General features: G+C 65.5%; 51 protein-coding genes and 1 tRNA gene (2 of these 52 running past the window's edge). 25 read left to right on the top strand and 27 right to left on the bottom strand.

The features are described from left to right. On the bottom strand, nt 1–246 hold the beginning of the coding sequence (locus QSJ34_RS13150; RefSeq protein WP_285575969.1) for an SDR family oxidoreductase. Its footprint begins 1,251 nt before the window's first position; 246 of the gene's 1,497 nt are visible here — the first part of the coding sequence; it begins with the start codon at nt 244–246; the stop codon falls past the left edge of the window. Nucleotides 247–388: 142 nt separating this feature from the next. On the opposite strand from QSJ34_RS13150, the gene QSJ34_RS13155 reads away from it, so the two are divergent. From QSJ34_RS13155 to QSJ34_RS13175, 5 genes are all read left to right on the top strand, one after another. Continuing rightward, complete coding sequence (locus QSJ34_RS13155; RefSeq protein ID WP_285575971.1) at nt 389–931, top strand: NifU family protein; 543 nt, start codon at nt 389–391, stop codon at nt 929–931. 96 nt (nt 932–1,027) lie between these two features. Further along, nucleotides 1,028–2,023: a GAF domain-containing protein gene (locus tag QSJ34_RS13160; protein ID WP_285575973.1), complete on the top strand. Its 996-nt coding sequence runs from the start codon at nt 1,028–1,030 to the stop codon at nt 2,021–2,023. Nucleotides 2,024–2,217: 194 nt separating this feature from the next. Further along, complete coding sequence (locus tag QSJ34_RS13165) at nt 2,218–4,185, top strand: alpha-ketoacid dehydrogenase subunit alpha/beta (protein WP_420798859.1); 1,968 nt, start codon at nt 2,218–2,220, stop codon at nt 4,183–4,185. 126 nt (nt 4,186–4,311) lie between these two features. After that, nucleotides 4,312–5,166 (top strand): MBL fold metallo-hydrolase, encoded by an 855-nt coding sequence (locus QSJ34_RS13170; protein ID WP_285575977.1) that lies wholly within the window; start codon nt 4,312–4,314, stop codon nt 5,164–5,166. A 99-nt stretch (nt 5,167–5,265) separates the two neighbouring features. Next, nucleotides 5,266–6,390: a PQQ-dependent sugar dehydrogenase gene (locus QSJ34_RS13175; protein ID WP_285575979.1), complete on the top strand. Its 1,125-nt coding sequence runs from the start codon at nt 5,266–5,268 to the stop codon at nt 6,388–6,390. A gap of 1 nt (nt 6,391) precedes the next feature. Here the strand turns inward: QSJ34_RS13175 and glgC are convergent, their stop codons facing one another. Further along, the gene (gene glgC / locus QSJ34_RS13180) at nt 6,392–7,609 is read right to left on the bottom strand and encodes a glucose-1-phosphate adenylyltransferase (protein ID WP_285575981.1); all 1,218 of its coding nucleotides are present in this window, start codon (nt 7,607–7,609) and stop codon (nt 6,392–6,394) included. Between the two features lie 175 nt (nt 7,610–7,784). On the opposite strand from glgC, the gene QSJ34_RS13185 reads away from it, so the two are divergent. From QSJ34_RS13185 to QSJ34_RS13195, 3 genes are read left to right on the top strand one after another with little or no spacing between them, the layout of a single operon-like run. Then, entirely contained in the window at nt 7,785–8,222 is a 438-nt protein-coding gene (locus tag QSJ34_RS13185) for an ExbD/TolR family protein (RefSeq protein WP_285575983.1), read from the top strand. Beyond that, the gene (locus tag QSJ34_RS13190) at nt 8,219–9,034 is read left to right on the top strand and encodes an energy transducer TonB (RefSeq protein ID WP_285575985.1); all 816 of its coding nucleotides are present in this window, start codon (nt 8,219–8,221) and stop codon (nt 9,032–9,034) included. Before QSJ34_RS13185 ends, QSJ34_RS13190 begins: the two co-directional genes overlap by 4 nt. Nucleotides 9,035–9,051: 17 nt before the next feature. Next, on the top strand, nt 9,052–10,269 hold the full coding sequence (locus tag QSJ34_RS13195; protein WP_285575988.1) for a hypothetical protein: 1,218 nt from the start codon (nt 9,052–9,054) through the stop codon (nt 10,267–10,269). Here QSJ34_RS13195 and QSJ34_RS13200 read toward each other — a convergent pair. The 3 genes from QSJ34_RS13200 to QSJ34_RS13210 are packed head-to-tail and all read right to left on the bottom strand — an operon-like array spanning nt 10,256 to nt 12,651. Next, on the bottom strand, nt 10,256–10,774 hold the full coding sequence (locus QSJ34_RS13200; protein ID WP_285575990.1) for a hypothetical protein: 519 nt from the start codon (nt 10,772–10,774) through the stop codon (nt 10,256–10,258). The genes QSJ34_RS13195 and QSJ34_RS13200 overlap by 14 nt on opposite strands. 60 nt (nt 10,775–10,834) lie before the next feature. Then, the gene (lpxB, locus tag QSJ34_RS13205) at nt 10,835–11,962 is read right to left on the bottom strand and encodes a lipid-A-disaccharide synthase (protein ID WP_285575991.1); all 1,128 of its coding nucleotides are present in this window, start codon (nt 11,960–11,962) and stop codon (nt 10,835–10,837) included. Next, nucleotides 11,959–12,651 (bottom strand): hypothetical protein, encoded by a 693-nt coding sequence (locus QSJ34_RS13210; protein ID WP_285575993.1) that lies wholly within the window; start codon nt 12,649–12,651, stop codon nt 11,959–11,961. The genes lpxB and QSJ34_RS13210 overlap by 4 nt, the downstream gene beginning before the upstream one ends. A 28-nt stretch (nt 12,652–12,679) precedes the next feature. Here QSJ34_RS13210 and QSJ34_RS13215 point away from each other — a divergent pair, with 28 nt between their 5' ends. Together QSJ34_RS13215 and QSJ34_RS13220 are read left to right on the top strand one after the other, a co-directional pair. Continuing rightward, the gene (locus tag QSJ34_RS13215) at nt 12,680–13,042 is read left to right on the top strand and encodes a DUF2203 domain-containing protein (protein ID WP_285575995.1); all 363 of its coding nucleotides are present in this window, start codon (nt 12,680–12,682) and stop codon (nt 13,040–13,042) included. Continuing rightward, nucleotides 13,042–13,461: an MGMT family protein gene (locus tag QSJ34_RS13220; protein ID WP_285575997.1), complete on the top strand. Its 420-nt coding sequence runs from the start codon at nt 13,042–13,044 to the stop codon at nt 13,459–13,461. The genes QSJ34_RS13215 and QSJ34_RS13220 overlap by 1 nt, the downstream gene beginning before the upstream one ends. A gap of 41 nt (nt 13,462–13,502) precedes the next feature. On the opposite strand, the gene QSJ34_RS13225 is transcribed toward QSJ34_RS13220, so the two are convergent. Together QSJ34_RS13225 and QSJ34_RS13230 are read right to left on the bottom strand one after the other, a co-directional pair. Next, the gene (locus tag QSJ34_RS13225; protein ID WP_285575999.1) at nt 13,503–13,970 is read right to left on the bottom strand and encodes a hypothetical protein; all 468 of its coding nucleotides are present in this window, start codon (nt 13,968–13,970) and stop codon (nt 13,503–13,505) included. Continuing rightward, the gene (locus QSJ34_RS13230; RefSeq protein WP_285576001.1) at nt 13,970–16,291 is read right to left on the bottom strand and encodes a molybdopterin-dependent oxidoreductase; all 2,322 of its coding nucleotides are present in this window, start codon (nt 16,289–16,291) and stop codon (nt 13,970–13,972) included. The genes QSJ34_RS13225 and QSJ34_RS13230 overlap by 1 nt, the downstream gene beginning before the upstream one ends. Nucleotides 16,292–16,477: 186 nt before the next feature. Here QSJ34_RS13230 and purS point away from each other — a divergent pair, with 186 nt between their 5' ends. From purS to QSJ34_RS13245, 3 genes are all read left to right on the top strand, one after another. Then, nucleotides 16,478–16,714 (top strand): phosphoribosylformylglycinamidine synthase subunit PurS, encoded by a 237-nt coding sequence (gene purS, locus QSJ34_RS13235; protein WP_285576003.1) that lies wholly within the window; start codon nt 16,478–16,480, stop codon nt 16,712–16,714. Further along, entirely contained in the window at nt 16,714–17,412 is a 699-nt protein-coding gene (purQ, locus tag QSJ34_RS13240) for a phosphoribosylformylglycinamidine synthase subunit PurQ (protein WP_285576006.1), read from the top strand. The genes purS and purQ overlap by 1 nt, the downstream gene beginning before the upstream one ends. 107 nt (nt 17,413–17,519) lie before the next feature. Further along, entirely contained in the window at nt 17,520–18,380 is an 861-nt protein-coding gene (locus QSJ34_RS13245; protein WP_285576008.1) for an AraC family transcriptional regulator, read from the top strand. 97 nt (nt 18,381–18,477) lie between these two features. Here the strand turns inward: QSJ34_RS13245 and QSJ34_RS13250 are convergent, their stop codons facing one another. From QSJ34_RS13250 to QSJ34_RS13260, 3 genes are read right to left on the bottom strand one after another with little or no spacing between them, the layout of a single operon-like run. Next, nucleotides 18,478–18,834, bottom strand: coding sequence for a hypothetical protein (locus QSJ34_RS13250; protein ID WP_285576010.1), 357 nt, complete (start codon nt 18,832–18,834; stop codon nt 18,478–18,480). Between the two features lie 29 nt (nt 18,835–18,863). Beyond that, nucleotides 18,864–19,157, bottom strand: a complete 294-nt coding sequence (locus QSJ34_RS13255) for an Ada metal-binding domain-containing protein (RefSeq protein WP_285576012.1) — start codon at nt 19,155–19,157, stop codon at nt 18,864–18,866. A gap of 49 nt (nt 19,158–19,206) precedes the next feature. Beyond that, entirely contained in the window at nt 19,207–20,814 is a 1,608-nt protein-coding gene (locus QSJ34_RS13260) for an amidase (protein WP_285576014.1), read from the bottom strand. Between the two features lie 129 nt (nt 20,815–20,943). Between QSJ34_RS13260 and QSJ34_RS13265 the strand changes: the two genes are divergently transcribed. The 3 genes from QSJ34_RS13265 to QSJ34_RS13275 all read left to right on the top strand — a co-directional run bounded on the left by QSJ34_RS13265 (nt 20,944) and on the right by QSJ34_RS13275 (nt 22,923). Then, nucleotides 20,944–21,135, top strand: coding sequence for a hypothetical protein (locus QSJ34_RS13265; protein WP_285576016.1), 192 nt, complete (start codon nt 20,944–20,946; stop codon nt 21,133–21,135). 79 nt (nt 21,136–21,214) lie between these two features. Further along, nucleotides 21,215–22,633 carry a type I glutamate--ammonia ligase gene (glnA, locus tag QSJ34_RS13270; RefSeq protein WP_285576018.1) on the top strand — a complete coding sequence of 473 codons (1,419 nt, stop codon included), beginning with the start codon at nt 21,215–21,217 and terminating at the stop codon, nt 22,631–22,633. Nucleotides 22,634–22,734: 101 nt separating this feature from the next. After that, the gene (locus QSJ34_RS13275; RefSeq protein WP_285576021.1) at nt 22,735–22,923 is read left to right on the top strand and encodes a hypothetical protein; all 189 of its coding nucleotides are present in this window, start codon (nt 22,735–22,737) and stop codon (nt 22,921–22,923) included. A 1-nt stretch (nt 22,924) separates the two neighbouring features. Here the strand turns inward: QSJ34_RS13275 and QSJ34_RS13280 are convergent, their stop codons facing one another. From QSJ34_RS13280 to QSJ34_RS13290, 3 genes are all read right to left on the bottom strand, one after another. Further along, nucleotides 22,925–23,383, bottom strand: a complete 459-nt coding sequence (locus QSJ34_RS13280) for a methyltransferase family protein (RefSeq protein ID WP_285576022.1) — start codon at nt 23,381–23,383, stop codon at nt 22,925–22,927. Between the two features lie 50 nt (nt 23,384–23,433). Continuing rightward, nucleotides 23,434–25,746 carry a phosphoribosylformylglycinamidine synthase subunit PurL gene (purL, locus tag QSJ34_RS13285; protein WP_285576024.1) on the bottom strand — a complete coding sequence of 771 codons (2,313 nt, stop codon included), beginning with the start codon at nt 25,744–25,746 and terminating at the stop codon, nt 23,434–23,436. Between the two features lie 69 nt (nt 25,747–25,815). Then, nucleotides 25,816–26,961: a PilZ domain-containing protein gene (locus QSJ34_RS13290; protein ID WP_285576026.1), complete on the bottom strand. Its 1,146-nt coding sequence runs from the start codon at nt 26,959–26,961 to the stop codon at nt 25,816–25,818. 169 nt (nt 26,962–27,130) lie between these two features. On the opposite strand from QSJ34_RS13290, the gene QSJ34_RS13295 reads away from it, so the two are divergent. Continuing rightward, nucleotides 27,131–28,735, top strand: a complete 1,605-nt coding sequence (locus tag QSJ34_RS13295; protein WP_285576027.1) for a B12-binding domain-containing radical SAM protein — start codon at nt 27,131–27,133, stop codon at nt 28,733–28,735. Between the two features lie 179 nt (nt 28,736–28,914). Here QSJ34_RS13295 and QSJ34_RS13300 read toward each other — a convergent pair whose 3' ends face one another. After that, the gene (locus tag QSJ34_RS13300; RefSeq protein ID WP_285576029.1) at nt 28,915–29,457 is read right to left on the bottom strand and encodes a hypothetical protein; all 543 of its coding nucleotides are present in this window, start codon (nt 29,455–29,457) and stop codon (nt 28,915–28,917) included. A gap of 11 nt (nt 29,458–29,468) precedes the next feature. Continuing rightward, a complete protein-coding gene (gene pyrF / locus QSJ34_RS13305; RefSeq protein WP_285576031.1) occupies nt 29,469–30,191 on the bottom strand; it encodes an orotidine-5'-phosphate decarboxylase in 723 nt (240 codons plus the stop codon). Nucleotides 30,192–30,243: 52 nt separating this feature from the next. Between pyrF and QSJ34_RS13310 the strand changes: the two genes are divergently transcribed. After that, entirely contained in the window at nt 30,244–31,203 is a 960-nt protein-coding gene (locus tag QSJ34_RS13310) for a hypothetical protein (protein WP_285576033.1), read from the top strand. Here QSJ34_RS13310 and QSJ34_RS13315 read toward each other — a convergent pair. Then, nucleotides 31,200–33,146 carry a M1 family metallopeptidase gene (locus QSJ34_RS13315; protein WP_285576034.1) on the bottom strand — a complete coding sequence of 649 codons (1,947 nt, stop codon included), beginning with the start codon at nt 33,144–33,146 and terminating at the stop codon, nt 31,200–31,202. The two genes, QSJ34_RS13310 and QSJ34_RS13315, sit on opposite strands and share 4 nt — an antisense overlap. Before the next feature lie 91 nt (nt 33,147–33,237). On the opposite strand from QSJ34_RS13315, the gene QSJ34_RS13320 reads away from it, so the two are divergent. After that, nucleotides 33,238–33,314: transfer RNA gene (locus QSJ34_RS13320), tRNA-Met, on the top strand. Nucleotides 33,315–33,442: 128 nt separating this feature from the next. On the opposite strand, the gene QSJ34_RS13325 is transcribed toward QSJ34_RS13320, so the two are convergent. From QSJ34_RS13325 to QSJ34_RS13345, 5 genes are all read right to left on the bottom strand, one after another. Beyond that, nucleotides 33,443–34,030, bottom strand: a complete 588-nt coding sequence (locus tag QSJ34_RS13325; RefSeq protein WP_285576036.1) for a hypothetical protein — start codon at nt 34,028–34,030, stop codon at nt 33,443–33,445. A 343-nt stretch (nt 34,031–34,373) separates the two neighbouring features. Further along, nucleotides 34,374–35,585, bottom strand: a complete 1,212-nt coding sequence (locus tag QSJ34_RS13330) for a bifunctional DNA primase/polymerase (RefSeq protein ID WP_338001172.1) — start codon at nt 35,583–35,585, stop codon at nt 34,374–34,376. 3 nt (nt 35,586–35,588) lie between these two features. Then, nucleotides 35,589–35,954 carry a MerR family transcriptional regulator gene (locus QSJ34_RS13335; RefSeq protein ID WP_285576040.1) on the bottom strand — a complete coding sequence of 122 codons (366 nt, stop codon included), beginning with the start codon at nt 35,952–35,954 and terminating at the stop codon, nt 35,589–35,591. Between the two features lie 137 nt (nt 35,955–36,091). After that, complete coding sequence (locus tag QSJ34_RS13340; protein ID WP_285576042.1) at nt 36,092–37,330, bottom strand: tyrosine-type recombinase/integrase; 1,239 nt, start codon at nt 37,328–37,330, stop codon at nt 36,092–36,094. A 422-nt stretch (nt 37,331–37,752) separates the two neighbouring features. Continuing rightward, nucleotides 37,753–38,820 (bottom strand): DUF1501 domain-containing protein, encoded by a 1,068-nt coding sequence (locus QSJ34_RS13345; RefSeq protein ID WP_285576044.1) that lies wholly within the window; start codon nt 38,818–38,820, stop codon nt 37,753–37,755. A 154-nt stretch (nt 38,821–38,974) separates the two neighbouring features. Between QSJ34_RS13345 and QSJ34_RS13350 the strand changes: the two genes are divergently transcribed. Next, nucleotides 38,975–39,694: an AraC family transcriptional regulator gene (locus QSJ34_RS13350; protein WP_285576046.1), complete on the top strand. Its 720-nt coding sequence runs from the start codon at nt 38,975–38,977 to the stop codon at nt 39,692–39,694. 17 nt (nt 39,695–39,711) lie between these two features. On the opposite strand, the gene QSJ34_RS13355 is transcribed toward QSJ34_RS13350, so the two are convergent. After that, a complete protein-coding gene (locus QSJ34_RS13355) occupies nt 39,712–41,109 on the bottom strand; it encodes a biosynthetic peptidoglycan transglycosylase (protein WP_285576048.1) in 1,398 nt (465 codons plus the stop codon). A gap of 192 nt (nt 41,110–41,301) precedes the next feature. On the opposite strand from QSJ34_RS13355, the gene QSJ34_RS13360 reads away from it, so the two are divergent. Both QSJ34_RS13360 and QSJ34_RS13365 read left to right on the top strand, forming a co-directional pair. Next, complete coding sequence (locus QSJ34_RS13360) at nt 41,302–41,676, top strand: hypothetical protein (protein WP_285576050.1); 375 nt, start codon at nt 41,302–41,304, stop codon at nt 41,674–41,676. 265 nt (nt 41,677–41,941) lie between these two features. Beyond that, a complete protein-coding gene (locus tag QSJ34_RS13365) occupies nt 41,942–43,936 on the top strand; it encodes a transglycosylase domain-containing protein (protein ID WP_285576051.1) in 1,995 nt (664 codons plus the stop codon). Between the two features lie 27 nt (nt 43,937–43,963). On the opposite strand, the gene QSJ34_RS13370 is transcribed toward QSJ34_RS13365, so the two are convergent. From QSJ34_RS13370 to QSJ34_RS13380, 3 genes are all read right to left on the bottom strand, one after another. Then, complete coding sequence (locus QSJ34_RS13370; protein ID WP_285576053.1) at nt 43,964–44,311, bottom strand: hypothetical protein; 348 nt, start codon at nt 44,309–44,311, stop codon at nt 43,964–43,966. After that, the gene (locus tag QSJ34_RS13375; protein ID WP_285576055.1) at nt 44,304–44,861 is read right to left on the bottom strand and encodes an RNA polymerase sigma factor; all 558 of its coding nucleotides are present in this window, start codon (nt 44,859–44,861) and stop codon (nt 44,304–44,306) included. Before QSJ34_RS13375 ends, QSJ34_RS13370 begins: the two co-directional genes overlap by 8 nt. Nucleotides 44,862–44,947: 86 nt before the next feature. After that, on the bottom strand, nt 44,948–45,274 hold the full coding sequence (locus tag QSJ34_RS13380; RefSeq protein ID WP_285576057.1) for a GIY-YIG nuclease family protein: 327 nt from the start codon (nt 45,272–45,274) through the stop codon (nt 44,948–44,950). A 49-nt stretch (nt 45,275–45,323) separates the two neighbouring features. Here QSJ34_RS13380 and QSJ34_RS13385 point away from each other — a divergent pair, with 49 nt between their 5' ends. Then, nucleotides 45,324–45,689, top strand: coding sequence for a TolC family protein (locus tag QSJ34_RS13385; protein ID WP_338001173.1), 366 nt, complete (start codon nt 45,324–45,326; stop codon nt 45,687–45,689). Nucleotides 45,690–45,732: 43 nt separating this feature from the next. Here the strand turns inward: QSJ34_RS13385 and QSJ34_RS13390 are convergent, their stop codons facing one another. After that, nucleotides 45,733–47,046, bottom strand: a complete 1,314-nt coding sequence (locus QSJ34_RS13390; protein WP_285576059.1) for a BaiN/RdsA family NAD(P)/FAD-dependent oxidoreductase — start codon at nt 47,044–47,046, stop codon at nt 45,733–45,735. Next, entirely contained in the window at nt 47,043–48,887 is a 1,845-nt protein-coding gene (locus tag QSJ34_RS13395) for a peptidase U32 family protein (protein ID WP_285576062.1), read from the bottom strand. Before QSJ34_RS13395 ends, QSJ34_RS13390 begins: the two co-directional genes overlap by 4 nt. A 543-nt stretch (nt 48,888–49,430) precedes the next feature. On the opposite strand from QSJ34_RS13395, the gene QSJ34_RS13400 reads away from it, so the two are divergent. Together QSJ34_RS13400 and QSJ34_RS13405 are read left to right on the top strand one after the other, a co-directional pair. Next, entirely contained in the window at nt 49,431–54,365 is a 4,935-nt protein-coding gene (locus tag QSJ34_RS13400; protein WP_285576063.1) for an Ig-like domain-containing protein, read from the top strand. A gap of 634 nt (nt 54,366–54,999) precedes the next feature. After that, nucleotides 55,000–56,141: the 5' portion of a phage tail sheath family protein gene (locus QSJ34_RS13405; protein ID WP_285576065.1), read on the top strand. 454 nt of this gene lie beyond the right edge of the window; the window shows 1,142 of its 1,596 coding nt (coding positions 1–1,142); it begins with the start codon at nt 55,000–55,002; its stop codon lies beyond the right edge, outside the window.

Below are 56,141 nucleotides of genomic sequence, written 5' to 3' on the forward strand. Positions count from 1 at the left end.
GGCCACGCCCCGAAGCGCGGCCGCCAGGGCCTCGGGATCGGAGACATCGCCCTGGACCTTCTCGACGCCGGGCCAGGGCCGGCCCGCCAGGCGTTCCGGGTTGCGGGCCAGGCAGCGCACCCGGTGCCCAGCCGCCAGAAGGCGCGGCACCAGCCTGCCTCCGATATAGCCCGTGGCCCCCGTCACGAGGATGAGAGGTTTCCCCGGATCCATGAGGGAGGCGCCGGCGGGGCCCGGGGTAATCACGGGGCCTCGCCCTCGGGCCAGACGTCTCCCCTGCCGCTGGCAACCCTCAGCAGAACCCCGGATCGTGTCATGGAATCTCCGATTCCAAGTATGGCCCCTCGAAAATCCTGACGAATTTGGTAAACTTTATCGGGAGACCGCCATGCCCAAGGTCATCAACATCGAACCCACCCCCAATCCGGATGCCCTGAAGTTCCTGGTGCACCCGGCCATCCTCAAGGCGGGTTCGCGCTCGTTCAAGGATTTCGGCGCGGCGGTGGGCGACCCGCTGGGCTCCTGCCTCTTCGGCTTGGGCAAGGTCACCTCCGTGTTCTACATGGACCGCTTCGTCACCGTAAACAAGGAGCCTTCGGCGGAGTGGAGCGATCTCATCGATCCCATCTGCGAGGCCATCGAGGATCTCAAGCTGCCCGAGAACGAGACGGGCGACACGGCGGCCCAGCTTTCGGGGGACGCTGACGCCACCCTGGAGCGCATCAACCACCTGCTGGACACCCGCATCCGCCCAGGCCTCGCCGGCGATGGCGGCGGCCTGGAGGTGATCTCCTTCGACGGCCAGACCCTGCAGATCAGCTACCACGGTGCCTGCGGCTCCTGCCCCTCCTCCACCAGCGGCACCCTGCGCTACATCGAGGGGTTGCTGCAGGAGGAAATCAGTCCAAGCCTTCGCGTGGTCAGTTGGTAGGAATCCCCTAAAACGTTCCAAACCCCTTGGCTTCATCGGATAGGGCTTGCGCCTCCGCAAAAGACCGGCAACCTAGAACAAACCTCTGGAGCTCGCGTGGTCGTGGCCAAGCCCGTCAAGCGTCGTAGCGGCACCTCGGACCACCTGTCGGCCCTGTCGGACCTGCTACAGGACAGCCGCACGGACGCCGCGAAGCTCTTCGAGCAGGGTCTCGCGTTGCTCGTGCAGGCCCTGCGCGTGGATCAGGCGCTGCTGACGCGGGTCACCGCGCTGGGTCATGAGGTGGTCTGGTGGGCTTCCTCCCGCCGCACGGATACGAACGGCATCTTCGAATCGCCAGAAAAGGGATTCTGCCCGCTCGTCATCGCCCATCCCGAACGCACGCTCACCATCCGGGACGCCGCCGCGGATCCGCGGTGGCGCAAATCCACGGGCTGCGTGGAACTCGGCCTCCACGCCTACGCCGGCGTGGCCCTGAAGGTGAAGGACCAGGTGCTGGGAACGCTCTGCGTGCAGCACCATGCGGCCCACCCCTTCACCCGCGCGGAGCTGGCCCTGCTCAAGACCATGGGGCACCTCATCGCGCGGACCCTGGAATCCGAGAACCTCAAGCAGGAACTCCAGGCTGCCCTGGACGCCCTGGAACTCAGCAGCGCCATCGTCGAAGACAGCGCCCTGCAGAGCGCGCGCTCGGGCCTTCCCAATCGTCGCTACCTCGAGATCTGGCTGCGCTCCGCGCTCTTCATGGCGCGCCGGCGGCGGGAACCCATGGCCCTCGCGCTGTGGTCGCAGCCCATGGTGAGTGGCACCAAGGGCAAGCTGGCCGCGGCTTCGACTCACCTGCGCGGTGAGGATCTCCTCGTCGAACTCTCCAGCGATCAGTACCTGCTGCTCATGCCCCACACCAGCGATTCGGGCGCGGAAGTCCTGCTCACGCGCCTGCGCGGCATCCTCGGAGACCATCCGACCGGGGCCGCCCTCTGGCTTCCGGACGGAAAGGACATGACCTTGAAGTCGACTTTGCGACACGTCGCCAAAGCCTTCACTGACGCCAATCGGGAGAAGGTCCCGCTCGTCTGGAGCCGCGGCTGAAGCGGATCTCCCGACCTCATTGCTGGCTCATCATCGTCGTCCGTGGGATGATGAAAAGCTCTGGTACAGCCGGTTGAAGTCCGGCCTTTTGGAGGTGGATGTTGGACACTCCGACCCTGGTGAAAGCGGCCCTGAACGCACTGGATGGCTCCAATGCCCCCAGTCGCGAGGATCTCTGCCACTGGTATGAGCTGATGCACCTCGGACGCCTGCTGGACGACAAGGCGCCGAACTACTTGAAGCAGGCCATCGGCTGGTCCTATCACGCGCCCTGCGCGGGGCATGACGGCATCCAGCTGGCGGCGGGCCTCGCTTTCCGCGCGGGCCGCGATTTCCTCTTCCCCTACTACCGCGACCTCCTGACCTGCCTCGCGGCGGGCCTCACCCCCGAAGAAATTCTGCTCAACGGCATTTCGAAAGCCACGGATGCCGCCGGCGCCGGGCGTCACATGAGCAACCATTTCGGGAAGCCCTCCATCGGCATCCAGAATGTGTCCAGCCTCACGGGCAACCACACACAGCACGCAGTGGGCCTCGCCCGCGCCATCAAGTATTACGGCCGTGATTCCATCGTGTTCACCAGCCAGGGCGAATCCTCCCTCTCCGAGGGCTACTGCTTCGAAAGCATCAACGGCGCCGACCGCGAACAGCTGCCGGTGGTGTTCATCATCCAGGACAACGGCTACGGCATCTCCGTGCCCAAGCGCGATCAGAGCGCCAACGAGCACATCTGCGACAACTTCAGCGGCTTCCCCAACCTGAAGATCATCAAGTGCGACGGCCTCGACTTCCCCGATTCCATGCGCGCCATGGAAGAAGCCCTGGCCTACGTCCGCACGGGCAAGGGCCCGGCCATGGTCTATGCGACCTGCGTGCGCATCGGCAGCCACTCCAACTCGGACCGCCACGAACTCTACCGCGATGACGCCGAGCGCGCCGAGGCCAAGGCCAAGGATCCCCTGCCGAAGTTCCGCGCCTACTGCCTGGAGAACGGCCTCAGCGAGGAAGAGCTCAAGGCCATCGAGATCGACAACCAGGCCCGCTACCTGGCGGCCCACGACAAGGCCATGGCCGCGCCCAATCCGGAACCGGCCAGCATCCATGATTTCGTCATTCCGGAAGGTTGGGTCTCCACGCAGTACCCAGAGGGCACCCACCAGGCCAGCGGCGACAGCCTCAGCCTCATCGCGGCCCTGAACCAGACGCTCAAGGAAGAATTCCGCCACAACCCCGACACCTTCATCTGGGGCCAGGACATGGCCAACAAGGAGAAGGGCGGCATCTTCAACGTGTCGAAGGGCCTGCAGCAGGAGTTCGGCGAGAAGCGCGTCTTCAACGCGCCCATCGCGGAGGACTTCATCGTCGGCACCGCCAACGGCTTCTCGCGCCTCGACGACAAGATCCGCGTGGTGGTCGAAGGCGCCGAATTCGCCGACTACATCTGGCCTGCCGCCGAGCAGATCGTGGAAACGAGCCACGACTACTGGCGCAGCAACGGCCAGTTCTCGCCCAACATCACCATCCGCATCGCCTCCGGCGGCTACATCGGTGGCGGCCTCTACCACTCGCAAAATGTGGAAGGCTGGCTCACCACCCTGCCGGGCATCCGCGTGGTGGTGCCCGCCTTCGCCGATGACGCGGCGGGCCTGCTGCGCACCGCCATGCGCAGCCGCGGCACCACCCTCTACCTCGAGCCGAAATTCCTCTACAACGCGAAGATGGCCCACGCAGTCGTGCCGCCGGACTTCGCCGTGCCCTTCGGCAAGGCCCGCGTCCGCCGCGAAGGCACCGACCTCACCATCCTCGCCTACGGTACACCCGTGCACTTCGCGCTGGAAGCCGCGGCCAAGCTGGAGAAGGAAGGCAAGTCGGCGGAGGTCGTCGACCTTCGCAGCCTGAGCCCCCTCGACACCGACGCCATCGTGAAGTCCGTGAAGAAGACCCACCGCGTGCTCATCGCGCACGAGGACAAGGTCTTCGGCGGTTTCGGCGGAGAACTGGCCGCCATCGCCGCCTCGGAATGCTTCCCCTGGCTCGACGCCCCCGTCGAGCGCGTGGGCTCCGAATTCACGCCCGTGGGCTTCAACCGCATCCTCGAACGCGCCACCCTGCCCAACGCCGACAAGGTGCTGGCCGCGGCGCGGAAGGTGCTGGCCTTCTAACTGACCCACCACGGAGACACGGAGGGCGCGGAGAAAAGCACACGGAGAAACCGGTTCGCCATCTTCCCCGTGATCCTTCCGTGCTCTCCGTGCCTCCGTGGTGAATCCTTCCTCTCCGAGGTCCCCATGCAGTTCGGTCCCTGGGATGTCCAGATCGTCAGCGGCGGCACGTTCCGGCTGGATGGCGGTGCCATGTTCGGCACGGTGCCCAAGGTCGTGTGGAACAAGATCTATCCCGCCGACGAGGAGAACCAGATCCTCATGGCCACCAACTGCCTGCTGATCCGCGGCGAGGTCGGCGGCAAGCGGCACGTCATCCTCGTGGACAACGGCAACGGCGACAAGGAGACCGACGACTTCATGGCGCGCTTCAAATTCGAAGGCCGCGGCGTGTTGGACGCCAACCTCGCGAAACTCGGTGTGAAGCCCGAAGACATCACCCTCTGCATCCTCACCCACCTCCACTTCGACCATGCGGGTGGCAGCACGCGTTTCGATGCAACTGGGAACCCCGTCCCCAGCTTCCCGAATGCGCGCTACCTGGTGCAGGCGAAGGATCTCGCGGATGCCAAACACCCCCACCTGCGCGTGAAGGCCAGCTACCTGCCCAAGACCTGGGAGCCCCTGGAGGCCGCGGGTCTCCTCGACACCGTGGACGGCATCGCCGAGATCCTGCCGGGCATCTCTGTGCGTCCCGCCCCGGGCCACATCGAGGGCCTGCAGAACGTCGTGATCGAAGGGGGCGGTCGGCGCCTCGTCTACCTGGCCGACCTCATCCCCACGGCCCGCCACATCCAGCCCGCCTGGGTCATGGGCTACGACCTGGACGTGGTCACCTGCGTAGACGAGCGCCTGAAGCTCCTCGCCGAAGTCGCCGGCACGGACACCGTGTGCGTCTTCGAGCACGATCCCGAGATCCCCGCGGGCACTGTGAGCCGGGACGCCAAGGGGCGATACGCCGTCGAGCCAGTCCAGCTCTAATCCAAACGGATTAGCGCCCTCGGAAACAGCCCTCGAAGACCGTTTTCCGGGAATCAATCCCCCGTTGGAAGCATCCAAGGCTGCACCCCGGGAGGGCTCATGCGTCTTGGAATGGCTCCGCTCCTTCTGGCCGCTCTGCTCGCCTGCGGAGGTGGCAACCACACCAACTCGCCTGCCCCTCCGCCACCACCACCCCCCACGGGCGGTCAGTTCTCCGTGGCCACCGTCGTCTCAGGGCTCGCCCAGCCCACGGCCATGGCCCTGGTCCCCGACGGCCGCATCCTGGTCTGTGAACAGGGCGGCACCCTGCGCGTGGTGAAAGGCGGCACCCTCCTGGCCACGCCCTTCCTCACTGTGCCCGTGAGCGCCTCCGGCGAACGCGGACTCATCGGCGTGACCGTGGATCCGGCCTTCGCCACCAACGGCTATGTCTACGTCTACTACACCGCCCCCACGCCGGCGGTGCACAACCGGCTGAGCCGCTTCACGGCCTCGGGGGATCAGGCCCAACCGGGCAGCGAGGTCGTCCTGCTGGATCTGGACAACCTGAGCTCGGCCACCAACCACAATGGCGGGGGCCTGCATTTCGGGCCCGACGGAAAGCTCTATGTCGGCGTCGGTGAGAACGCCACCGGCAGCAACGCCCAGACTCTCAGCAACCTGCTGGGAAAGCTGCTCCGGATCAACCCCGATGGCAGCGTGCCCGCCGACAATCCCCTACTGGCCCAGACCTCGGGCAAGAACCGGCTCATCTGGGCCCTGGGTCTGCGGAATCCCTACACCTTCGCCTTCCAGCCAGGCACCGGCCTCCTGCTCATCAACGACGTGGGCCAGGACACCTGGGAGGAGATCAACAAGGGCCAAGCCGGCGCGAACTACGGCTGGCCCGCCACCGAGGGCATGACCTCCAATCCGGCCTACGTATCTCCGATCTACACCTATCAGCATGGCCTTAACGACGTGAACGGCTGCGCCATCGTAGGCGGCGATTTCTACGATCCCGCCACGCCGACCTTCCCCGCCGCCTTCCTGCACCAGTACCTGTTCATGGACTACTGCGGCGGATGGCTCCGCCGGCTGGATCCCGCCACGGGCCTCGTGAGCGATTGGCTGACGGGCTTCTCCAGCCCCGTGGACCTCCGCGTGGCACCGGACGGCTCGGTCCTCGTCCTCGGCCGGGGCGGCGGTGGCACCCTGCAGCGCGTCACGTACACGACGCCCTGATTCAGAATTTGTAGGCCTCGGGCACGACGACGATGCCCTTGCTGGAACGGGTGAAGCGCCGCGCGTCCTTCTCCTCATCCAGGCCGATGGTCTCGCCGGGCGGGATGACCACGTGCTTGTCCACGATGCAGCGGCGCACCTTCGCCCCCTCGCCCACGACCACATGGTCGAAGAGGATGGCGTCTTCCACCTCCGCCTCCTCGCGGACGTGGACGCGGGAAGCCAAGATGGAATGGCGCACGGCGCCCCCGACGATGACCGTGCCGGCGCCCATGATGGAATTGGTCATCAGGCCGTCCCGCCCGCTCGCGCCGGGCACCATGCGGGCAGGCGGGTTCTGGCCGTGGTAGGTGCGGATGGCCCAGTCCCGCTGGTAGAGGTCCAGGGGCGGCACGGGCTTGAGCAGGTCCATGTTCGCCTCGTAGTAGGCGTCGATGCTGCCCACATCCCGCCAGTAGCGGTCCGGCGTGACGCGGCCCCGGGAGCCGCCGAACTCGTAGGCGTAGACGCGGTGGCTGGCGATCATGCGGGGGATGAGGTCCTTGCCGAAATCATGGCTGGAGGCGGACCTGGCGCTGTCCTCACGCAGGGCCTCGATGAGGAGCCCCTTCGGGAACACATAGATGCCCATGGAGACGAGGGCCGTCTGCGGATCGTCCGGCATGGGCTTGGGGTGGTCGGGCTTTTCCTGGAACTCGACGATGCGCGATTCTTCGTCGATGGCCATGACGCCGAAGGCGCTGGCCTCCTCGAGGGGCACCTTCATGCAGGCGATGGTCAGGTCGGCGGCCTTCTCGTCGTGGGCCGCAAGGAGGGCCGCGTAGTCCATGCGGTAGATGTGGTCGGCCGCCAGGATCAGCACCTTGTCGGCGCTGTTGCGCTCCAGCAGGAAGAGGTTCTGACCGATCGCATCCGCCGTGCCCGTGTACCAGGAGGCTCCCGTGCGCATCTGGGGCGGCACCTCGGTGATGTACTCGCCGCATTCGGGATTGAAGATGGCCCAGCCATCCCGGAGGTGCTTGTGCAGGGAATGGGATTTGTACTGGGTCAGCACCAGGATGCGGCGCAGCCCCGAGTGGAGGCAGTTGGAGAGCGTGAAATCGATCACCCGGTACTTGCCGCCAAAGGGCACGGCCGGCTTGGCGCGGTCCGCCGTCAGGGGTTGCAGCCGCGACCCGCTTCCGCCCGCGAGCAGGATGGTGAGCGTCTGTGCCGGCATGGAACCTCCCGATCCTGGTGGCAGGCGCCCCGGGCCCGGGGCCGCCGGCTCCGGCCAACATGCGCCCTCTCCCCCGTTGAATCAAGCCCGTTCCCGGGAGCCTCCGATCTCCCCGGACGGGCTCCGGCTCCGGCCGCGTCCCGCGCTAGACTAGAACCTTCAGAGCAGGAGACCCATGGCCTTCACCCCCGGATCCAGGCGCGGCGCGATGGCGGACATCAACATGACGCCGCTCATCGACGTGATGCTGGTGCTGCTGATCATCTTCATGATCGCGGCGCCCATGATGACGACGGGCGTGGACGTGAAACTTCCCGAGAGCCGCACGGGCCGCAATCTGGAAAGCGAGGCCCTCACGGTGTCGGTCACTTTCGACGGGCGGCTGCAGTTCGGTCAGGCCTTCATGCCCCTGCCCGTGCTCGCCAACCAGCTGAAGGCCAAGGCCCAGAGCGGCGGCAAGCGCCCCGTGCTCGTGCGCGCGGATCACAACGTGCCCTATGGCCGCGTCATCCAGGTGGTGGACGCCATCCGCGAGGCCGGATTCACCCAGGTGGGCTTTGTCACAGCCGCCGCGCCCGCGGCGCCCCCCATCGACCTCGCCGCCGCGAAATGAGCCAGGACCTCCAAGCCTACCTCCGCAGCCGCGCCCACCTCGGCGAGCTCCGCTGGGCGCCGGGCCTGGCCCTGAGCCTGGGCCTGCACCTGGCCCTGGGCCTGCTCTTCTTCTGGCCCCGGGGCGGAGCCTCTGACAAGCCCGAGGAGGCGAAGATCACCTGGGTGAACCTGCCCGCCGCCATGGCCGGTGCCTCCGGCGGCTCCGAGGCCCAGGAAATCGGCAAGTCCGGCGAGCGCCTGCGGCGCGTGGAGGACGTGGCGCCCGTGCGAGAGACTGCCCCCTCGGCCACGGCCCCCGATCCCTTCGCGACGAAGACCACCAAGGCTGCGGCCAAGGGTGACAACAAGGATGCGGCGAGCCAGGGCACCGGAACCACCACGGCCAAAGGCAAGACCGCCGCCACGAACCCCGTGGCCGGCGCCGTGGGCGCGGGCAACGGCGCGGCCTTCGGCACGGGCAGCGGCATCCCGGGCCTCAATCCCACCTCGGGCGTGCAGGGCGGCGTGGGCCTGGTGGGCGGCGTCGATGGCGACTTCCCCTACACCTGGTACCTGCAGCAGGTGCAGACCCGCATCACCTCGAACTGGAACCGCGTCTCCAGCACCCAGGGCCGCGTGCAGATCTACTTCCGCATCGCCAAGGACGGCAGCCTCGATCGCGTGCGCGTCGAGATCCCCAGCGGCAACGCCGCCATGGACGAAAGCGCCCGCATGGCCGTGCTGCGCTCGGCGCCCCTGCAGCACCTGCCCGAGGGTTTCGACGGGCCCTACCTCGGCGTGCGCTTCTGGTTCACCTACCTGGGCAACTGAGCGCGTACACTCGCAGGATGCTTCCCCTCCTTCCCCTGGCCGCCCTCGTCGCCCAAGCCCCGGCCCCCGTCGCCCCGGCAGGCGGCATGATGACCGCGGTGACGGCCGAGCCCAGGGAGGTCCGCCCCGGCGATTCGGTGCTGCTGACCTGGGCCTTCCCGCAGATTCCGCAGATCCGTCTGGAACCGGGCGGCATGGTGCTGCCGGGGAAGTACCAGGTGACGCTGCGCCCGGCCTACACGACCACGTACCGCGTCTTCGATGGGCGGCCCGGCGGGGCTGAACTGGGGCATGCGGACGTGCGCGTGACGCCAGGCATGGCCCTGGGCGATCCGGCCCGCATCTGCGCCTTCGAGGCCAGCACCAAGGCCGTGCTGCCCGGCGAACCCGTCGTGCTGCGCTGGGAATGCGCGGGCAGCGCCAAGGTGCGCCTGGAGCCCGGCGGCCTCGAACTGGACGGCAAGAGCGAAGTCACCGTCACACCTTTGGAGAGCACCCGCTACACCATCACCGCCAACAACGCCGCCGGCGGCCAGAGCCGCACCGTCGAAGTCTCGGTGCTGGGGCACCTGGCGGCCGCCCTGCCGGCCCCGGCCTCCGTGTGCACCTTCGAAGCGAGCCGCGCCGTCGTGAAGCCCGGCGAACAGGTGGACCTCCGCTGGCTCTGCCAGGGCAATGCCCGGGTGCGCCTGGAACCCGGCGGCCTCGAGCTGGACGGCCAGTCCAGCATCGCCGTCGTGCCCGACAAGACCACGGTCTACACGCTCAGCGTGAGCAACCTCATGGGCGGATCCTCCCGCAGCGTGGAGGTGCGCGTGGAAGCGCCGCGGCGCGTGCTCACGGAAAAGGATCTGGAAAGCGCCGAGGAGGCCGCCAAGCCCCTGGACCGCATGGACGTGACCGAAGCCCTGCATTGGGGTGAGACCAAGCGCGGGGCCGCCCCCGAAGGCTCCTGGACCCTGCGCCTGGTGGTGTCGGGCCGCGCCGATGGCCTTCGCACCGTGGCACGGGCCGCGGGACCCAAGGCCAGCGAAGTCCTCGTGCTGCCCTTCCTGCGAAAGGATGGCCTGCGATTCTGGCAGGCCTGCTATGGCACCTACCCGAGTCGCGCCAAGGCCTGGAAGGCCTGGCGCACGGCGCCATCCTCCCTTCGCAAGGCCTTCCGGGACGCCCTGCCCCAGCGGATGCCCGCCGAATCAGCCGCCCCGCCCGTGGAAACCGCTACTGGCGAGTGACTTCCACCGTGAAGGGATCGCCGATCATGTTTTCATCCAGGCTGTCCACGATGAAGTAGACGGTGCGCGCCTCCTTCGCCGGGTTCTTGTAGGTGGCCATGGGCTCACCGGTGGGGATGCGGTTCTGCAGCAGGCCTTCTTCCAGGCGGCCCCAGGCGTTCACCCCCAGCACACGGAACCAGGCCTTCCGGCCTTCCACCACATGCACCTTCACGCTTCCGCCCCCGGGTACCTCAATGGCATAGGCACGCCATCCGCTGATGTTCGGCACCTTGTCCTTCACGCGGCAACTTCCGGCGGGTAATTGAAGCGCCGGAATGGAAGGCCCTCTCCGAGCCACCATGCGGGCCTGTCCCATGATGTCCCGATCCGCGCCCGCATCACGGCCCTGAGGTGTCATGGGACCTCTGGGCGCGGCGGCGAGATCCTTGGCCTCCAGTTCTGGAAGCGGCACCGCGGGAGCTTGGGCGACCAGTGCGGGAACGGCGAGCAGCAGGGTCAACATGGGCACCTCCGTTTATTTAGATGGTCGGATGGAGCATAACGTTGATCCCGCATTGCGAAATCAGAGCTTTTTCAGCAGGTCCTCGGCCACGCGCCCCGCGGCGCCGGGTTCGCCGAGGTGCCCCCGCACCTCTCCCAGGTCGGCCCGGATGCGCCGGGCCTGGTCCGGATCCAGCAGGCGGCTCAGTTCAAGCGCCAGCCGTTCGGGCTGGACGTCGTCCTGCAGCAGTTCCGGAGCCACCTCGCGGCGGGACACCACGTTGGCGAGGCCGAAGTGGGGCACCTTCACGATGCGCTTGGCGAGCTGGTACGTGAGGCCATTCAGCTTGTAGACGATGGCGAAGGGGGTTCCCAGCAGGGCGGTCTCCAGGGTGGCCGTGCCCGAGGCCACCAGGGCGGCGTCCGCATAGGCCCGGGCCGCGTAGGTGCGCCCCTGGACCAGGGTCACGGGAGCCTCCCCGAGGTAGGACCGCACGAAAGCCGGATCCAGGGTCGTCGCCACCGGCAACACCCACTGGATCTCGGGCCGCTCCCGTCGCCAGCGGTGGGCCAGGGCCGCCATGGGTGGCAGCAGGCGCTGGATCTCCCCCGTACGGCTCCCCGGCAGCAGCGCCACCAGCGGCTTCGAAGGATCCAGACCCGTTTCGGTGAAGAAGGCCTCGCGCCCGCATTCGGGCTTCACCACTTCCACGAGGGGGTGCCCCACGAACCTGGCGTCCACGGGATAGCCCTGGAAAAGCTCCGGTTCGAAATCGAAGAGGCAGTAGAGCGTGTCCAGCAGGGTGCCCAATTTGGGAATGCGCCCCTTCTTCCAGGCCCAGACCTGGGGGCACACGTACTGGTGCAGCTTCACGCCGGGCATCTGTTTGCGGAGAGACGCGGCCAGGCTCAGGTTGAAGCCCGGGTAGTCGATGAGCAGGGCGCCGGAGATGGCCTCCTCCTTCGCGGCGGCGAGGATCGCCTGCTTGAGCCGGTTCAGCTGGGGCAGATGCTTGATGACCTCGATGAAGCCCACGACGGCGAGATCTTTTACGTCCGCCAACTTGCGATCCAGGTAGGGCGTCATGCGCGGGCCGCCGACACCGACGATGCGCAGGTCCGGGCGGCGGGCCTTGAGTTCGCGCAGCAGCTCGGCACCGTGGAGATCGCCGGAATCCTCGCCGGCGATCACAAGCAGAGTCCGATTCATGAATGCCCCCGCCGACTTTCGGGGTTCAGGTGCTGACCGAAGACCAGGCTGTCGTCAGGCACCACGGGCCTTCCGAGGGCGGTCGTCGGCATTTCAGCGGGAAACAGCACGGGCGGATGGGCGGCCTCCAGCGCTGCGGCCTCGCTGCGAAACGTCTGCGGATCCTCGGCGGCCAGGGCCATGTCCCACCGGTAGCCCAGGGCCTGCAGGGGACGCAGGTCTGTCCCGGGTTCGCAGACGCCGCACCAGAGCCGATCGGCGAGGGGTTCGGCATCCAAGATGCCGGGATGCCAGCAGAATCCCACGGCCTCTCCATGGGCCTGCCGGAGCAGGTCCAGCATAGCGGATTCGGCACCGGGTTCCAGGCGCAGCGCCAGCTTGATGCCGCGACCCGAGGTGGCTTCCAACAGCGTTTCCAGCTGTCCCAGGATCCTGAATCCGGCTTCGCGGGTCTGCGGGCGACCCACGGGGATGACGAGGAAATCCGCACCTAGGCCGTGGCGCAGCACCTCCATGCCCTCCTCCACCGGCGCTTCGCCGGGCAGGTGGACAGCATGCACGGCCAGCCCACGCCGCACGGCCGAGGGCCACTGCGCATGCAGGCCGCCCTCCCACCGGAGCATGAGGGGCCCCAGGGAGAGCCAGGGCGTTGGATCGGAATGGGACGAAATCAGGGGCACGAACCGCATGGGTTTATCATGGAGCAACGGAGGCACCATGGGCCGCATTTTCACCCTGGACGAAGCGCGGGCCATGATGCCCCAGGTGAAGGCCACCACGGGACCTGTCTACACACTCGCCGCGAGCCTTGCCGAGGAATTGAACGAAGCGGAAGAGGCCAATGATGAGGCCCGCGCCGAGGCGCTCCGGGATCGGCTGCAGATCCTCGTGCAGAGCTGGCAGCAGAGCATGCAGGATCTGGAGGCCGAAGTGAAGGGCCTCTGGCTCGTGGACTTCGATTCGGGCGATGGTTATTGGTGCTGGGCCTATCCCGAGGATGACCTCGGCCACTGGCACAGCTACGAAGGCGGCTTCGGGTCCCGTGTGCCCGCCGATCAGCGGCCGGGCGTGCAGGCCTAATGGCCAAGGCCAAGTCCATGCAACCCGCAGAGAAGAACGATCCAGCGCCCGATTTCCGAACGCTGGTGCTGGCGATCGTGGCGAAGATCCCCAAGGGCAAGCTGGCCTCGTACGGCCAGGTGGCGGCCCTGGCGGGTTTCCCGCAGCGGCCGAGGCAGGTGGGCATGGTGCTCTCGGGCCTGCCCGAAGGCACGAAGCTGCCCTGGCACCGCGTGGTCAACACGCAGGGCTACGTGCCCAGCCGCGGCCGCTGGTGGGGCGCCTTCGAGCAGATCGGGCGCCTGCGCGACGAAGGCATCGAGGTGGATGACAAGGGCAATCTCGACCTCGAGGCCCATCGGTGGAATGGGGAAACGAAGAAGCCAAGAACCTCCACGAAGAACACGAAGGTAGGCCCGAGGACGCGAAACAAGCCGTAATGCCCTTCAGGCCTTTCTTCCTGGCTTTTGCGGAGGTCTGTTTACTGCCCTGCCCCGCTCGGCAGGTGGCACTGGGTGCAGGCAGCGCGCTCGGGATGGGGGGCCTTGGCGCCGTGGCGGGGTTCCTTGCCGTGGCAGGCCACGCAGACTTCGCGCATGTGGACATGATGCGGGATGGTGGGAGGCGCGCCCGGGAAGGTGGCGCGGTTGGGGCCAGGCAGCTCCTTCTCGGCCTTGAAGGCATTGCCCCGGAAGGGCTTCGCGGCCTGCTGCTCGATGTGGCAGGCGCGGCAGTTGGCGATCATGCGGTGGGGCAGGTCCGGGGCGCCGGAATCCGGCACCCCATGGCAATCCGTGCAGGCCTGGCCCTTCTCCACGGGATGCGGAATGACCGGCGGGGCGTAAGGCGTCATCTGCCGCTCAAGCTTGGAGGCGGCCTTGGGCTTCACTGGGCCCGCGCCCAGGCCCAGGGCTGCGATGGAGAGGACGATCAGCAGGGCGGCGCGCATCACACCCGCTCCAGCCGGGCCGAGCATTTCTTGTAGTCGGGTTCGGCCGATATTGGACAGTAGCTATCCAAAGTCAGGAGGTTCGCCAGCAGGCTTTCATCGAAGAAGGGGATGAACAAGTGCCCCTTCTGGACCTTGCAGCGGCCGTCGATCCGCGCGGGCAGGTCCAGGGTGCCGCGCCGGGAGACCACGCGCACCGTCTGGCCATCCTGGATGCCAAGCGCCTTGGCGTCCTCGGGATGCACCTCCACGAAGGCCTTCGGCACGGCCCGGTTCAGCTGCGGCACGCGGCGGGTCATGGTGCCCGTGTGCCAGTGCTCGATCACGCGGCCCGTGCTGAGCCACAAGGGATAGTCCTTGTCCGGCGCCTCGGCGGCGGGTTCGAAGGGGCGCAGCCAAACCACGGCCTTTCCGGCATCCGCCTTGTTCTTGTAGAACTTGATGCCCTCACCCGGCTTCACATAGGGATCCTCACCCTCGACGTAGCGGCGCGCCGTCTCCTTGCCGTTCACCACGGGCCAACGCAGGCCGCGATGGCTCTTCAAGTCCTCGTACGAGGCCACGTCCTTGCCATTGCCCAGCGTGAACTGGCGGTATTCTTCGAAGAGTTCGCGGACATAGGTCTTGGGATCGGTGGGGAACAGATGGCCGTAGCCCATGCGCCGCGCCACCTCCAGGATTTGCCAGTCGTCGGCCATGCAGCCCTTGGGCGGCGTGGCCAGCTGGTTCCACTGCTGCGTGCGGCGTTCCGTGTTGCCGAACATGCCTTCGCGTTCCACCCACATGGCCGCGGGCAGGATCACGTCCGCGAACTGGGTGGTCTCCGTGGGATAGACGTCGCTCACCACAATGAAGCGGCCCTCTCCCTTCTTGGCGCCCTTTCGGTAGCGGTTGAGGTTGGGCATGGACACGAAGGGATTGGTGGTCTGGATCCACAGGCACTTGATGTCGCCGCGATCGAAGGCGCGGAACATCTCAACGGTGTTGAGGCCCGGCTTGGGATTCAGCTTCTCGACGGGCACCTTCCAGATCTTCGCGGCCAGGGCGCGGTGCTCCGGATTCATCACCACCATGTCGGCCGGAAGGCGATGGGCCAGGGTGCCCACTTCGCGCACGGTGCCGCAGGCGGAGGGCTGGCCCGTGAGCGACATGGGCGTGGCGCCGGGCTTGCAGATCTGGCCCGTGAGCAGGTGGACGTTGTAGATGAGGTTGTTCATCCAGGTGCCGCGGCTGTGCTGGTTCACGCCCATGCACCAGACCGACATCACCTTGAGCTTGGAATTGCCGAAGGTATCGGCCAAGCGTTCGAGGGTGGCCACGGGCACACCCGTCAGCTTCTCCACCTTGTCGGGCGAGTAGTCCGCCAGGAAAGTCGTGAATTCATCAAAGGTGGAGAGCTTGGCCTCGTCGGCGAACTTGAACCTGTCCTCCAGGCCATAGCCGATGCCCGTCTTCCCCTTCTTGAACACCACGTGCTTCTCGACGAAGTCCCGGTCCACCAGGCCCTTCTTGATGAGCAGGTGGCAGATGCCGTTGGCCAGGGCGAGATCCGTCTGGGGCTGGAATTCCACGTAGAGATCCGCCGCATCCGTGCTGGGCGTGCGCCGGGTAGCCAGGTCGATGAGCTGCATCTTCGGGTTCTTGCGCTTGTTCTCCAACACGCGACTGAAGAGCACCGGGTGGTTCTCCGCCATGTTGTTGCCCCAGAGCACCAGCACGTCGCAGAGATCCAGATCCTCGTAGCAGCCCATGGGCTCGTCACTTCCGAAGGTGGTCATGAAACCCGTGACGGCCGAGGCCATGCAAAGCCGGGCGTTGGCCTCGACATTGTTGGATCCCATGCCCGCCCGGAACCACTTGGAAGCCGCATAGCCGTCCGTGATCATCCACTGGCCGCTGCCATACATGGCGACCGACTCGGGCCCGTGGGCCTTCAGAGTCTCCCCGAACTTCCTGGCCACGAGATCCAAGGCCTCGTCCCAGGTGGCCTTCACCAGCTTGCCGCCCTTGCGGATCATGGGCGAGGTGAGGCGATCCTGGCCACTGACGATGCCCGGCAGGCTGTAGCCCTTGATGCAAAGCAGGCCCTTGTTGGTGGGGTTCTTTTCATCCCCCTGCACGGCCACGATCTTGCCGTTCCGCGTGCCCACCATGACGCCGCAGCCTGTGCCGCAGAAACGGCAGACGGACTTCTCCCAGGCTACATCCTTGGTGGGAGCGGCGCCTGCCTCCAGGGGGTTGATGGCCGTCAAACCACCCACCACGGCGCCTGCGGCGGCGCCGGTCCGGAGGAAATCGCGTCGTGAAAGGAAATCGCGCATGGGGGCTCCTTTGGGACCGAGGAATAAAAAAGGATGAATCGGTCTTTTTTTCTTGCCAACCCGGTTGTGACTTCAGGCATTAGGCTTCTATTCTCTTGAATCAGCATTTGCTTATACAGGCTTCGCCATTCACCTTGCGGAGCCAGTCCCGCGGCCGCTCAGGTAGAATGAAGGCCGGAGGACCCCATGAAGGTGCGCGTGTCGGTGCAGTTGAAACCCGGAATCCTGGATCCCCAGGGCAAGGCCGTGGAACAAGGCCTGCACGGGTTCGGGTTCGAAGTGGACCACGTCCGCATCGGCCGCCTGATCGAAATGGACGTCCCCGGCACCGACCTCGCCGACGTGAAGGCGAAGGCCCAGGCCATGTGCGACAAGCTATTGGTCAACCCCGTGATGGAGAAGGCCTCCATCGAGGTTCTGTGATGCGGGTCGCCGTTCCCGTCTTTCCCGGATCCAACTGCGACCACGACGCCCTTCACGCCTGCGGCACGGTGATGGGCTGGGACACGATCCCCGTCTGGCATCAGGAAACCCGCCTGCCTGAGAACACCGAACTCGTCATCATCCCCGGCGGCTTCAGCTACGGCGACTACCTGCGCTGCGGCGCCATCGCGGCCCTCTCGCCCATCATGGCCGACGTGAAGCGGCACGCCGACAACGGCGGCCTGGTGCTCGGCGTCTGCAACGGTTTCCAGATCCTTTGCGAGGCCCAGCTGCTGCCCGGCGCCCTGCTGCGCAACGAATCCCTGCGCTTCATCCACGCCGACGTCCACCTGCGCGTCGAGCGCGCCGACCTGCCCTTCACCCGCGCCATGAAGGCCGGTGACGTGTTCCGTGTGCCCATCGCCCACGCCGAAGGCAACTTCACCCTTCAGCCCGAGGAACTCGCGGACCTGGAGGCCCGGGGTGGCGTCGCCTTCCGCTACTGCTCGGCGGCCGGGGAAATCGGCGAGGCCCACGTGCCCAACGGTGCCGTGAACGGCATCGCGGGCATCACGAACCTCAAGGGAAATGTGCTGGGCATGATGCCCCATCCCGAAAGGGCCGTGGACCCGAAACTCGGGCCCACAGGCGGTCTGGGCATCTTCAGGAGCCTCGCGGAAGCCTTCGCCCGGGCCTGACGGGGATCACAATGCGGACGGGGTGTGAAATTTTCACGCCCTTGGGGTGATTTTTCCTGTCATCCTTCCGGAACGCCTCGATAGGCATATCTGTTTATTCCTGAGCCATGAGCGATCCAGAAGCCAAAAACCTCCTAACCTACACCAGCGGACCGCTCCGCTTGGCCGTGCTGAAGCGCGACCCCGTGCCCGGCAAGCTCCTGCCCGCCAGGGACGCGTGGACGCTATTGCAGCCCACCCATGCCGTGCGCGTCTGCACGGGCGAAGACCGCGAAGAAGGTGTCATCCGCTCCGGCGACCTGGCCCTGCTGCTGCCGGGATTCGGCCACACGCTGAAGCGCCACCACGCCAACACGCCCTTCGGCTTCACGGCGCTGTTCATGGAAGGCCCCTTCCCCGAACCGCTCCTGTCCTCGCTGCAACACCCGCCCCGCAAGTGGCAGGAATCCAGCTTCGCCGTGCTGCGCAGCCTCAGTCTCAAGCAGCTCTTCAGCATCTTCACCCAGGAGCTGGCGAATCCCGACGGCGTGCAGCTCATGACGCGGGAACTCTTTCTCATCCTCCTCGGCGCGGAGCTCTCCCGCCTGACGGAGAAGGAGGACCGGGGCCGCTTCCCCTACCGCCTGAACCGCTCCACCCTGCAGCTCGTGCTGGACCACATGGAAGTCCACCTCGGATCGAAGAACAGCGTGCCCGAACTGGCCACCATGGCCCGCTGCACGCCGGACCACTTCATCCGCCTCTTCCGCGAAGCCACCAGCACCACGCCGCACCAGTACCTCATCGAGCGACGCCTGCAGCGCGCCGTCACGCTGCTGGCCAACGGCGAACGCCCCAGTGACGTGGCCAAGATCCTCGGGTTCTACGACGCCAGCGCCTTCACCCGCGCCTTCAAGCGCCGCTTCGGCGTGCCCCCCAGCGAATACGCCCAGGAAGCCTACGAGCGGCAGTTCCCGAAGAAGCAGTAGGGCGCCCTTCGTATCTGAGAACAAGCAAAAGCCCGGCTCCGCCGGGCTTTTGCGCGGGGGTCCCGGGGGTGTTCGCGTAGCGAGGAACCCCCGGATTCTACTTGGCGGCCTTTTCCGTGATCGCCTTGGCCTTGGTGGCGCCCTTTTCGGCGCCCTTCTTCGTCTTGCCCTTGGCCTTGTCGGTACCGGCCTTGGCCTTGGCTTCGCCCTTGGCCGTGGCGGCCTTCACCGTATCGCCGGCCACGGGCACGCCGCCGGCCTTGGCATCGACCTTGGTCTTGGCGTCCGTGGCCTTCTGATCGGCCTTGGCCTTGGCCTGCTCGGCCTTCGCGTCCGCCTTGGCCTTGCCCGCATCCACGGCCGCATCGGCCTTGGCCTTCAGTTCCTCCTTGGTGGGGATCTGGGCGGAAAGCGCCAGGGAGGCGCCGAGAATCAGGGGCATCAGGATCTTCATGGAAAACTCCTCGTTGTCGCGGTGGTGGATTAGGGTTTACAGATCTTGCAGGCCTTGAAGCCGGCCTTTTCCGCGTCGGCAGCGCTGGCGAAGGTCGTCTTGTTGGCGTCCTTGATCTTCGCGGCGGTCTTGCAGTCGGCGCGATGGTAGGTCTTGGAGTCCTTGTTGGCGACGATGGCGGTCGCGGGAGCCGCCTTGGCGGGAGCGGCAGCCGGAGCGGGCTTCGCCGCGGGCGCAGGCTTGGCGGCGGGCTTGGTCTTGGATTCCTGCGCCATGGACGCCACGGACACGGTTAAAAGAAGGGCAAGCAGGGTTCGATTCATGGAATCTCCTGGTGAGAAGGGCTCAGGGTGCGGGCTGGCGGCCTTCCTGTCAACGGGGTACGGCCGCACCCGCGGCAAACCGCGGCGCCCTCCGGGCCCGGGTGGCCTGCTCGAAGGCGTAACCCAAGGTCAGCAGGCCGCCTTCCTGCCAGGGGCCGCCCACGAAGGAAAGCCCCACGGGCAGGCCGAAGACGAAGCCCGCAGGCACCGTGAGGTGGGGACATCCGGCCACCGCGGCCGGGGTGGAGAAACTGAAGCCGAAACTGTCGCCGTTCACGTGATCGATGAGCCAGGCCGGACCGCCCGTGGGCGCCACGAGGGCCTGCAGCTGGTGCTTCTCCAGCAGGCCCAGGATGTCCCGCCGGGCCTGGGCGCAGGTTTCCAGGGCCGCCCGGTAGGCTGGATCCGTGAGTGGCCCCTTGGCCTGGGCCTGCAGAACCAGTTCCTGGCCGAAGAAGGGCATCTCCTCGTCGCGCCGCGACTCGTCGAAGGCGATGAGCCCCGCCAGATCCTTCACCGCTCCGCCGCGGCCGGCGAAGTAGGCGTTCAGGCCCGCCTTAAATTCGTAGAGCAGCACCTCCAGTTCGGCGTCTTCGTAGGCGGCGGATTTCAGCTCCACTTCCACCAGCGTCGCGCCCTGGCGCTTCAACAGGTCCAGTGCGGGCTGGATCACGGCGTCGACGTGAGCGTGGATGCCCATCAGGTTCTTCACGAGGCCGAGGCGCGCACCCTTCAAGCCATCCTTCACGAGGAAGCGTGTGTAGTCCTTGTCGCGATGCGCATCCGCTTCGCGGGTGGCGGGATCGCGCGGGTCGCTGCCCGCGAGGACCCCCAGCAGGATCGCGGCGTCGCGAACGGTGCGCGTCATGGGGCCGGCCGTATCCTGGGTGTGCGAAATGGGAATGATGCCGCTGCGGCTCACCAGGCCCACGGTGGGTTTCAGCCCCACCAGGCCGTTGGAATTCGCGGGGCTCACCACCGAGCCATCGGTCTCCGTGCCCACCGCCACCGCGCATAGGCTGGCGGCGACGGCGGCGCCCGAGCCGGAGCTGGATCCGCTGGGGCTGCGATCCAGCGCGTAGGGATTGCGCGTCTGCCCGCCGCGTCCGCTCCAGCCACTGCTGCTGCGCGTGGAACGCAGGTTGGCCCACTCGCTGAGGTTCGTTTTGCCAAGGATCACCGCACCCGCCTCGCGCAGCTGCTTCACGATGAACGCGTCTTCCTTCGGAGGCGGCGCGTCCGCCAGGGCCAGGGATCCCGCCGTCGTCTTCATGCGGTCCGCGGTGTCGATGTTGTCCTTGATGAGCACGGGCAGGCCGTGCAGGGGCCCGCGCAGCTTACCCGCCTTCCGTTCGGCATCCAGGGATGTCGCGATGGCCAGGGCCTCTGGATTGAGCTCAATCACCGACTTCAGAGTGGGACCAGCCTGATCCAGGGCCCGGATCCGCGCCTGGTAGCGGCGCACCAGCTCCGCCGACGTCCAGCGTCCCGCCACCAGCCCCGCCTGCAGGCCCTCCACCGTGGCTTCCTCCAGCACCAGCCCCTTGGAAGTCGTGGACTTCAGATCGCCTCCCACGAGCACAGCCGCACCCGTTGCCAACCCGGCACCCAGGAAGGCACGGCGGTCGAGGATCGGAAGAACGGCAGCGTTCGGCATGGGCACTCCGCTTGGATGGATGAATGAAAGGATCATAGCAATGACCATCCGCCGGTTTCCGGGGCGCACTCGCCGATATCTCCCAGCTTGATCGGTCACGGCGCCGGATCCTGGACTCCGGAGGCTCCCATGGCCGCATTCCTGCTCTGGCTCATCCTGCTGGTGATCTGCTGGCCCCTGGCCCTGGTGGCGCTGTTCCTCTACCCGCTGATCTGGCTGCTGCTCCTGCCCTTCCGCATCCTTGGCTTTGCCGTGGAGGGGGCCTTCGGCTTGGTGCGGGGGCTGTTCCTGCTGCCGGGGCGGATCCTGGGAGGCAGGTGATAGGAGTCAAGGGTCTTGAGCCAGATCACAACCTTTGACGATCTATCGATCTAGAATGACCGGGTCCCGTGGAGGCCCCGTGTTCAACGGTTTCGAGCAGGCCCGGCTTTTCATCCAAGCCCAGTCCGTCCGCATGATCGATCTGATCTTCAGCGACCTCTGGGGCCGCTGGCATCACGTCAGCATCCCCGCCTCCCAGTTCACCGAATCCCTCATGCGCGATGGCGTGGGCTTCGATGGGTCCAGCGTGGGCCTGAAGTCCGTGAAGTCCGGCGACATGGTGCTGATCCCCGATCTGGCCACGGGCTTCATGGATCCCTTCTGGGACACGCCGACGCTGGGCTTCATCTGCTCGGCCTACGAGGCCGACACCAAGGCGCCCTTCCCCGTGGATCCGCGCAACATCGCCATCCGCGCCGAGGACTACCTGCGCGAGACCGGCATCGCCGACGCCAGCATCTGGGGCCCCGAGTACGAGTTCTACGTCTTCGACAAGGTGAGCTACGAGAATGGCGTGAACAGCGCCTCGTACCGCGTCGACAGCCGCGAGGCGGACTGGCACAGCGGCGAGGGCGGCCACGGCCACTTCATCCCCCTTCACGGCGGCTACCACGCCATGGCGCCCAAGGACCAGCTCTACAACCTGCGCGCCGAGATGTGCGCGGAGATGGAGCGCATGGGCGTTGACGTGAAGTACCACCACCACGAGGTCGGCGGCCCTGGCCAGTGCGAGATCGAGACGCCGCTCTTCCCCCTGCTGAAGGCCGGCGACGCCACCCAGATCGTGAAGTACGTCGTGAAGATGGTGGCCCACCGCCGCGGCCAGACGGCCACCTTCATGCCCAAGCCCCTCTACGGCGAAGCCGGCAGCGGCATGCACTTCCACCAGATGCTCATGAAGGGCGGCAAGAACCTGTTCTACGACGAAAAGGGCTACGGGAAGATGAGCCAGGAGGCCCTCTGGTACATCGGCGGCATCCTCGCCCATGGCCCGGCCCTCCTGGCCCTCACGAACCCCAGCACCAACAGCTACCGCCGCTTGGTGCCCGGCTTCGAAGCCCCCATCAGCGCCTTCTTCTCCCTGGGCAACCGCTCGGCGGCCATCCGCGTGCCCAAGTATGCGGATCAGCCCGAAACGGCCCGTTTCGAATTCCGTCCCCCCGATGCCACCTGCAACGTCTACCTCGCCTTGGCGGCCCAGCTGCTCGCCGGCATCGACGGCATCCAGAAGAAGATGGATCCCACAGCGCTCGGGTTCGGGCCCATCGATCAGAACATCTTCGGGTGGTCGGAGGAGCAGCGGAAGAAGATCAAGAGCCTGCCCACGAGCCTCACGGAAGCCTGTGACGCGCTGGAGAACGACATGGACTTCCTGCTGGCCGGGGGCGCCTTCGAGCGCCTGCAGCTGGAGGATTATCTCAAGCACCTCCGCGCCCAGGAGGCCGCCGTGCGCAACCGCCCTCATCCCTACGAGATGGCCCTCTACTTCGAGGCCTGACCCGTCCTTGGGTCCAGTTGCAGGAAGGCGCTGGAGACCCGATATTGCCTCCGAGCGTGGCTCAGCATCTTCCCGATGCCAGGGCCAGGCGGGAGGTGACCATGGACGTCTACCTGGACACCAAGGAAATGGATCTTCTGATGGGCATCCTCGAACACCGGCTCGAGGATCTCCGCCGCGAAATCCACCACACGGACAGCCGGGCCTTCAAGGCCGAACTCAAGACTGACGAGGCGGTGCTCAAGGGCGTCCTCACCAAACTGAAGACGCCGGCAGCCATGGGGATCTGACTCAGAACCAGCGCCGGACCCGCCGCGTGTAGGCCTGGTAGGCTTCGCCGAACTGGGCCCGCAGGCGCACCTCCTCCCGCGCGATGACGAGGCGATCCAGCAGCACCGCCAACAGGAGCGTCAGCCCCAGCAGCCAGGCCGAATCCAGACCGAAGCCGAAGGCCGCCAGCAGGCAGGTCAGCCCGAGGTAGAGCGGGTTCCGCGACAGGCGGAAGGGGCCCGTCGTGAGGAGGGTCGAAGCCACGCCGTTGGGCTGATGGGTCGTGCGGTGGCGCTTGAAGGTGGCCACCCCCCACAGGCCGAGGAGCCCCGCCAGCAGCAGGAGCAGCACCGCGAGGCCGAGGCGCAGGGGCGCCGGCAGGGGTAGCTCCAGAGGGTGCAGACGGCCCATCCCCCAGCCCACCAGGAGGCAGGCGAGGAAGAGGAGGGGCGGCTGGGGCGACTTTCCGGTGCGGTTCAACCTGGCCTCCGAGGTTCAGCAGGACCGCCGCGGTGGAAGCCCGGATCAGACTAGCTCAGGGCGGTTTCCAGGGCGTTGGCGTGCAGGCCCTTCAGGTCCGCCGCGTCCGCGTCCAGCAGGGGCTGGCCGTCGACGGCGAGGGTGATGCGCGCGCCACCGGTGGTGCCGATCTTGGCGAAGGGCACGCGGTGGGTGGCGCAGAGGGTGGCGAGGCTGGATTCGGCCTCGGCGCTCACGCTCACGACGATGCGGCCCACGGATTCGCCGAAGAGCAGGCTGTCGAGGCGCAGCGCGCCGCGGTTCAGCATCAGCTGGCAGCCCATGCCCTCTCCGGCGTTTCCACCAAAGGCGCTTTCCAGGGCCGCCACCATCAGGCCGCCCTCGCTGGTGTCGTGGGCGCTGCGGATGAGGCCCAGGCGGATGCCCTCACGCACGCAGGCCTGCAGGCGCAGTTCCTCGTCCAGGCGCAGCTCGGGGCAGGCGCCCTGGGTCTTGCCCGTGCGCAGCTTCAGGTACTCGCTGCCGCCCAGTTCATCGCGGGTCTCGCCCAGCAGGAAGATGCCGTCGTGGGCGGCGCGGAAGCCCGAGCCGCAGATGCGGTTGCCCACCTTCGACAGGGCGGTCGCATCGGGCGCATCAATGGCCACCGGACCCGCGCAGTCCTCCACCAGACCCACGGCCGCGATCATGGGCGTGGGGAAGATGCTCTGGCCTTCGGTGTCGTTGTAGAGGCTCACATTGCCACTGACGATGGGCACGTCGAGGGCGAGGCAGGCCTGGCGGATGCCCAGGCAGCCCTGCTCGAAGGTCCACATGTTCTCGGGCTTCTCAGGATTGCCGTAGTTCAGGCAGTCCGTGAGGCCGATGGGCTCGGCGCCCACGCAGGCCAGGTTGCGGCAGGCCTCGGCCACGGCGTGGGCCGCGCCCCAGAAGGGATCGAGGTAGCAGAAGCGGCTGTTGCAGTCGCTGCTCATGGCCACGGCCTTGCCCGTGTCCTGACCCGCCTCATCCTTCACGCGGATGATGCCCGCATCGCCCCGCCCCATGCCCAGCAGCGTGTTGCTGCGCACGGTGCCGTCGTACTGCTCGAAGATCCAGCGCTTGCTGGCCACCGTGGGACTCTGCAGGATCTGGCGCAGGGTGCGCTCCACCTCGGCGGGCTTGAGGTCCGCGGGCAGGGGGTCAGAAGCCACCGAATCCAGATAGGCCGGGCGCTCGCGGGGCCGGTCGTACTTGGGCGCCGCATCCACCAGGGGCTGGATGGGCAGGTTGATGACGGGCTGGCCATGCCAGCTGCCGATGAAGCGGCCGCTGTCGGTCACCTCGCCCACCACGCAAGCGTCGAGGCCCCACTTATGCAGTACCTCGATGATCTTGGGTTCGCAGCCGGGGCGGGCCACCAGCAGCATGCGCTCCTGGCTTTCGCTGAGCATCAGCTCGAAGGGGGTCATGCCCTCTTCGCGCATGGGCACTTGGTCAAGGCGGATCTCCAGGCCCGTGCCCGCGCGGCTGGCCATTTCGAAGCTGCTGGAGGTGAGGCCCGCGGCGCCCATGTCCTGGATGCCGATGACCCAGTCCGTCTTGAAGATCTCGAGGCAGGCTTCGAGCAGCAGCTTTTCCGTGAAGGGGTCGCCCACCTGCACCGTGGGGCGCTTCTCCTCGCTGCCCTCGCCGAACTCCGCCGAGGCCATGCTGGCGCCGTGGATGCCGTCGCGGCCCGTCTTCGAGCCGATGTACATCACCTTGTTGCCCACGCCCGAGGCGAAGCCCTTGAAGACCTTGTCGCTGCGCAGCACGCCGAGCGTGAAGGCGTTCACGAGGATGTTGCCGTTGTAGCTGCCATCAAACGCGCAGTCGCCACCCAGCATGGGGATGCCCATGCAGTTGCCATAGCCCGAGATGCCCGCCGATACGCCCTTCACCAGGCTCTTCATGCGCGGCGCGTCGAGGTCGCCGAAGCGCAGAGAGTTCAGGTTTGCCAGGGGCCGCGCGCCCATGGTGAACACGTCGCGCAGGATGCCGCCCACGCCAGTGGCGGCGCCCTGGTAGGGCTCGATGAAACTGGGGTGGTTGTGGCTCTCCATCTTGAAGCAGACGGCCCAGCCATCGCCGATATCGACCACGCCTGCGTTTTCGCCGGGCCCTTCGATCACGCGGGGGCCTTCGGTCGGCAGGTTCTTCAGGTGGATGCGACTGGATTTGTATGAGCAGTGCTCGCTCCACATGGCGCTGAACACGCCCAGTTCCGAATAGGTGGGCAGGCGGCCATCCAGGAGGCGCAGGATGACCTGCCATTCATCCTTGGACAGGCCCAGCTCCAGAGCCAGGGATTCGGTGACGGCGGGTTCGATGGCGACGGACATGGAGGCTCCGGAAGCCTTTGATTCTAACGGTTCCGTCTTTGCCGAACGAGCCTTGACATCAGGTGGACATCAGCTGGGGGCCCCCTCCGGCTCCATGGGTGCCATCGGGGATTCCCCGCCCTCGTAGGTGCGCCGCAGCACGCCCTGCACGAGGCGCTGGAAGAAAGTGGCCCGTTCCGGGTTGAACACGATGGAGACCGAGGCCTTGAGCTCGCTGCCCAGTTCCAGCAGCGGTCCGCCCTCCATGCCCGTGCCCAGCAGCATCAGGGGCACCCTCCCCTGCAGGGTTTCCACCATGGGTTTGAGGCGGCGGCGCTCGTCCAGGCTCAGGGTCGGCACGTGATAGAGCACCAGAGCCGGTTTCTGGTTCAGGGCCTCCTTCAGGGCCGCCATGGTGGGCGGGATGCGCGTGAGGGGCTGGAGGCCGCCCAGCAGGGCCTGCAGGGCCGTTTCCAAGGCCGCGTCCCCCGACACCAGCAGCAGTCCCGTAGGCCGTCCCGCGGCCACCCTGCCCGGGCCCGCGGAGGTTCCGGTATCCACGCCCCGGCGCGAGATGCGCTCGAGATCCTCTTCCCGCTTTTCGAAGACCCAGCGGGACAGCGGGTTCAGGACGGCGTCGTCCAGCTGGGGCCGGTATTCCACGCCGAAGGCGCGGCCGTGCACGTGCCGGAGCACGACCTTCGTGTTGATGCGGATCTGGTCCGTCAGGGGGATGGTCACGGCCATCTCCTGGCCCACCATCAGCTCGCCTTCCTGGAAATCCCGGTTGCTGTAGATCCGGCCGCCCGTCGTGCTGACGTCCACCAGGAGGCCCATGACGAGGTCGAATTTCGGGGTGCTGAAGGTCACGGGCACCCGGCCCACGCGATCCACGCGGTAGGCCCCGCGGTGGTCCTCTTCGTGCAGCGCATCCGGCACCGAAAGGCGGAGGGTCCGGCGGCCATCGATCATGCCGAAACCCTTCAGCTCCGTGGGCGCCTCCAGGAAGCTGACGCCGTTGGGAAACCTCATCTTAAGGCCCGCGTTGCGCAACCCGTACGTGGCATCCTCCCGGCCCATGGTGGCCACCACTTGGACCTCGGATCCATCGACCTTCACGAAGGAAGACTCGAACCGGAGGTAGGGCGTCACCAGGATCAGCAGTTCGCGCCGCTCGCAGGCGCGCTTGAAGATATCGGCGATGGTCTCCGCGTTACGGATCAGGTTGCCCGCCAAAGCACCTCCATGTGGGTTCTTGCTTCCATCATGAATTCCCTCCCGTACACTGGGAAGCTCTGCTTTCGTCCCGGCATTCCATCGGGAGACCTCGCTTCTGGACCCCATGACCCCGCCCCGGACCCTCCTCGCCTACAGCGCCCCCCGAAGCGGCTTCGGGGATGAGTGGATGACCTTCCTCCCCATCGGCCTGGGCTACCTGCAGGCCATGCTCAAATCCCGCGCCTTCCCCTGCCGGGTGGCCAACCTGAGCGGCAAGGGGCGGAAGGAGGTCCTGGCCTATTTCCGGGCCCAGAACCCGGCGGTGGTGGGCATCTCCATGTTCACCTTCAACCGCAAGCGCTCCTACGAGCTACTGGCCTGGGCCCGGGAGGCCTGCCCCGACGCCATTCTCCTCGCCGGCGGCCCCCACCCCACCCACCTGGCCGACGAGGTCTTCGAGGACTGCCCGGCCCTGGACGCCATCGTGCAGGGCGAGGGCGAGACGGTGCTGATGGGCATCGTAGAGCGCCTGAAGACCGCGCCCGCCTCCGACCTCTGGAAACGCACGCCGGGCCTCATTCTTCGAGACGGGCGCACCCTGCCCCAGGCGCCCCTGGAGGACCTGGACGCCGTGGGCATTCCCGCCGAACACCTGGAGGCGGACTTCCTCAACGACGTGGGCCAGCTGGCCTACCTCAGCACCAGCCGCGGCTGCCCGGCCACCTGCAACTTCTGCAACACGCCCGAGTTCTGGGGCACCTCCATCCGCTTCCGCAGCGCGCCTTCGGTGCTGCGCGAGATGCGCCTGCTCCGCGAAACCCACGGCCTCACCTACTTCAGCTTCCGCGACGACACCTTCACCGCCAACCGGGATCGCGTGCTGAAGCTGATGGACGGCATCCAGCAGAGCGGGCTCCATCCCCTCTGGAACTGCCAAAGCCGCGTGAACCTGGTGGACGAGGATCGCCTGGTGGCCATGAAGCGCGCGGGCTGCGAGTTCATGCAGTTCGGCGTCGAGCACGGCAGCGAGCGGGTGCTGGTGCTGCTGGACAAGGGCACCAACCTGCGCCACGCGCGGCGGGCCCTGGACCTCGTGCGCAAGGTGGGCATGAACCTCGGCATCTACCTCATCACGGGCATCCCCGGCGAGACCTGGGCCGACGTGGAGGAGACCGCCACCTTCATCCGCGATACAAAACCCAGCGACTGCCAGATCAGCCCGCTGGCACTGTATCCCGGCACGCGGATGTTCGATCAGTACCGCGCCGAAGGCCGCATCCAGAAGGACTTCTACCGGGCCTCGGGCGATGCCGAGATCTTCGCCCGGGTGGATGCCCACACGGAAAAGGCCCTGCGCCACCTCGACCAGGCGGCTCAAAAGGCCAAGGCCAGATCCCGTTTCACTGCCGCCGAATTCGCCGAGCAGAAGCGCTGGCTGGGCTTCTGTGCCGTCACCAACCTGCTCTGCGGCGAGGCGGCCGAGGAAGAGGGCCGGTTCACCGAGGCCGAGACCGAATACGCCGAAATCATCGCCCAGGAACCCGCGAATCCCTGGGGCTTCATGAAGCGCGCCCTGCTCTTCGAGAAGCTGGGCCGGGTCGACAAGGCCCGGGCCGACCTGTCCGAGGTGCTGGCCCTGGCTCCGGGCAATCCCGAGGCCACCGAACTGGCGCGCCTCTGGGGCCTTAAGCAGACCGATGCTCGTAGGGGGACCCGCCCGAAGAAGCCCGCCCACGGCCCCACCGCCGAGATGAAGGGCGCCGAGACCTACCTCAGTCGGCCGAAGATGTAGCAGGAGAGCAAGCGAGGCCCGGCTTCGCCGGACCTCGCGCGGGGGGTACGGGGGGAGGCTCCATGTCCGCAAGCCGCAGGCGCGCGGGAGCCACGCAACGCGTGGCGTCACATGGAGGCGCGCAGCGCGCCCATGGGTCCTCGCAACGCATGCGTTGCGAGGGTGACCCCCGGAGAGAATTAATCTTCGTGTTTTAAGTTCGGGCTGCGCTCGAGGATCGTGAGCACCAGGCGCTCCAGCTCGTCCACCAGCAGGAAGCGCAGGTTCGGATCCTTGCGCAGGGTCGCCCCGGGATCGCCTCCGCCACGGAGGACGAAGAAGGGGCCCGAGCGCTCGATCCGGGAGATCTGCTTCCAGAGCAGCCGCCCCGCGCCGAGGCGCCGCGCCAGCGAGGCCGGCAGCGCGTTGTGCTCCACGGAAAGGCCCAGGTCATCCACGAGCACGTGGGAGCCCTCCACCAGCAGCACGCCCAGCAGGGTTCCCAGCAGGAGCAGGCTGCCCATCAGCACGGCGCCGAAAGCCGCCACCACGGCCACCCAGAAGGACCAGGTGGGATCGCCGGCCGCCTCGGCCACGCGAAGGGAGGCCCGCAGGACCGGCAACCGCTCCAGGATCTGGGCCAGGGCCCGCACACCCACCAGCCAGGAGCCTGCGAAGAGCAGCATGGCCATGGCGCGCTGGGCGAAGGAGGGCCTGAAGACGAGTGGAGATCCGACGGACATCTGGGGGTGACCTAGGCCATCTCGGCCACGATGGCCTCGGCCGCGGCCGCCGGATCCGCCGCGTGGGTGATGGGACGGCCCACCACCAGCCAGGTGGAGCCCTGCTTCAGGGCCTGGGCTGGCGTCATGACGCGGGCCTGGTCCTGGGTGGCCGCGCCCGAAGGCCGGATGCCCGGTGTCAGGCGGTAGAAGGCCTCGCCGCAGGCTTCGCGGATGGCCGAGGCTTCCCAGGCCGAGCACACGACGCCGCTGCAGCCCGCCTGCTGGGCCAGCTTTGCGTAGGCCAGGGCCAGGTCTTCGGGCTTGGCCGCATGACCCAGGGCCGCCAGTGCCTCCCGGTCCAGGCTGGTGAGCACCGTGACCGCCAGCAGCTCCGTGCGGCCCCCCGCGGCCTTGTGGGCGCGGGTGGCCTCGGCGGCGGCCTCCAGCATGGCGGGACCGCCCTGGGCGTGCACGTTGATGAGCCGGGGATCCAGCTTGAGCACGGCCTCCATGGCGCGCCGGACCGTGGTGGGGATGTCGTGCAGCTTGAGGTCGAGGAAGACCGGAACCCGCTCCTGCAGGGCTTTCACGAAGGCCGGCCCCTCGGCGCAGAAGAGCTCGAGCCCCACCTTGAGCATGCCCACCCGGCCGGACAGCCGGTCGGCCATGGCCATGGCCTCCTTCGCCGTGGGGACATCCAGGGCCACCACGAGGCGCTCGCGGGGCGTGAGGGTCAGGGTGGATGCAGACAAAGGGGACTCCCGTATGATGCGGAGAATCATTCTGCCACCAAGCGAGATCCCCATGCTCCTCCCAGCCATGCAAGCCCCCCCGGCCCTCTCGGCCCCGGCCCCCACCAGCCAGGAGGCCGAGAGCGCCCTGCTGGAGGCCTTCGACTGGGAAAGCGCCCTGCCTCCGGCGCCAACACTGAAGGGTACCGCCGGGCTCCGATACGCCTGGCTGCGGGCCGCGGCCACCTTCGATCCCGCCCGGGATCTGCCGGTCAGTCCCTTCGCCACGGGGCGCGAGCACCAAGAAGCCGAGGCCCTCCGGCACCTGCTCCGGGCTCCCAAGGCGCAGCTGCACGCAGCCCTGAAGGCCCTGCCCATGCGCACCTCCGGCACCGCCCTGGCACTCTGGCGCTGGGGCCAGCTGCAGGTGCGCAGCGGCGCCTTCGATCCCGCCCTGCGCCAGGTCTGGGAGGACCGCCTCATCGCGGCGGGCCCCTACCTCACCCGCGGATACGGGCTGCGCCACGCCCTCTGCTGGGCCCTGGCCCAACAGGACGAAGCGCGGTTCTCCCGCCTCCGGGCAGCAGCCGGTCCCGCGTCGGAAACCATGATCCAGGGCTTCCAGCGCCTCTTCGGCTGGCTGGGGAACCCTTCGCCCACCCTGCGCCTCTGGTCCCTTCCGGGCCTCGACTACCAGGATCTCCGCCTCGACCAGCTGGGCGGCGCGCGCGTCTGGATCCACCCGGCGGACGCGGATTCCCTCCCGCCCCTGCCCGCCGGCACGGCCTGGATCATCCCCAGCGCCAGCGCCGGCCTGGACGAGCGGGCCGCCAGCCTGTCCGAACCGATCCTGGCCGAAGGGCAGGCCCTCGCGGGCCGCCTTCAGAGCGCCGGAAGGACCGCCCATTTCGCCCCGAGCCAGGCCGCCTTCGAGCAGCTGGGCCTGCTCTGGTTCCCCATCCTCATCGACCTGGATGGGCAGGGAAACATCCGCAGCATCCGCATGGGAGATGCGGCGCCGCCGAAGCCCTAGCCGATCCCGCAGCCCTGCAGCCAGCCCGCCACCGCGCCGCAGACCATCTGGGCCCAGTAGTGGAAGCCCCGCCGCACGGGTTTGGGGTTGTAGCTCGCGTGCAGGCGGTCCTTGAGCATCGGGTAGTTGCCATCGGGGTCCAGCACGGCGGCCGCCACCGGCGAATCGAACTCGTAGGTGATCCAGCGGTCCTGCCCGTCCCAGACAAGACGCTGCTCCTCCCGGTTCTCCAGCCGCACCCAGAGCGTGATGGGCACGCGGATCCCGCCTTTGCGCTCGAGGGTGATGGAACCCACGCGGCCCGGCGTCGCGGGTTGCGGGGCCGCGAAGACCGGCGCCTTGTCCGAGAAGAGCCAGCCGCCCTGGGTGGTCTCCTGGCTCTTCACCCCGCGAATCGCGTAGTCGAGCACATCGGTGCCTTCCACGAAATCCCGCCAGAACGCACTCAGGTCGCGCCCGGACACCCGTTCGGCGATGCGCTTGAAGTCCAACCGCGTGGGATGCTTGAAGGCCATTTCCTGGGCGTAGGCGCGCAGGACGTCCTCCATCACCGGACGGCCCAGCATCGCTTCGAGCTGGTTGAGCACGAGGGTCGGCTTGTCGTAGGCGGACACGTAGTAGCTGAAGTCGTTGATCGTCTTGAATCCGAACCGCGTCATGGGGTCGGCGCTGGGCAGCATCCAATAGCCCGCCCACTCCTGGAAATCCGTTCCGATCTGGAATCGGCGCCCGCCCAGCAGCGCGTGGTAGCTGCGTTCCAACGCCTTGTGGGTGAACCAGCTGGTGATGCCTTCGTCGAGCCAGGGCTCTTCGAATTCGTTGCTGGCGAGCATGCCGTAGAAGAACTGGTGGCCGAACTCGTGGACCGCCACCCGCTCCGGCTCGTAGCGGAACAGGAAGGGGTCGAAGGCCACCGAGCTGGACGTGATGAGCGTCGGATATTCCACGCCATCGGCGCCGTGGGCATCCTTGGGCGTATCGATCACCGTCAGGGTCGGGTACGGATACTTGAAGTACCACTCCTCACTCCAGCGGAGTGCGTTCTCCACGGCCCGACGCTGCCGCGCGAAGTTGCCGCGGTTGGTGCCGTTGATGTAGTAGAAGACCTGCACCCCGCGGTACTCGTACATCGCCGGTTTCCGCCAGCTCTCCTGGGGCATCACCGCCCAGGCGAAGTCGTGCACGTCTTCGGCATGAAGGCGCCAGATCACGTTCAGGGGGCGCTTGGGATCGAGTTCGATCTCCGTCACGAAATTCGTCTGGGTGCCCGTGTGCGCCAGTCCCAGGGCGTTCGGCAGCGACAGCGCCACGTCGTAGACGCCGAAGTCCGCGAAGAATTCCGTGTTGGCGTGGTAGGCGTGGCAGTTCCAACGATCGCCCTGGTAGACACCCACCTTGGGGAACCACTGCCCAGACATGAGGAAGTTCTCAGACCACCCGCTGCGGGCGAAGACCTTGGGATAGCGGTTCTCCCAGGTAATATCGAGATGGACCGTTTCGCCCGGCGCCACCATGCGCGGCAGCTTCAGCCAGCGGACGGTCTCATCCTCACCGTCGTGGCCATCCAGATCCTTCCCGTCCATCTGGACACTGATCAGGCGGCAATAGCCCCAGGATCCGGGATCCGAGGCCAGCTCCTGCTGATCCCGGCGCAACCGCCCGCCACTCTCCTTCATGAAGAGGCTCAGTGGCCCCTTGAACGCATTGAGATAGAGATGCAGCGGCAGTTCCTGCGTGGGCGCCGTGCCCGTGTTGCGCCAACTGAGCGTTTCGCGCCCTTGAAGAACCTTGTGCTCGAAGTCCAGCGCCGCCTCGATGCGGTAGTTGGCGATGCGGGGCGTCTTCGGTTTGTCGAACCACTTTTCCGTCGTCCAGGTCCGCGGCCCCGCGCCCAGTCCGACGGCGGCGAACATCACCAGCAGGGCCATCAAGCGGCGTCCCATCGAAACTCCCGAGCGTCCGTCGAGCATACCAAGTCCCGCCAGACATGCGCCCTTGCCCTTCCCCCGATCCCTGCTACACTTGAATTCCTACCGCGGGGTGGAGCAGTCCGGTAGCTCGTTGGGCTCATAACCCAAAGGTCGCAGGTTCAAATCCTGCCCCCGCTACCAACCAAGACAACCGCCACTATTGAGTGGCGGTTGGTTTATATCGGCATGGCTCAAGAACAAGATGCGCGGCGATACTCTGGGGATACTCTAGAAAATTCGATCCAGCCGCTTCTCTTCCAGTTTCCAACTCATTCAGGTTCCTTTTTGAAGCCGCGCACCACCCATCGGAAACCGAGGGCGAAGGCAAGTAACAGCAGGCATGGAGCGGTCCACAGAAAGAGTGCGAAGCCCACCAGCTTGAGTCGGGCATTCCGGAGAACCAATCCCTGGACCCGTGAGTAGTCCTGTTTGAACGCTCTGAGTTCATCAGTCGAAGCGTTCAGCAAGAACTCTTGCCCGCTTGGCATGGTCTCATTCGAGGGCTCAATTCTCCATGCAGTCTCCCAAGGCGGCGCCTTCCCTGGTGGGGTAACTACCACATCACCTTTTTTGATGGTTTGCAGTGTTGGCCCTGGTGCATCAATGAACTTAGGTGAATCCAAGTGTGCTCCACTTGGTAAGGCTGGGAGGGCTCGGCGGATCTCATCCTCAACATAAGCCTGCGCGTCCGACAGCATCTTATGAGATTGAGGCGAAAGTAGTTTGATCTGGTCAGGGGTGAGAACCTGCTTTTCCAAAGGTCCAGGCCAATCTGCCAATACAGCTACCACAGCACCGATGCCCCACAAAACACTGAGGAGGATCCACAGCCTCCACCAACCGCCAAGGCGTTTCATGTGGTCCCCTTCAAAGTGGATAGTCGAATCAGGTTAACCCCGAGCCACCTCCTAGATTACCTCCAGGGCGCCAGGATAGCGGCGGTCATTCTGTCTAGATCCTCTAGGCGGGGGCGGCGGCGGGCTTGGTCTCGGGGCCCGTGGGGTCTCCCTCTAGCACTGCCTCACACTTTGCCAGAGGGAGCCCATATGGAAGGGACTGTTAGTGATGAATATTTAGGGATTGTAGGACCCTCGAAACCGTCCCTTTTCCTATTTCAGCCTTTTTTATCGACACGGGCGGAGGAGTTTTAGGTGACTCTGCCTCCTAATCCCTATTTTCTGGATCCGTTAGCGTTGGTTTTCAAGCGGCACCTCTCCCAGACACAACCTGCTCTACCTGAATCAAAAGTGGGCACATTTTAGGTAGAGCGGGTTCGTGCTTATTTAGATCCCTCCCGCCTGCATCCCTTCGCGCGGCCAGCAGACCATCGACCAGCCTTGAATAGTTCATTCCTGAGATGGCCCTAATCCGTTTCTTGGTGAATTGAATTTTTGGGCATCCTGAGAGGCGCAGGGCATTTCCAAGGGCGGTTTCGGTCAGATTCAGGCCAAACCACCCCAGCAGCCGCCTTATTCGCGACACGGGCACCTTTGACCCTCCATCTATGGTCAAGGCAACTTTGATCAACCTGACATGGATGGCGATCCGTTCCCGCAACTCACGGGCAGCCTCAGCTCGCTGGTATGCCTTCACCCCGCTTTCGGGAATTGCGTCTTTGGCAGCATCCAGAGCACTGAGCAACTCGGATCGGCTCCATGGGCAGGGCTTCCCGGTCGTATCGGTGCACCTAGCATTCCATGGGGCCAGCATCGTCAAGGCCGTTCGAGGTTCAATCCGATGGTAAGCAACGAGGTTGCTGCACACCCGGGCCAAGGCCAAGTGACCATACTTCCCACTGACCGACAACGGCGCGCGCAGCTGTAGGTATTGGCGGGCAGCTACTAGCCGGTCTCTGAGCGGGCGGGGGTTTGTCAGGAATGGGCGGTCGTCCCGTTTATGCCAGAATCCCCAGGCCTTGAACCACCGGGGGTCCATCACCGGCGGCATGGTCCAGGTAGTCATGGGGCGATACTCAATCCCCTTTCGGCGGCTCCCAGGACAGACGACCAGGGTTTTCGGGCCGAATTTGAAATCCATCGGAACCGCGCCGTCTGGCAGGTGGTTTTTCAGCCCTGCTAGCGGGAAGTCATCGGGCAACATCCCGTAAAAATGGGCTCCACCGCTGGGAGTAGCGACCATCAAGGGCGTGATGCCATGGTCGAAGAGTTCAGACACAACCCGCTCTACCTGCTCGTGAGAGTCAGCGTCCAGAATCCAGAGTGGAGACTTGGGCATGATTCCTACTGGTGATCCCTTCGCAAGCCATGCGAGGGCACACTGAACGCCAAAAGTCCCGATCATACGATCGTAATGGTCCAGTGTTCGGCGTGGACGCTTCCCGTCCTTCACCAGTTCGACAAACCTGCACCTCATGGCAGCGAGGCCATGAATCCAGCTTTCAAAGATTCCCATGGTTCACCCCGCTTTCGGGAGTTCGACCTCGCCAGAGGCAAGGCGAATCAAATCCTCGTGACGGATGAAGCACCGGCGGGGCCCAATGCGAACGGGCTCTATCAAACCTTTGGCGATCCACAAGGCGAAGGTTGAGACAGGAACGCCACCAAGCTGCTCCCGGGCTTCCTGGTAGCTGTAAAGCAGTCTGGCCTGGGTTCCACGGGCTTGTTCAGCCTTGAGGGTGGGAACAGTGGGGAAAGATAGGCCATTGGCCTGGGTTTGAGATTTAAGTTCGTGCGACATTCGCACCTCGCTGGACCGCACTTCGATAAGAGACAGCCAGTTCAAACTGGCCTGCTTGTGGCTGCTCTTACCGGCGTCAAGCACCAGCGGCCTGCAAATCCCCCACTAGGTTTGCATTGTTATAAGTCTCGATATTCCTGAGACCTTGTCAAGCCTTATGAAAAGTCTATATATTCCACCACCTTCACCTATGACTGATTTAAATCGAATGACATTCAGTGTCAGGCTTGCTTGGCCTCAGCAGTAAGGATCTTGGTTCCCGACTTGGGATTCTCACCGCGAAGCGCAGCGGCGATCCATGCCGACGTATCCTCGGATGCGTTCCGCAGGATGCCATCCATGGAAAGGCGAGTGTATACGTCCTGAATCTTTCCGAGGCTGTGGCCTAGCAGTGTGTCGCCAATGGCTGGCGGATACCCGAGTTCCACAGACACGCTCATGAAGGTTCGCCGGAGGTCATGCGGCGTAGCCTCGCCAAGTTCACAGTTCTCCACCGCCAAGATGCGGAGCCACATATGCCGCAAACCCTGGATGGGCCGGTCCTTCACTAGACCCGGAAATACCAGATTGCCCAAACGATCCCCGGCACGACGCTTTAGGATGGTTCGGAGCGGGGCATTAAGCGGTAGCACCTTTGCCCCCTTGTTCACGCTCGTTTTGTGGTCATGAAAGGTCATGGTCCCTTGATCCAGGTTTACGTCCTGCCATCGAAGGTTCCCGGCCTCCCCTGCCCTCAACCCAGACAGGGCCAGAAATCGGATTAGATCAGCGGCGATGCGATCCAGTTTCCCGGCCTCCTCAAGTGAGTGCATGGAAGATTCCAACCTTCCGAGTTCCGCAGCGGTCAGGATGCGTTTGCAGGTCTGAAGACGCTGCTTCGGGAACCGAAAACATGGATTCGATTGGAGCGGTCTCCATCCTTCATCCTCGGCAATGCTCATAAGCTTCGACAGGATCTCAATGGTCCGATTCGCTTGGGTTGGGTGTTTCTTGGCCTCCCGGCGGTATAAATCCTTGATGCTGGATCGGTCCAGATCCTTCACCAGTCGCGTCCCCACGGCGGGAAGGATAACCGTCTTGATGATCGAGTCATGGCTCCGCTGGGTGCTGGGCTTTAGCTTGGCGCGATAGTCATCCTTCCAGACCTTCACCAGCGCGGTCACATCCTTGGAGTTCCGCTCACCTTGCAGATGGGCCCGGGCATCCTTTCCTGCATCGTGGACCTCTCGCAGCTTCCGGGCCTGCTCACGGGCAGCCTCAGCAGTCCACACATCGGCGCTCCCGATGGTCACCTGCACCTTAGAACCGCTTGGGCGCTGGAATTGAATGGCATAGCTTCTAGCGCCACCTGGATGCACTCGGACGTAGAACCCCGCCACCACTGAATCCCACCGCCGGACGATGACCTTGCCTGGTTGGATTGACCTTACCCGGGTGTCCGTGAGTTTGACGGTCTCCATGAGATTCCTCCCGGCCTCAAATCAGCGACCTTTGGGGTGCTGTTTCGATACTCTGAGGATACTCTAGCGGAGCGAAAATCAAGAGAAAATGAAGATGTTTAAGAAGATCCAAGAATGATTCTAAGTAATTGAATAAATGGAGACCTTTGACCAATATTAGATTCAGTCAAATTCTATTAGTTTGGGCTCATAACCCAAAGGTCGCAGGTTCAAATCCTGCCCCCGCTACCAAATGCAACGGCCGACTACTGTCGGCCGTTTGTGTTATTGGATCGAGAACCCCAGGAAACCCGCTGGCCCCGAAGCTGAGGGCGGTACGCCCGGGCACCTGCGGGGGGCCCTTTGACTCGCCGTTCTCCGCGTTCGCCCTCCCTCGGCGCCTGGATCGCCCCGTTCTGAGCGGAATTCGGGGATCCCATGAACTAAAGGAGAAGTCCAGGATTGGGGTTACTCCCGAAGGGATGATCTTCGAGCCGTAAGGCCTCCGCAAGGAACGACCAGAGCCCCCCGGTACCAGGGGTATTCGGTGGCATCGAACCATCCTGATTCTGAGACCCGGCGGTTCCGCACCGGACGTACTTCCCGATTACGGTGGCCGTGCCCCCCGGCTCATGATCCGAGGTCGCGACCGTGCGGGAAAATTCGCCGAATAGCGCCACCACGACATTTCGATTCGGCAAGGTGAGCATCCGCTCCAGGAAGATTTGAAGAGATGGGATGAGCTGGGACATGATTTTTCGATCCGTGACACCAGTCAGCTCAATGTGGATGTCGAATTGGCGGTCAGGCCTTCCCAAATAGGCCGGCTGGGAGAAGACCACGCTGGTTCCCCCGCGTACGAGCATTTCTGTGGCCAGGAAGGTGGACGGGGTATCCGCGATTTCTCGAATGCCTTGAGTCAAGCCGTATGCGGCTGCGGCTTCCTTTGGGTCGAATGCAGGTATTCGCGCCAATTGTGTTTCGACAGAACGAAAGTCCGTTACGCGGGTAAACGCGGCTCCGCCCTCCGCCGGAGAATCCCATGAAACACCCACAGGGAATCCTAGCGAATTGACAATGGCGCAGCGGATCGGCGCCTTCGTCGTCATCGCGCCTGCGAGCAGCAACAGGTTGCTGCGATTTCCGGTCTGGAGCACCGCCGCCCGGGCAAGGTCGTGCCGGTAGTGTCCGTGCTGAAAGTTGATGGATGCCATATGAGATAGGGCTGTGGATGGAAGGCTCCCAAGCGTGGCCGCATCCACCACCAATCCATGGCCGAGGTCTTTCACATTGTCTGGCCTCACGCCAAAGCTCCCCTTCTCGAGGAAAGACCCGGCACTGTTGAAGAGCCCGGAAGGCCCTCCGTTCAGGAAAAACACCACCAGAGTGGGCGTCTCCTGGGGGCGTTGAGGATTATCCGTTTGGAACTCACCCGCAGGCAGCATGGCGGCACTTGCCAAGGCGGCGCCAACTTTCAGCATGGTTCGGCGTGTGCACAAGGGTTGAGACATGGACCCTCCGAAGCGCGAGGAAAGCCCTCGGCATCGGCAAGTGTGGGTTGTCCGGATATAGCCGTTATGACATCATTCGTCGAAAATCGGACACATCATGGTTCGCGCCGGGAACAGCGAGGATTACCAGCAGGCACCGCGGCCCGTAGTAGCGATGGCGAAGGATTATCCGGACGGATTTGTCATCGCCCCCCATTCGCATCCTCGAGGGCAGCTCCTGTATGCCATCACTGGCCTGATGCGCGTGATGACTGGAACCACGGGATGGATTGTTCCGCCGTTCCGCGCGGTATGGATCCCGCCTGGGATTCGGCATCAAGTCTCAATGCAAGGTCCCGTTCAAATGAGGACCCTCTACCTCTCACCTGGCGCTTCCATCGCGATTCCGAAGGAATGTACGGTCATCGACGTTTCGAGGCTTCTCCGGGAGCTCATCCTCAGCGCCGTCGATGAAGCTCTCGATTACGATCCGCAAGGCCGTGGCGGCCTGATCATGAATTTGATACTCCTTGAGATCCCACGAGCCCACCAGGTTCCACTTCAAATTCCCATGCCGACAGACCCGCGGCTCGTAAGGCTCTGTCGCGCGCTCCTCGATCGGCCACACAAGAAGGAGAGCTTCGAAGTGTTGGCCAGACGCACGGGCGCCAGCAGCCGCACCTTGATGAGGCTGTTTCAGCAGGACCTTGGGATGAGCTTCGTCATCTGGCGGCAGCAAGTGTTGCTCTCGGAGGCCGTCGCCCTTCTGGCCTCTGGGAAAACCGTCAAGGAAGTCGCCACCACCCTTGGCTATCAGAGCCCGAGTGCCTTTACGGCGATGTTTCGCCAGAATTTGGGGAAGGCTCCCGAAAGCTATTTGCATTCGCCCGAATGAGGGCGCGGCCGCTGGATCTAATCAGCCAGGCTGACCGGGACCACACGTTTGAGCTGTTTGTCAGATTGGGTTCGACTCGATAGCGGGCTTGCGGTGAAGGCCAGCGTCTCCGCCTCCGCGGCGCGCAGGCCTTCGTCGTCGAGCACCCCTTTATCGTGGAGTTTCGTGAGCAAGTCTCCGACCCGCGCTTCCCAGGCGGGCGTGAGTGCACCCCGCCTGAGGTACATTTCATAGCGCACCGGATTCGGGATCACGGTGGCGAGCAGGGCCGCCTCCTTGGGGCTCAGGGTGCGGGCATCCTTGCCGAACCAGTGGTGGGCGGCCTCGCCGATGCCGTTCACGCCGTCGCCCCACTCCGCCAGATTGAGGTAGATCTCCAGGATCCGTCGCTTCCCGACTGCCACCTCGAGTGCGACGGTCGCGAGGGCCTCGCGGATCTTGCGCGAAAGGGTGCGGTCCCGTGACAGGAAGAGGTTCTTCGCGAGCTGCTGGGTGAGGGTGGAAGCGCCGCGCAGCCGGCCCCCATTGGACAGGGCCTCCTGGACTTCGGACAGGTCGAAGCCCTTGTGCCCGTAGAAGCCGGCGTCCTCGCTTTCGAGCACGGCGCGCACGAGGTGGCTTGGAAGCTCGCTCAGTGGCACGAACGCAGGGTTTTCCGGACCGATGGTCACCTGCCGCTTCCCGCCACGGGTGAGGGTCGCCTCGTAGACGAAGGGGCGCGTCAGATCAGATTCACCTCGGGCCTGAGCTGGCACGAGGTGACTCGGGTCCACCTCGCCGTCGATCTGCCATTCAGCCGGTTGGCCAAGCGGGCCGGCGACGGTGAGGGCGCCGGCAAGCGTGCCCGTGAGCCCCGGGGCCCCACGAGGTGGCGCGAGGGTAGGTGGGAGGGACGCGGCGAGGGTGGCCCAGTCGACTGCGCTCGCGAGAAGGGCGAGCTTGAATTGAGGCTCGGGACGTGTCGTGATCGAGAGCCCGACCTTCAGCGCCGCCCGGCCCGCCTCATCCAGGGCCACCGTGGCCTCCTCCAGGGCGATGGTCCGCTCGCGGGCGTCCCAGCCCACACGGCCGGCGAGGCGGACCGAAAGGGGACCCACGGGTTCGGGAGCGAGTCGTTTCGCAAACATCGAGAGGGCGTGCGTGGAGAGACTGAGCTGGCCCTCGCCCCGCGGCAGCGCCAGGTTCGGTGCCTCAAAGCTGAGGTCGACCGTACCCGCCTGGATGTCGATGGGGAGTCCCGCGCGCAGGCTTTCAGGGAGCGCCGCGGCGCCCAGCCCGTGGAGCCGGAGCTGCAAGCTGCCGGGGCCGCCGCCCCACGCAGCCATCACCGTGCCCTCCGCCTGCCCCGGCCCCTCGGTCGAGATCGAGGCATGGGTACGCTCGCCCCGGCGATCGAGGTGGATGCGGCCGGCCATGGGACCAACCACCACGGGGGGGACCACGAGCAACTGCCCGGACGGCGAGCCCTCGAATCGCACCTCCAGCCCGGAGAAAGCCACCACAGGCAAGGCAGGCGCATGGCTTCGCGGCTCCGAGCTGGCCGACCGCGGCTTATCCGGGCGGAGGGCTCGCGCCAGATCCGCGAATCGCTCCCCACGGCAGCCCGCATGGACGTGCACCCCTTGCAGCCTGACCGTCCCCGCCTCCAGGCGACCGGTGAGGAGTCGCCACAGACGCGGCTGAACGGTGATCCGGTCGACCCGGAGGAGCGGCATCCCATCCCTGGGCGAATCGAGCACGACGGCGCCCATCACGAGCCGGAACGCAGCATCGACGCCGACCGTTCCCTCGAGGCGAGCGCCCGGAATCCTGGCTGCGAGCCCGGCGACGGCGCGTTCGTGGAGGGCCCTCCGGACCGGTGCCGCCTGGAACAGCGCGAGGACGCCAAGGTAAAGGAAGACACCCAGCACCAGCCCATTTCCGCACGCGATCCATCGCCCCTGGAAGCAGGCGCGAAGGCGAATGAGGGCACCTGCCCATGACCGCAACCTGCGACGTTCAGGCTGGGGCGACTGGATCGAAGGGGTGTGGGCCACGGGATTCTGCAGGAGAAAGACCAGGGAGAAGGGCAGGCCCCAGGGTGCTGGAGGGGCCTCTCCATCATGACGCCGATGACAGCCTTGGGGCCAACCGAACGATGAGCCAGACCAGGGACTCCGGTTTCACGCGGGCTCCGGAAAGTCCACAGGGTTTCCGCCTACCATCAAGCAGGAAGGTGATGGAGCCCTCATGTTTGCGGATGAAGGAATGGTTCTGAAGGTGGCCCACCGGGAGCCGACTCAACGTCATCCGTGGCGCACTCCGGTGTTCCTGCTGCTGGGCTTGGTGCAAGGCCTCGCCGCCTCAGGGCCGCAGGCCCAGAGCCCCTACGCGACCTGCCCTCCCCTGCCGGCTGGGATCAGTTCGGTCACGGTGCTCGACAGCCAGGGCCGGTACGTGGGTCGCATCCCGCCCCAGAACCGCTATTGGGTGTCTCTCGATCGGATTCCCAGCTTCCTTCAGCAGGCGCTGCTGGCTGTGGAGGACGCCCGCTTCTACGAGCACGGCGGCCTCGACTACCGGAGCATCGCCCGGGCCGCGCTCAAGGATGTGCTCAAGGGAAAGCTGGTCGAAGGGGGCTCGACCATCACCCAGCAGCTCATCAAGAACAAGTACCTGAACTCGGCGCGCACCCTGGACCGCAAGCTCGAAGAAGCCAAGCTGGCCATGGAATTCGAGCAGCAGTACACCAAGCCGCAGATCCTGGAGATGTATTTCAACGAGATCACGTTCGGGAACGGCACCCAGGGGATCGCCCAGGCGGCCCGCCTCTACTTCGACAAGCGCCCGGAGGAACTCAGCGAAGGCGAATGCCTTCTCCTCGCAGGCGTGCCGAAGAACCCGAGCCGCTACAACCCCTTCGGCAAGCCCGCGGAGGTGGCGAGGCGAAGGGACGTCGTCCTCAAGCGCATGGAGGATCTCCAGCTCATTTCGCCCCAGCGAAAGCGGGCGCTCCAGGCCCATGGCGCGGGCCCACGCCCCCTGGGGCAGGCCCCGCAGTATCTGGCCCAGATTCGGGCCCAGCTGATCGGACGCCTGGGGGCCGAAGCCGTGGAGCTGGGTGGCCTGGAAGTCATTGCCGCCCTGGATCTGGACGTGCAGCATCGGGCTGAACAGGCCCTGCGGGAGGGCGTGAAACGCCTTTCCCCGGGATTGCAGGGTGCCCTGCTCTGCCTGGATCCCGCCACGGGAGACGTCCTCGCCGCCGTCGGAGACGTGGAGGGAACCCAGAACGCCCTCAACCGGGCCTTCACCTCCCGCCGCCAGCCGGGATCGGCCATCAAGCCCCTCATCTATGCAGCGGCCCTGGAGAAAGGACTCACCGCCGCCAGTCTCTGGAAGGACGACCCGGTGGCCTACGACGCCGGCAATGGCCAGACCTGGAAACCCCAGAACTACGGCCGGGAACAGTTCGGCGAACTCCCCCTCAGGCAGGCTCTGGCCCACTCGAACAACATCATCACGGTCAAGGTGCTCGAAGCCGTCGGCGTGCCGGCCTTCGTGGCATTCGCAGGCAGGATGGGTCTCCCGCTCCACACGCAGAACGGCCTCTCACTGGCCCTGGGCACGGACGAGGTCACCCTGAAGGATCTGGTGCAGGCCTACACTCCGCTGGCCACCGGAGGCACCATGGCCGAGGCCCGAACCATCCTTCGGATCTATGACCGACGGCGCCAGACCTGGATCGAGAATCCGCCGGTGCTTTCCCAGGTCCTGTCCCCGGAGGTGTCCTTCATCACCACGGAGATGCTGAAGGACGTCCTCAGCTATGGCACCGCCAAAGCCCTGCGTCCCTTCAGCCAGGCCCATCCCTCCGCGGGGAAAACCGGAACCACGGACAACTACGTGGATGCCTGGTTCGTCGGTTTTACCCCGAACCTCGTGACGGGCGTCTGGGTCGGATACGACAAGCCCAAATCCGTTGGGAAAGGGTTCACGGGAGGTGCCGTGGCCGCTCCGATCTGGGAGCGCTTCATGGGCAAGGTCGTGGCTTCTCGGCCCGCGGGCGATTTCCCGAAGCCGGAGACCATCCTGACCCTCAGCATCGATCCCACCACGGGGCTCCTGGCCCGCGACGAGTGCCCCCAGAAGCACGATGAGTTCTTCATCTCAGGCACCGAGCCGATGGAATACTGCACCGAGCACGGAAGCGCGCCACCCCAGCCGATGGAACCCTCGCCTCAAGAAACTGGGCGACGGTAAACCAAGACCAGGAACACCCGGGCGCGGTCAGTTCCCTTCGGCTTCGCGGTGGCCGCAGTGGCGCCCTCGGAAGCCCTGCCGGAACCGCTCCCGCTCTTCAGGCGTCATCCGCTCCCAGCGTTCGAACATGTGCCGCCGATGGTGGAAGCCCGACCGATGGTGGCGGTGGAAGCCTCCCAGGAGGATGCGCGACAGGACGAGAAGGCCCAGGGCCTGCCAGTAGGTGATGGCCTTCGCGCCGAAGAGGGCGGGCAGCAGCCAGTTCCAGAGGGACATCACCACGAATCCGAAGAGCGCCACCGCGAGCGCCCCCAGGAACGCGAATCCAATTCCGCGCCGGATGTACCAGCCTTTCGATTTCGATCGATCAAACATGGACGTACTCCTCGTAGATGGTTTTCAAATGTTTGCGAAGGGCTCGCACGGCGTAGTGTTTTCGGGAAAGCAGGGTGTTCATGGGAATCCCGGTGGCTTCCGCAAGCTCCTTGAAGCTGCGCCCCTCGAGTTCGTGGGCGATGAAGACTTCGCGCTGCTCCGGCGGCAGTGCCTCCAGGGCCGCATCCAGTTCTTCGAGCAGGATGTGTCTCGCATAGGCGGCCTCGGGCCCCTCCTCGTCCGAAGGAAGCCAGTCCTCCCAAGAAAGGGCCTCTTCCTCTGGGGAAGTTTGAACCGGCGTGTGCCGAAGGGCTTCAGCGCGCCGCTTCCGGAAGAGGTCGGTCATCCGGTTCCGCGCAACCTGATACATCCAGGCGCCGACCTGCCGGATGGGGGTCATCAGGTTCTGGGCTTCGACCAGTTCGAAGAAGACGTCCTGCAGAACGTCCTCGGCATCGGATTCATCGACCACCCACTTGCGGATGAAGTTCTTCAGCTTCCCCTGCTCGCGGGTGACGATTTCCGTGATCTCCCGCTCGTGCTTGGACATCCAGGTGGCTTCCAGGGTTCCCTCCTTCTACTCCTGAAGACGCGGGACTCCCTCAAATATTTTGACGTTTCTCTTTCTCAAGCCCTTCAGCCCAGCCGCCGGCGCCATTCGATCTGTTTGGACTTGAGCACTTCCTTCAGAACGAAAGGACTCATGTCTTCTTCGAAGACTTCAAGAAGGACATAGTCGAAGGCTGCTTCACCCCACTGGTTCCAGGCCACCTGAAGCCCCTCGTCGAGGTGGCGGCCCTGATTCAGCTGGAGCCACAGGCCATTCCGGGTGGTGTCGAGGTTCGGGCTGGAGCCCGCCCAGGATTGCCCGCTGTCGCGATGCCGCACCGCGTAGATGCCGGGCCGGGGCTTGCGTTCCTTGTAGGCGCGAAGCGCCGCTTTGCGATCAAACGATCCACTCATGTTCACCGTCTCCTGATCTCAGGCTTCCAACCGCACCTACTCCCTGGGGTTGGCGCTGCAGTGGGAGGCCCTGTCGTCCAGGCGCGCGCAATTCCGGCAGGCGGACCTGGCGGCGAAGGCGAGGGCCCAGGAAGCCCAGAGCAGGTCCCTTGAGGACCAGCTGACGCTCGAGGTCCGGCACGCCCGATGGAACATCGAGAACGCCCGTTCCCAGGTAGAGGTGGCCCAGCGCGCCCGCCTGCAGGCGGAGGAACAGGCGCGCGTCTCGCGGGTGGCCTATCAGGAGGGCATCCGCACCGCCATCGAGCTTCAGGGAGACGAGGTCGCGCTCAGCGATGCGCGCTACCGGGAACCCACCGCGCACCTCGACCTGGGTCTGGCCTGGGCCTCCCTTCGCCTGGCCCTCGGGGAATAGCGGCGAGGCCTTCCTCACGAATCTCCACGCAGGGGCTCGAAGGTCAGTGCGCTTTCGGTGAAGCCTCAATCGCCTTCCGGGCCGCGGATTCGCCCGCCAGCCAGCCCGTGGAGAAGGCGATCTGCAGGTTGTAGCCGCCGGTATTCGCATCCAGATTGATCACCTCTCCCGCGAAGTAGAGGTTCGGGATTTTCCTTGAGGCCAGAGTCCTGGGATCGATGTCCTTGAGGGAGACGCCGCCGGCGGTGACGATGGCTTCCTCCCATCCGCCATGGCCCGTGACCTCGAAGCGCATCTCCTTGAGCAGGCCCAGCAGCTTCTTCCGTTTCGATCCCTGGAGCTGCGTCATGGGGCCGACGGGCTCCAGGCCGAGCCGTTCGCAGAACACGTCCACAAGCGCCAGCGGCAGCAGGGCTCGCAGCAGGTGCCGACAACTTCCGCCCCTGAGGGCCTCCAGTTCCCGCAGCAGTCGCGCCTCCAGTTTCGCGAGGTCCAGGGCCGGTTTCAGATCGAGGGTCACCTCGACCTTGCGGTCTGCGGCCTTGGCCTCGACGATCCTCCGGCTCAGCCGAAGCACACTGGCACCGGCCAGGCCCTTGGCCGTGAACTCCACCTCCCCGAATTCGCCAACCTGCTTCTTCCCGTCGATCCAGAGCGTGGTCTCCACGTTCTTCAGGATCAGCCCCTGGGCACCTTCGTGGGCGGGACGGGTCTCGATCCTCACCAGGGCGGGCCTGGGCGCTTCGACCCGGTGCCCCGTGGCCTCGGCGAAATGAAAGCCGTCTCCCGTCGAGCCCGTGCCCGGGTAGGACTGTCCCCCGGTGGCGAGGATGACGCACCGGGCTTCGATGATCCGTGGCGCGGTTGAACCCCGGAGCTGGACGCGGAGCCCAGACACCGCCCCTTCGTGGATCACCAGCTCGGCCACGCGCGCATGCGGAAGGATCTCGACGCCCTGGGCCTCGGCCCAGGCCACGAGGGCGTCCGCCACATCCCAGGCCTGGCCGCTGGCGGGAAACACGCGCTCGCCGCGCTCGACGCGGGTCGCGACGCCCTGCGCCTCGAACAGCGCGATCACGTCGCGGTTGAAGAAGGCCTGGAAGGCCTGCCGAAGGAAGCGCGGCTCCGGGTGGATTTCCTGCAGGTGCGCCTCCAGGGGTTTCATGTTGGTGATGTTGGCCCGGCCCTTCCCCGTGATGCGCAGCTTGCGGGCGGGTTTCTCCATCTTCTCCAGCAGCAGGACGCGGGCCCCCAGCATGGCCGCCCGGCCCGCGGCGAGCAGCCCCGCCGGTCCCCCGCCGACCACAGCCACGTCCCAGGCACCTTGCGCCGCGTGCGTGCCGTCGCCCTGCCTCAACCCTGCTCCCTTTGGGGATGGAGCACCAGCTCCATCCGGCAGCGCGCGCAGTCGAAGCGGCACTCCAGGCGCGTGGGACCGTTCTCCAAAAAGAGCGGGCCCAACGGCTCCTGCAGGCGTCTCCAGGGCTCGGGGTTGTCGTGCAGCCGGCACCAGCCCAGCTCGAACTTCACACAGTGGCGGGTGGTCATCACCACCCGGCCCTGCAGGTTTTCCTGCAGTTCCGCCGCCGGCTCCAGGACCGTGCCGCCCGCCCGCTCGTAGAAGGCCCGGGCTGCCCGGTTGGCGATGTTCCAGGTGAAGTCCAGCTCCCGTTCCGGCAGCGGATGGTGCACCGCGGACGCGGGCCGTCGCCCCTCCCGTGCCCGCGGCGCTCGGCGCAGGGCTTCGAGCGAAGCAGCCGCGTCCCTGCGGAGCGCATTAAGCACGCTAACGGGCACGAAGCGCGGCTCCGCCACCCGCAGCTCCGCCAGTTCGAAGGGCGTGTTTCCGAGACGGGCCAGAGCCTCCTGGATGGTCCGCGCGGCGGCGGCTGCTTCCCGCGGCGCAGCGAAGGTGCCCGGGGCCTGGGCTTCTGCGACGAATCCGGCGGAGTCCTCCAGACGCAGACGCACGGCCCCTTCCGGGAAGTCCAGGCACGCGTCCACCGGGATCCGGCGGTCCACCTTGGCGCCGCGCAGGGCCCGGAGCCAGTGCAGGTCCAGGTTCCGGTGAAGCCGGGTGCCGGGCCTGATGCGGGCGGGATCCTGCACGAAGATCTGGCGGCCATCCACCGCGTTGATCACCGTGCCCGCCACTTCGGGGCCGTCGACAAAGGCGAGGCCGTCCCCCGGATGCAGGTCCGCGGCGGCGTCCAGCACCAGACGATCCCCCTGGATCGAGCGCACCTCGCCGATGCATTCGCCGAGGTGCTTCGCCGCGTCCGGATTGCCCATGGGCTGGCGTTCGCCATGGATGCGGTAGGTGGACAGGCCGCGCTGGAAGGTCTTGGAGGGATCGGGTTCGAAGGCGTGACGGACCGCGCCAAGAGACGCGCGCGCCAGCTCCGGACGCCGTTCAAGGAGGGCATCGAGCTTGCGGCGCACGTGGCTGACGACGTTCTTCACGTAGTCTGCATCCTTGAGCCGACCCTCGATCTTGAAGCTCTGGACACCCGCATCGGCGAGGGCCTCCAGATGGTCGGACAGATCCAGATCCCGGATGTTGAGGAGATGCTTTTCCCGGACGATCACGCGGCCCGCGCCATCCACCAGGTTCCAGGGCGCGCGGCAGGGCTGGGCGCATTCGCCGCGGTTTCCGCTGCGGTCGCAGATGGCCCCGCTCAGGTAGCACTGCCCGCTTTCGCCCACGCAGAGGGCGCCGTAGACGAAGGCCTCCAGTTCGATGTCCGCGGCCTGGTGGACGGCGCGGATCTCATCCAGGCTCAGTTCCCGCGCGAGGATGGCCCGCGTGAAACCGGCACCGGCCAGGAAGGCCACCTTCTCAGGGCTGTCGCAGGCGGCCTGGGTGCTGGCGTGCAGCGGAAGGGGCGGCAGGTCCATCTCCAGGAAGGCCATGTCCTGGATGATCAGGGCGTCCACGCCAGCCTCGTAGAGTTCCCAGGCCTGGCGCCGCGCCGCCTCCAATTCACTGTCGAAGAGCAGCGTGTTGAGGGTCGCGAACACCTTCGCGCCCCAGAGCCGGGCTTCCCGCGTGAGCTGTTCGAAATCCTCCAGACCGTTTCCAGCCGCCTGCCGGGCGCCGAAGCGGGCGCCGCCCATGTACACCGCGTCCGCCCCGCAGCGCAGCGCGAGGATGCCCTGATCCGCGTTCTTCGCGGGAGCGAGCAGTTCCAGTGCCATGGATTTCAGGGTACCAGCCGCGGAACGAGAGCCAGATCACGTCATGCGGGTTCACGAGACCGACCGCTAAACGCCCCCACGGAAGACCGCCCTGGCCGCTGGAAAGGAAGGTTGAGAATCCCGATCAAGTCAGACTAGAATGTGATGTATTAGTTTTTCGGATATTTCTGATTTATGAATTTATTTTCACGCCTTTTTCACAACGAAAGCAAGCCAAGAAGCCACCCTAAGACTAGGATTGAAATATCACATCGGGATGGACCCTGGGCATTCCGGCGCCCCTTCCCCGCTATTCCGGCAGGGCCGGGATGACCGATCAGGGGGCATCGAGCCGTCAACCTAGGGGCCTTCCCTGTCCGCCCTGCAGCCATCCCTGATTCGGCCCTGAACGGGCCCTGGTTTCGATTCCACCATCGGGCCGCCCCTGTCCCCAGGGGTCGCCTGCTGTTCCGTTCTCCTCCTCCCGATGGCCTCGCTTCAGGGGTCCTTGGAGAGGCTCTGCGTCACCCCACCCGGGAAACCTTCCCACCCACAGGAGTTTTCATGCAGTTCCGCCGATCCGCCGCGATAGGCCTTTGCACCGCCCTCATCGCGGCCGTCCAGGCCCCGGCCCAGACGCCTTCCCCCAGCTTCTCGTTCACCACCTACAAGACGGGATTCCAGCAGCCCGTCGGGGTGGTGTTCGATCAGGAAGGCCACGCCTATGTCTGGGAGAAGGGCGGCATGGTCAAGCTCGTCGAACCCAACGGGGGCGACTTGTCCGTGCTGCTCGATTTATCCGAGGAAGTCTCGAGCCCCTCCGGCGACGACCACGGGCTGCTGGGATTCGCCCTGGATCCGGACTTCGCCAACAACGGCTATGTCTACCTGTGGTACACGGTCGAACGCGCCTTGCTGTACAACCAGCCCGACCTGCCCCACGATGTGAGCGGCGCCACCCAGGGGCGCTGCACCCGGTACACGGTGGTGAACCATCACATCGATCCCGCCACGCGGCACGTCGTCCTTGGGCAGGACCTGATGGATGGGCCCCCCATCATGGGAACGACCCATGGCGTGGGGACCTGCTTCTTCGGGGCCGATGGCAGCCTGATGCTTTCCGTGGGAGACGGCTCCCTGGGCGATCCCTACGGCGCCGAAGGCGTGGCCCACGGGATCATCACCCAGGCCATGTCGGACCTGAAGCAGCTGAGGGCCCAGGACAACAACAGCCTCAGCGGCAAATTGCTGAGGGTCGACAAGGTCACCGGCGAGGGACTGCCGACCAATCCTCACTACGATCCGAACAATAAGCGGAGCGCCCAGTCCCGGATGTACGTCAAGGGCCTGAGAAACCCCTACCGCGTGACCAACATCGCTGGCGTGGGCCTCGGCAACGGGCCCGGCTACTTCCTCGTCAGCGACACGGGGGAAAACACCTGGGAGGAGGTCGCGCTCTACACGGCCCCCGATGACAACGGCGGCTGGCCGTACTACGAAGGCTTCGATCGCGCCCGGATCAATGAGCAGATCGCCTTCCCGCTCCCCTCCCCCGAACCGCCCACGATGCAGCCGCTGTATTCCTGGCCCCATCCCGAGAATGCCGCCAAGGGCCTGGGCACGGTCGGAAAGATCAAGGTCAACAACCAAGCCGTCCTGATCACGGATCTGAACAATTCCCCCAACATCCTCGGGACCTCCTCGACGGGAAACACCTTCTACCCGAAGAACGTGGGCCTCAACCGGTACAACCACCTGCTGGACGATGCGGTGCTGGCGGCGGATTACACGCAGGATGTGCTGCGGGCCATCACCTTCAATCAGGCCAACAGCACGGTCGATTTCAACAACCCCAACAAGCTGTTCGTCGTGGCACGGAAAGGGGCCATCGTCGATCTGTACACGAATCCCTATGACGGCTACATCTATGCGATCACGTACGGCGCCGTGGGCGCTGAAGTCGCCCGCCTGAACCTGGTCAGCAACCTGCCGCCGGTGGCGGTGATCAAGACCACGGATTCCACGGCGACGGGATCCGGGAGCCTCACGGTCCAGTTCTACGGCGACCAGTCCTACGACCCTGACGATGCGACGATCGGCTACGCCTGGAATTTCGGAGATGGCTCACCCACCTCCACGGAAGCCAATCCCATCCACACCTTCAACGCCTCGACCGGGAACCCCGAAACGCGGCAGGTGACGCTGACCGTCACGGATCCCCATGCCAATGCCAGCCTCGCGACGCAGACCGTCTCGCTGAACAACCTCCCGCCTCAAATCCAGACCCTCTCGGTCAAGAACAACGCCACCGGCGCTGAGATCAGCAGCATCGCGGTCGGGGGGAATTCACCCACGTCCTACGATGTGACGCTGGACGCGACGGTGACCGATGACCGCACCGCGGCCTCCTCGCTGACCTACACCTGGACCGTGGACAGGCACCACAACAACCACATCCACTACGGACAGCCCATCACGGGGAAGACTGTCACGACCCAGCTGGTCCCCGAGGGCGGATGCGGAGAAGGCGCCTCCTATTGGTTCGCCGTCTCCCTGGTCGTGACCGATCAGGACGGTGCGAGCGCGACGGCCCAGAAGCAGATCTACCAGGACTGCGCCGGCCTGACACCGCAGACCATCACGGTGTCGCCGGTTCCGGACCAATCCATTCTGAACGGCTCGCTCAGCATCGCCGCCTCGAGCAGCTCGGGGTTGCCGGTCACGTTCCAGAAGGTCTCCGGTCCCTTCGAAGTGAACGCCCAGACGGGCCTGGTGACCTTTTCGGGAACGCCCGGCGAGGCCGTGCTTTACGCCTTCCAGCACGGGAACACCGTCATCGGGAACGCCTACCCGAAGGAGATCCGGTTCAACATCGTCAATCCTCCAGTGGTGACGGCCGTGGATGCCCATGGCTGCGGCGCGGGACCCATCACGCTGACCGCCTCGAGCGCCAACAGCAGCATCGCCTGGTTCGCCACCCAGACCGGGGGATTCCCGCTGGCGATCGGGCCAACCTTCACGCCCACCATCAGCCAGAACACGACCTACTACGTCCAGGCCACGGGCGGGTTCGCCAATCTGGCGTCGGTCCGCAAACCGGTACTTGCAAGTATCGCGGGCAGATCCATTCCGTTTGCGGAGGATTTCCAAGGTGACGGACTACCCAGCGGATGGTCGGTCAAGAACAGCAATCAGTCAGCGCTGACCTGGTCCCAGGTGAACTACGGCAACGGCCCCGAAACCGTGAAGAGATCCTTCAGCTACCAGGACTACCAGGCCGGTGCCGATGTGGTGAACGGCCAGGCCGTGGACCGGGACGAGCTGCGCACGCCCGCGCTCGATTTCACCAACGTGCCCTTCCCGCGACTGACCTTTGACCTCGCCTATGCCTACAACAACGCGGACGACGGATTGAGCGTCTGGGTGTCGACGGATTGCGGCGCCACCTTCGTGCCAGCCGGATTCGACCGGAAGGGCCAGGCGCTGGCCACCGTGGGAACCCAACAGTCGCCCTTCTACCCGCAGGGGGCCAGCCAGTGGGCCTCGCAATCGGTCGACCTGTCCGATTTCGCGGGCAATCCCAATGTCATCGTCGCCTTCAGGAACACACCCGCCCTAGGCAACAACCTCTACCTCGACAATGTCAGGGTCGAGAATGTGCCCTTCGCGCCGGTGGCCTCCTTCACGACGCCGGCGAGCTATTGCCTGAATCAGCCCGTGCCGTTCACCAACACCTCAACGGGTGGAGCCACCAACTCATACCTGTGGACCTTTCTCGACCACAACAGCAATGCGCTCGGCACCTCGACCGCCAAGCATCCGACCTGGACCTTCACCAACGAGGAGTGGGTCTCGGCGCGCCTGACGGTGACCAACTCCCAGGGCACCAGCATCAGTTATGGCCCCAGCTGGATCCTGGTCAAATCCATTCCGACGATCACCAGCACCACACCCGGTTCGCGCAACGGGAATGGATCCGTCGTCCTGGGCGCACAGGCCTCCAATAGTGCCCCCCTGTCCTGGTATGCGACGCCAACCGGCAGCACGGCCCTCGGATCGGGCACCAGCTTCACGACCCCCAACCTCTCCACCACGACGACCTTCTACGTGGAGGCGTCCAACGGGGGCTGCACCTCCACCCGAGTCGCCGTGCTCGCCACCATCAACAGCGGCGTGACTGACACGACGCCTCCCACTGCCCCGGCCAATCTGACGGCCACAGGTACGACCCAGAATGCGACGAACTTGAGCTGGACGGCTTCGACGGATGACACGGGCGTCACGGGTTACGACGTCTACCAGAATGGCAACCTGGTCGCCGGCCTTTCCGGATCGAGCCTGGGTTATGCGGTGACGGGCCTGAGGCCCGGCACCGGCTACGCCTTCCTCGTGAAGGCGCGGGATGCCGCCGGCAACATTTCCGCATCGAGCAATCTGGTGAACATCACCACGCTTTCTGACACCACCACCGCCCCGGCGGCCTCCTTCACCGTGTCCACGCCCATCAGCCTGGGCCAGCCGGTCGCCTTCACCAACACATCCACCGGCGGTTCCACGAACACCTACCTCTGGACCTTCCTGGATCACAACAACAACCCGCTGGGCACCTCCCTGGCCACGAATCCCACCTGGACCTTCAGCAACGAGGAATGGGTCTCGGCCCGGCTGGTCGCTACCAATCCCCTCGGCACGAGCACCAGCTACGGATCTGGCTGGGTCTATGCCAATCCCATTCCCGCCATCACCAGCGTCACACCGGGCTCGCGGGTGGGCACCGGCCAGGTCACGCTCGGGGCCCAGGCCTCCAACAGCGGCACCATCTCCTGGTACGCCTCCCTGACGGGAGGCAATCCGCTGGGCACCGGCACGAGCTTCACAACCCCCGTGATCTCCACCACGACGACCTATTACGTGGAAGCCTCCAAAGGCGGGATCCCCTCCCCCAGGACTGCGGTGGTCGCCACGGTCAGCGGCAGCAGCACCGATGCGACGGCCCCGGCCGCCTCGTTCACCATGTCGGCACCCGTGTGCCTGGGCCAGCCCGTTGTCTTCACCAACACGTCCACCGGCGGCACCACCAACACCTACCTGTGGACCTTCCTCGATCACAACAACAATCCGCTGGGCACCTCCCTGGCCACGAACCCCACCTGGACCTTCAGTAACGAGGAGTGGGTGTCGGCTCGCCTGGTCGTCACCAACGCCCTCGGCACGAGCACCAGCTACGGGCCCAACTGGGTGTATGCCAAGCCGGTCCCCACGGTCCTGAGCACCACTCCAGCGGCGCGATCGGGCAATGGCTCCGTCATGCTGGGAGCCCAGGCTTCGAACAGCGGAACCATTTCCTGGTACACCACCCTTTCCGGCGGGACCGCCCTCTGGACGGGGAACAGCTTCACGACGCCCAGCCTCTCCGCCACGACGACCTACTACGCGGAAGCTTCCAACGGAGTGTGCCCTTCGCCGCGCGTCGCGGTGGTCGCAACCGTGAACCCTTGAGCCGCAGGCCCTAGGATTCCGGCCGCGGGATCCTGGGGTTCTCGATCCGAACCTCGACAACGTCGGCATCCAGAAAATCAGGGGGCTTACCCCCTGATTTTCTTGTACACCCAGGCCCAGGGGTCCTTCCCAGTCGCCGCCGGGGCGAAGGGGTGGCGGATGCACCCGCTTGGGCCAAAACGCCCCAGGCCCAAAAAGGCCTTTGCTTTGGTGCTTTGAAGAAGCCGATCGGCGGCTGGAAGCAGGAGGGTGTGGGTCTCGTTCGCCCCATCATCCTATTTGTTTATTTTTATTAAATGTTAATTTTAAAAAACTTATAAACCGTTACGTTTGGCACAGCGAATGCACATAAGAGAGTGCGTCTCGCTTTCGCATCTTATTTTTCCTTTTCCACTTCCAAACAATTCGGCCTTTCCGCACCTCGGGCATCCGACCTCCCGTGCGGCGTCCTTGGCGATGGCTGCCGACCAGCCGGAGGAGCCTTCCCGGTTCCAAGGCGCCGGGCCGACCCTCCGCAGCCCCGACACGAACACCGCGCGCAGACGGCGCTTCTTCCACCGGAACCCCATTCGTCCTCCAGGACATCACAGCCGGCTTTCGTGATGCCCTCCCGTCCTTCCTGAAGGAGACCTACATGCCAGCAACCCTGACGTACCCCGGTGTCTACATCGAGGAAATCCCCAGTGGTGTCCGCACCATCACGGGGGTGGCGACCTCCATCACGGCCTTCCTGGGCCGCGCGTTGAGGGGCCCGGTCAACCAGGCCGTGACCCTCAACAACTATGGCGATTTCGAATCCACCTTCGGAGGCCTCGATCCGGGTTATCCCCTGGGCTATTCCGTCCGGGATTTCTTTCAGAACGGCGGCTCCCAGGCCATCGTCGTCCGGCTCTACAAGTCCGATGGCGGCAACGCCAAGTCCACATTGAAAATGCCCGGCGGCTTGAATCTCTCCGCCGCCTCCGAAGGCACCTGGGGCAACCTGCTCCGCGGTCGCGTGGACTACGACAAGCTGAGCGATGAGATCGCGCAGGGCTACAACCCCACCTACACCAAGTCCGATCTCTTCAACCTCTCCCTCTACGATGGCGTCACAGGGAAGGTGGAGACCTTCCTCAACCTCACGGTGAAGGAAAGCCCCCGCCGCGTGGATCGCGTGCTGGCGGGGAGTTCCAAGCTGGCGAACGTATCGGGCTCCCTGCCCGCCTCGGTGCCCACCAACCAGCCCGCGCCGGAAACCGGGAAGACCATCTGGACCAGCGACACCGCCTCCATCAAGGTCGCGGATGCCGACAAGGCCACCGACGGCGCCGCGCTCAGCACCGCCGCAGACTTCACCGGCAGCCTCGCCTCGAAGACCGGCCTCTACGCCCTCGAGAACGTCGACCTCTTCAACCTCCTCTGCATCCCGCCCGACACCCGCAGCGGCGATACCCCCACGGATGCGCTGTCGGAATCGCTGGCCTACTGCCAGAAGCGCCGGGCCATGCTCATCGTGGATGCGCCCAGCGGATGGACCGGCGCCAACGATATCGTGAGCAATTCGAAGCTGGCGGCCCTGAACCTCTCGGGCCTGGCCACCCGGAACGCGGCCCTCTACTTCCCGCGGGTGCTCGAAACGGATCCCAAGCGGGACGGCCAGATCGATACCTTCGTCCCCTGCGGCATCATCGCGGGAATCATGTCCGCCACCGACGCCCAGCGCGGCGTGTGGAAGGCCCCGGCGGGCCTGGATGCGGGGCTTTCAGGCATCCAGGGGCTGGCCGTCAACCTCAC

Origin of the sequence: Geothrix limicola, from assembly GCF_030268085.1 — a bacterium.
Classification (GTDB): domain Bacteria; phylum Acidobacteriota; class Holophagae; order Holophagales; family Holophagaceae; genus Geothrix; species Geothrix limicola.

What these genes read in the sequence shown, in the direction of transcription:
- QSJ34_RS13155 (WP_285575971.1), top strand. Translation starts at nt 389, where the DNA reads ATGCCCAAGGTCATCAACATCGAACCCACCCCCAATCCGGATGCCCTG.
- QSJ34_RS13360 (WP_285576050.1), top strand. Translation starts at nt 41,302, where the DNA reads ATGGACGTGCACCCCTTGCAGCCTGACCGTCCCCGCCTCCAGGCGACC.
- QSJ34_RS13315 (WP_285576034.1), bottom strand. Translation starts at nt 33,146, where the DNA reads ATGGGACGCCGCTTGATGGCCCTGCTGGTGATGTTCGCCGCCGTCGGA.
- QSJ34_RS13295 (WP_285576027.1), top strand. Translation starts at nt 27,131, where the DNA reads ATGACCTTCCTCCCCATCGGCCTGGGCTACCTGCAGGCCATGCTCAAA.
- QSJ34_RS13310 (WP_285576033.1), top strand. Translation starts at nt 30,244, where the DNA reads ATGCTCCTCCCAGCCATGCAAGCCCCCCCGGCCCTCTCGGCCCCGGCC.
- purS (WP_285576003.1), top strand. Translation starts at nt 16,478, where the DNA reads ATGAAGGTGCGCGTGTCGGTGCAGTTGAAACCCGGAATCCTGGATCCC.
- QSJ34_RS13255 (WP_285576012.1), bottom strand. Translation starts at nt 19,157, where the DNA reads ATGAATCGAACCCTGCTTGCCCTTCTTTTAACCGTGTCCGTGGCGTCC.
- QSJ34_RS13365 (WP_285576051.1), top strand. Translation starts at nt 41,942, where the DNA reads ATGGTTCTGAAGGTGGCCCACCGGGAGCCGACTCAACGTCATCCGTGG.
- QSJ34_RS13380 (WP_285576057.1), bottom strand. Translation starts at nt 45,274, where the DNA reads ATGAGTGGATCGTTTGATCGCAAAGCGGCGCTTCGCGCCTACAAGGAA.
- lpxB (WP_285575991.1), bottom strand. Translation starts at nt 11,962, where the DNA reads ATGAATCGGACTCTGCTTGTGATCGCCGGCGAGGATTCCGGCGATCTC.
- QSJ34_RS13395 (WP_285576062.1), bottom strand. Translation starts at nt 48,887, where the DNA reads ATGGCACTGGAACTGCTCGCTCCCGCGAAGAACGCGGATCAGGGCATC.
- QSJ34_RS13195 (WP_285575988.1), top strand. Translation starts at nt 9,052, where the DNA reads ATGCTTCCCCTCCTTCCCCTGGCCGCCCTCGTCGCCCAAGCCCCGGCC.
- QSJ34_RS13165 (WP_420798859.1), top strand. Translation starts at nt 2,218, where the DNA reads ATGCACCTCGGACGCCTGCTGGACGACAAGGCGCCGAACTACTTGAAG.
- QSJ34_RS13370 (WP_285576053.1), bottom strand. Translation starts at nt 44,311, where the DNA reads ATGTTTGATCGATCGAAATCGAAAGGCTGGTACATCCGGCGCGGAATT.
- QSJ34_RS13375 (WP_285576055.1), bottom strand. Translation starts at nt 44,861, where the DNA reads ATGTCCAAGCACGAGCGGGAGATCACGGAAATCGTCACCCGCGAGCAG.
- QSJ34_RS13250 (WP_285576010.1), bottom strand. Translation starts at nt 18,834, where the DNA reads ATGAAGATCCTGATGCCCCTGATTCTCGGCGCCTCCCTGGCGCTTTCC.
- QSJ34_RS13260 (WP_285576014.1), bottom strand. Translation starts at nt 20,814, where the DNA reads ATGCCGAACGCTGCCGTTCTTCCGATCCTCGACCGCCGTGCCTTCCTG.
- QSJ34_RS13345 (WP_285576044.1), bottom strand. Translation starts at nt 38,820, where the DNA reads ATGTCTCAACCCTTGTGCACACGCCGAACCATGCTGAAAGTTGGCGCC.
- QSJ34_RS13170 (WP_285575977.1), top strand. Translation starts at nt 4,312, where the DNA reads ATGCAGTTCGGTCCCTGGGATGTCCAGATCGTCAGCGGCGGCACGTTC.
- glgC (WP_285575981.1), bottom strand. Translation starts at nt 7,609, where the DNA reads ATGCCGGCACAGACGCTCACCATCCTGCTCGCGGGCGGAAGCGGGTCG.
- QSJ34_RS13175 (WP_285575979.1), top strand. Translation starts at nt 5,266, where the DNA reads ATGCGTCTTGGAATGGCTCCGCTCCTTCTGGCCGCTCTGCTCGCCTGC.
- purQ (WP_285576006.1), top strand. Translation starts at nt 16,714, where the DNA reads ATGCGGGTCGCCGTTCCCGTCTTTCCCGGATCCAACTGCGACCACGAC.
- QSJ34_RS13185 (WP_285575983.1), top strand. Translation starts at nt 7,785, where the DNA reads ATGGCCTTCACCCCCGGATCCAGGCGCGGCGCGATGGCGGACATCAAC.
- QSJ34_RS13330 (WP_338001172.1), bottom strand. Translation starts at nt 35,585, where the DNA reads ATGGGAATCTTTGAAAGCTGGATTCATGGCCTCGCTGCCATGAGGTGC.
- QSJ34_RS13225 (WP_285575999.1), bottom strand. Translation starts at nt 13,970, where the DNA reads ATGCGCGCCGCCCTGCTGATCGTCCTCTCCATCGCAGCCCTGGGCCTG.
- QSJ34_RS13220 (WP_285575997.1), top strand. Translation starts at nt 13,042, where the DNA reads ATGGCCAAGGCCAAGTCCATGCAACCCGCAGAGAAGAACGATCCAGCG.
- QSJ34_RS13210 (WP_285575993.1), bottom strand. Translation starts at nt 12,651, where the DNA reads ATGCGGTTCGTGCCCCTGATTTCGTCCCATTCCGATCCAACGCCCTGG.
- QSJ34_RS13200 (WP_285575990.1), bottom strand. Translation starts at nt 10,774, where the DNA reads ATGTTGACCCTGCTGCTCGCCGTTCCCGCACTGGTCGCCCAAGCTCCC.
- QSJ34_RS13215 (WP_285575995.1), top strand. Translation starts at nt 12,680, where the DNA reads ATGGGCCGCATTTTCACCCTGGACGAAGCGCGGGCCATGATGCCCCAG.
- QSJ34_RS13300 (WP_285576029.1), bottom strand. Translation starts at nt 29,457, where the DNA reads ATGTCCGTCGGATCTCCACTCGTCTTCAGGCCCTCCTTCGCCCAGCGC.
- purL (WP_285576024.1), bottom strand. Translation starts at nt 25,746, where the DNA reads ATGTCCGTCGCCATCGAACCCGCCGTCACCGAATCCCTGGCTCTGGAG.
- QSJ34_RS13355 (WP_285576048.1), bottom strand. Translation starts at nt 41,109, where the DNA reads ATGGCCGGCCGCATCCACCTCGATCGCCGGGGCGAGCGTACCCATGCC.
- QSJ34_RS13400 (WP_285576063.1), top strand. Translation starts at nt 49,431, where the DNA reads ATGCAGTTCCGCCGATCCGCCGCGATAGGCCTTTGCACCGCCCTCATC.
- QSJ34_RS13340 (WP_285576042.1), bottom strand. Translation starts at nt 37,330, where the DNA reads ATGGAGACCGTCAAACTCACGGACACCCGGGTAAGGTCAATCCAACCA.
- QSJ34_RS13230 (WP_285576001.1), bottom strand. Translation starts at nt 16,291, where the DNA reads ATGCGCGATTTCCTTTCACGACGCGATTTCCTCCGGACCGGCGCCGCC.
- QSJ34_RS13325 (WP_285576036.1), bottom strand. Translation starts at nt 34,030, where the DNA reads ATGAAACGCCTTGGCGGTTGGTGGAGGCTGTGGATCCTCCTCAGTGTT.
- QSJ34_RS13265 (WP_285576016.1), top strand. Translation starts at nt 20,944, where the DNA reads ATGGCCGCATTCCTGCTCTGGCTCATCCTGCTGGTGATCTGCTGGCCC.
- QSJ34_RS13245 (WP_285576008.1), top strand. Translation starts at nt 17,520, where the DNA reads ATGAGCGATCCAGAAGCCAAAAACCTCCTAACCTACACCAGCGGACCG.
- QSJ34_RS13350 (WP_285576046.1), top strand. Translation starts at nt 38,975, where the DNA reads ATGGCGAAGGATTATCCGGACGGATTTGTCATCGCCCCCCATTCGCAT.
- QSJ34_RS13275 (WP_285576021.1), top strand. Translation starts at nt 22,735, where the DNA reads ATGGACGTCTACCTGGACACCAAGGAAATGGATCTTCTGATGGGCATC.
- QSJ34_RS13190 (WP_285575985.1), top strand. Translation starts at nt 8,219, where the DNA reads ATGAGCCAGGACCTCCAAGCCTACCTCCGCAGCCGCGCCCACCTCGGC.